The organism is Halorussus marinus, from assembly GCF_004765795.1.
GTDB classification, from domain to species: Archaea; Halobacteriota; Halobacteria; order Halobacteriales; family Haladaptataceae; genus Halorussus; species Halorussus marinus.
This window is the reverse complement of record NZ_SBIV01000002.1, coordinates 216,263-269,847: the sequence shown is the minus strand read 5'-3', so window position 1 is coordinate 269,847 and position 53,585 is coordinate 216,263. Positions and strand designations below refer to the sequence as shown.

General features: G+C 67.6%; 58 protein-coding genes and 3 tRNA genes (2 of these 61 running past the window's edge). 20 read left to right on the top strand and 41 right to left on the bottom strand.

What is annotated here, in order from left to right; genetic code table 11:
- On the bottom strand, positions 1–993 hold the start of the coding sequence (locus EPY72_RS05315) for an elongation factor EF-2 (RefSeq protein ID WP_134669540.1). It extends 1,194 nt beyond the left edge of the window; only the first 993 of its 2,187 coding nucleotides appear in the window; its start codon is at positions 991–993; its stop codon lies off the left edge, out of view.
- Between the two features lie 132 nt (positions 994–1,125).
- Here EPY72_RS05315 and EPY72_RS05310 point away from each other — a divergent pair, with 132 nt between their 5' ends.
- Positions 1,126–1,878 (top strand): DUF5781 family protein, encoded by a 753-nt coding sequence (locus tag EPY72_RS05310; RefSeq protein WP_135805785.1) that lies wholly within the window; start codon positions 1,126–1,128, stop codon positions 1,876–1,878.
- 318 nt (positions 1,879–2,196) lie between these two features.
- Here the strand turns inward: EPY72_RS05310 and EPY72_RS05305 are convergent, their stop codons facing one another.
- Positions 2,197–2,487 (bottom strand): hypothetical protein, encoded by a 291-nt coding sequence (locus EPY72_RS05305; protein ID WP_135805784.1) that lies wholly within the window; start codon positions 2,485–2,487, stop codon positions 2,197–2,199.
- Between EPY72_RS05305 and EPY72_RS05300 the strand changes: the two genes are divergently transcribed.
- Positions 2,468–3,478: a hypothetical protein gene (locus EPY72_RS05300; protein WP_135805783.1), complete on the top strand. Its 1,011-nt coding sequence runs from the start codon at positions 2,468–2,470 to the stop codon at positions 3,476–3,478. The genes EPY72_RS05305 and EPY72_RS05300 overlap by 20 nt on opposite strands.
- Positions 3,479–3,830: 352 nt before the next feature.
- Here EPY72_RS05300 and EPY72_RS05295 read toward each other — a convergent pair whose 3' ends face one another.
- Entirely contained in the window at positions 3,831–5,189 is a 1,359-nt protein-coding gene (locus EPY72_RS05295) for a PQQ-dependent sugar dehydrogenase (RefSeq protein ID WP_135805782.1), read from the bottom strand.
- Between the two features lie 173 nt (positions 5,190–5,362).
- Here EPY72_RS05295 and EPY72_RS05290 point away from each other — a divergent pair, with 173 nt between their 5' ends.
- The gene (locus EPY72_RS05290; protein ID WP_134669532.1) at positions 5,363–5,689 is read left to right on the top strand and encodes a cupin domain-containing protein; all 327 of its coding nucleotides are present in this window, start codon (positions 5,363–5,365) and stop codon (positions 5,687–5,689) included.
- Between the two features lie 75 nt (positions 5,690–5,764).
- On the opposite strand, the gene EPY72_RS05285 is transcribed toward EPY72_RS05290, so the two are convergent.
- Both EPY72_RS05285 and EPY72_RS05280 read right to left on the bottom strand, forming a co-directional pair.
- Entirely contained in the window at positions 5,765–6,379 is a 615-nt protein-coding gene (locus EPY72_RS05285) for a 30S ribosomal protein S7 (RefSeq protein WP_134669530.1), read from the bottom strand.
- 2 nt (positions 6,380–6,381) lie between these two features.
- Positions 6,382–6,810, bottom strand: a complete 429-nt coding sequence (locus EPY72_RS05280) for a 30S ribosomal protein S12 (protein ID WP_134669528.1) — start codon at positions 6,808–6,810, stop codon at positions 6,382–6,384.
- A 280-nt stretch (positions 6,811–7,090) separates the two neighbouring features.
- On the opposite strand from EPY72_RS05280, the gene EPY72_RS05275 reads away from it, so the two are divergent.
- The gene (locus tag EPY72_RS05275; protein WP_135805781.1) at positions 7,091–9,046 is read left to right on the top strand and encodes a methyl-accepting chemotaxis protein; all 1,956 of its coding nucleotides are present in this window, start codon (positions 7,091–7,093) and stop codon (positions 9,044–9,046) included.
- Positions 9,047–9,166: 120 nt separating this feature from the next.
- On the opposite strand, the gene EPY72_RS05270 is transcribed toward EPY72_RS05275, so the two are convergent.
- Genes EPY72_RS05270 through EPY72_RS05245 form a run of 6 tightly spaced genes read right to left on the bottom strand, consistent with a single transcriptional unit; the run spans position 9,167 to position 17,340 of the window.
- Positions 9,167–9,595: a NusA-like transcription termination signal-binding factor gene (locus tag EPY72_RS05270; RefSeq protein WP_134669524.1), complete on the bottom strand. Its 429-nt coding sequence runs from the start codon at positions 9,593–9,595 to the stop codon at positions 9,167–9,169.
- Between the two features lies 1 nt (position 9,596).
- Positions 9,597–10,787 carry a DNA-directed RNA polymerase subunit A'' gene (gene rpoA2, locus EPY72_RS05265; protein ID WP_135805780.1) on the bottom strand — a complete coding sequence of 397 codons (1,191 nt, stop codon included), beginning with the start codon at positions 10,785–10,787 and terminating at the stop codon, positions 9,597–9,599.
- A gap of 13 nt (positions 10,788–10,800) precedes the next feature.
- Complete coding sequence (locus tag EPY72_RS05260; RefSeq protein ID WP_135805779.1) at positions 10,801–13,716, bottom strand: DNA-directed RNA polymerase subunit A'; 2,916 nt, start codon at positions 13,714–13,716, stop codon at positions 10,801–10,803.
- 3 nt (positions 13,717–13,719) lie between these two features.
- Positions 13,720–15,546: a DNA-directed RNA polymerase subunit B gene (rpoB, locus tag EPY72_RS05255; protein ID WP_134669518.1), complete on the bottom strand. Its 1,827-nt coding sequence runs from the start codon at positions 15,544–15,546 to the stop codon at positions 13,720–13,722.
- A gap of 1 nt (position 15,547) precedes the next feature.
- Positions 15,548–17,113 (bottom strand): DNA-directed RNA polymerase subunit B'', encoded by a 1,566-nt coding sequence (locus EPY72_RS05250; RefSeq protein WP_134669516.1) that lies wholly within the window; start codon positions 17,111–17,113, stop codon positions 15,548–15,550.
- Positions 17,113–17,340, bottom strand: a complete 228-nt coding sequence (locus EPY72_RS05245) for a DNA-directed RNA polymerase subunit H (protein WP_134669514.1) — start codon at positions 17,338–17,340, stop codon at positions 17,113–17,115. The genes EPY72_RS05250 and EPY72_RS05245 overlap by 1 nt, the downstream gene beginning before the upstream one ends.
- A gap of 286 nt (positions 17,341–17,626) precedes the next feature.
- Here EPY72_RS05245 and EPY72_RS05240 point away from each other — a divergent pair.
- Positions 17,627–17,699 (top strand) — tRNA-Asp (locus EPY72_RS05240).
- A 238-nt stretch (positions 17,700–17,937) separates the two neighbouring features.
- On the opposite strand, the gene EPY72_RS05235 is transcribed toward EPY72_RS05240, so the two are convergent.
- Positions 17,938–18,483: a DUF418 domain-containing protein gene (locus EPY72_RS05235; RefSeq protein WP_210423494.1), complete on the bottom strand. Its 546-nt coding sequence runs from the start codon at positions 18,481–18,483 to the stop codon at positions 17,938–17,940.
- A gap of 219 nt (positions 18,484–18,702) precedes the next feature.
- Between EPY72_RS05235 and EPY72_RS05230 the strand changes: the two genes are divergently transcribed.
- Positions 18,703–18,775 (top strand) — tRNA-Asp (locus EPY72_RS05230).
- Between the two features lie 246 nt (positions 18,776–19,021).
- Here EPY72_RS05230 and crcB read toward each other — a convergent pair.
- Genes crcB through EPY72_RS05215 form a run of 3 tightly spaced genes read right to left on the bottom strand, consistent with a single transcriptional unit; the run spans position 19,022 to position 20,876 of the window.
- Entirely contained in the window at positions 19,022–19,372 is a 351-nt protein-coding gene (gene crcB, locus EPY72_RS05225; RefSeq protein WP_134669512.1) for a fluoride efflux transporter CrcB, read from the bottom strand.
- Positions 19,369–19,764 carry a fluoride efflux transporter FluC gene (locus tag EPY72_RS05220; protein WP_135805778.1) on the bottom strand — a complete coding sequence of 132 codons (396 nt, stop codon included), beginning with the start codon at positions 19,762–19,764 and terminating at the stop codon, positions 19,369–19,371. The genes crcB and EPY72_RS05220 overlap by 4 nt, the downstream gene beginning before the upstream one ends.
- 44 nt (positions 19,765–19,808) lie before the next feature.
- Positions 19,809–20,876 carry an ATP-binding protein gene (locus tag EPY72_RS05215; protein ID WP_135805777.1) on the bottom strand — a complete coding sequence of 356 codons (1,068 nt, stop codon included), beginning with the start codon at positions 20,874–20,876 and terminating at the stop codon, positions 19,809–19,811.
- 76 nt (positions 20,877–20,952) lie between these two features.
- Here EPY72_RS05215 and EPY72_RS05210 point away from each other — a divergent pair, with 76 nt between their 5' ends.
- Positions 20,953–21,444 (top strand): DUF7382 domain-containing protein, encoded by a 492-nt coding sequence (locus EPY72_RS05210; protein ID WP_134669506.1) that lies wholly within the window; start codon positions 20,953–20,955, stop codon positions 21,442–21,444.
- Here EPY72_RS05210 and EPY72_RS05205 read toward each other — a convergent pair.
- The 5 genes from EPY72_RS05205 to EPY72_RS05185 all read right to left on the bottom strand — a co-directional run bounded on the left by EPY72_RS05205 (position 21,435) and on the right by EPY72_RS05185 (position 25,232).
- Positions 21,435–22,178, bottom strand: coding sequence for a protein-L-isoaspartate O-methyltransferase family protein (locus EPY72_RS05205; protein WP_134669698.1), 744 nt, complete (start codon positions 22,176–22,178; stop codon positions 21,435–21,437). The genes EPY72_RS05210 and EPY72_RS05205 overlap by 10 nt on opposite strands.
- 107 nt (positions 22,179–22,285) lie before the next feature.
- Entirely contained in the window at positions 22,286–23,197 is a 912-nt protein-coding gene (locus tag EPY72_RS05200) for a methyltransferase (RefSeq protein WP_135805776.1), read from the bottom strand.
- 25 nt (positions 23,198–23,222) lie between these two features.
- A complete protein-coding gene (locus tag EPY72_RS05195) occupies positions 23,223–23,876 on the bottom strand; it encodes a protein-L-isoaspartate(D-aspartate) O-methyltransferase (protein WP_280177958.1) in 654 nt (217 codons plus the stop codon).
- Between the two features lie 14 nt (positions 23,877–23,890).
- Positions 23,891–24,544 (bottom strand): HVO_0476 family zinc finger protein, encoded by a 654-nt coding sequence (locus tag EPY72_RS05190; protein ID WP_135805775.1) that lies wholly within the window; start codon positions 24,542–24,544, stop codon positions 23,891–23,893.
- Positions 24,545–24,602: 58 nt separating this feature from the next.
- A complete protein-coding gene (locus EPY72_RS05185) occupies positions 24,603–25,232 on the bottom strand; it encodes a DsbA family oxidoreductase (RefSeq protein WP_135805774.1) in 630 nt (209 codons plus the stop codon).
- A 256-nt stretch (positions 25,233–25,488) separates the two neighbouring features.
- Between EPY72_RS05185 and EPY72_RS05180 the strand changes: the two genes are divergently transcribed.
- Positions 25,489–26,106 (top strand): hypothetical protein, encoded by a 618-nt coding sequence (locus EPY72_RS05180; protein WP_134669499.1) that lies wholly within the window; start codon positions 25,489–25,491, stop codon positions 26,104–26,106.
- Positions 26,107–26,172: 66 nt separating this feature from the next.
- On the opposite strand, the gene EPY72_RS05175 is transcribed toward EPY72_RS05180, so the two are convergent.
- The 3 genes from EPY72_RS05175 to EPY72_RS05165 all read right to left on the bottom strand — a co-directional run bounded on the left by EPY72_RS05175 (position 26,173) and on the right by EPY72_RS05165 (position 28,340).
- Positions 26,173–26,742 (bottom strand): DoxX family membrane protein, encoded by a 570-nt coding sequence (locus tag EPY72_RS05175; RefSeq protein WP_134669497.1) that lies wholly within the window; start codon positions 26,740–26,742, stop codon positions 26,173–26,175.
- 107 nt (positions 26,743–26,849) lie between these two features.
- The gene (gene ubaA / locus EPY72_RS05170; RefSeq protein ID WP_135805773.1) at positions 26,850–27,665 is read right to left on the bottom strand and encodes an SAMP-activating enzyme E1; all 816 of its coding nucleotides are present in this window, start codon (positions 27,663–27,665) and stop codon (positions 26,850–26,852) included.
- A gap of 84 nt (positions 27,666–27,749) precedes the next feature.
- Positions 27,750–28,340, bottom strand: coding sequence for a 50S ribosomal protein L15e (locus tag EPY72_RS05165; RefSeq protein WP_134669493.1), 591 nt, complete (start codon positions 28,338–28,340; stop codon positions 27,750–27,752).
- A gap of 376 nt (positions 28,341–28,716) precedes the next feature.
- On the opposite strand from EPY72_RS05165, the gene EPY72_RS05160 reads away from it, so the two are divergent.
- On the top strand, positions 28,717–28,869 hold the full coding sequence (locus tag EPY72_RS05160) for a DUF1328 family protein (RefSeq protein WP_134669491.1): 153 nt from the start codon (positions 28,717–28,719) through the stop codon (positions 28,867–28,869).
- On the opposite strand, the gene EPY72_RS05155 is transcribed toward EPY72_RS05160, so the two are convergent.
- Positions 28,858–29,775, bottom strand: a complete 918-nt coding sequence (locus EPY72_RS05155) for a serine/threonine-protein kinase RIO2 (RefSeq protein ID WP_135805772.1) — start codon at positions 29,773–29,775, stop codon at positions 28,858–28,860. The two genes, EPY72_RS05160 and EPY72_RS05155, sit on opposite strands and share 12 nt — an antisense overlap.
- Positions 29,776–30,044: 269 nt before the next feature.
- On the opposite strand from EPY72_RS05155, the gene EPY72_RS05150 reads away from it, so the two are divergent.
- A complete protein-coding gene (locus EPY72_RS05150) occupies positions 30,045–30,881 on the top strand; it encodes a lipoate--protein ligase family protein (RefSeq protein ID WP_135805771.1) in 837 nt (278 codons plus the stop codon).
- Here EPY72_RS05150 and EPY72_RS05145 read toward each other — a convergent pair.
- Positions 30,878–31,411, bottom strand: coding sequence for a redoxin domain-containing protein (locus tag EPY72_RS05145; protein ID WP_135805770.1), 534 nt, complete (start codon positions 31,409–31,411; stop codon positions 30,878–30,880). The genes EPY72_RS05150 and EPY72_RS05145 overlap by 4 nt on opposite strands.
- Before the next feature lie 119 nt (positions 31,412–31,530).
- Between EPY72_RS05145 and EPY72_RS05140 the strand changes: the two genes are divergently transcribed.
- Positions 31,531–32,373 carry a deoxyribonuclease IV gene (locus EPY72_RS05140; RefSeq protein ID WP_135805769.1) on the top strand — a complete coding sequence of 281 codons (843 nt, stop codon included), beginning with the start codon at positions 31,531–31,533 and terminating at the stop codon, positions 32,371–32,373.
- Between the two features lie 72 nt (positions 32,374–32,445).
- The gene (locus EPY72_RS05135; RefSeq protein ID WP_134669481.1) at positions 32,446–32,625 is read left to right on the top strand and encodes a hypothetical protein; all 180 of its coding nucleotides are present in this window, start codon (positions 32,446–32,448) and stop codon (positions 32,623–32,625) included.
- Positions 32,626–32,627: 2 nt separating this feature from the next.
- Here EPY72_RS05135 and EPY72_RS05130 read toward each other — a convergent pair whose 3' ends face one another.
- Complete coding sequence (locus EPY72_RS05130; RefSeq protein ID WP_134669479.1) at positions 32,628–32,963, bottom strand: AzlD domain-containing protein; 336 nt, start codon at positions 32,961–32,963, stop codon at positions 32,628–32,630.
- The gene (locus EPY72_RS05125; RefSeq protein WP_244605528.1) at positions 32,964–33,644 is read right to left on the bottom strand and encodes an AzlC family ABC transporter permease; all 681 of its coding nucleotides are present in this window, start codon (positions 33,642–33,644) and stop codon (positions 32,964–32,966) included.
- A 195-nt stretch (positions 33,645–33,839) separates the two neighbouring features.
- Here EPY72_RS05125 and EPY72_RS05120 point away from each other — a divergent pair, with 195 nt between their 5' ends.
- Entirely contained in the window at positions 33,840–34,655 is an 816-nt protein-coding gene (locus tag EPY72_RS05120; protein ID WP_134669477.1) for a class I SAM-dependent methyltransferase, read from the top strand.
- 38 nt (positions 34,656–34,693) lie between these two features.
- Here EPY72_RS05120 and EPY72_RS05115 read toward each other — a convergent pair whose 3' ends face one another.
- The 3 genes from EPY72_RS05115 to EPY72_RS05105 form a co-directional block, all read right to left on the bottom strand.
- Positions 34,694–35,338: a DUF7095 family protein gene (locus EPY72_RS05115; protein WP_135805768.1), complete on the bottom strand. Its 645-nt coding sequence runs from the start codon at positions 35,336–35,338 to the stop codon at positions 34,694–34,696.
- A 205-nt stretch (positions 35,339–35,543) separates the two neighbouring features.
- Positions 35,544–35,861, bottom strand: coding sequence for a DUF7521 family protein (locus EPY72_RS05110; protein ID WP_134669473.1), 318 nt, complete (start codon positions 35,859–35,861; stop codon positions 35,544–35,546).
- Positions 35,858–36,211, bottom strand: a complete 354-nt coding sequence (locus EPY72_RS05105; protein ID WP_244605527.1) for an ArsR/SmtB family transcription factor — start codon at positions 36,209–36,211, stop codon at positions 35,858–35,860. Before EPY72_RS05105 ends, EPY72_RS05110 begins: the two co-directional genes overlap by 4 nt.
- 98 nt (positions 36,212–36,309) lie before the next feature.
- On the opposite strand from EPY72_RS05105, the gene EPY72_RS05100 reads away from it, so the two are divergent.
- Both EPY72_RS05100 and EPY72_RS05095 read left to right on the top strand, forming a co-directional pair.
- A complete protein-coding gene (locus EPY72_RS05100) occupies positions 36,310–36,501 on the top strand; it encodes a multidrug transporter (RefSeq protein WP_134669469.1) in 192 nt (63 codons plus the stop codon).
- Between the two features lie 127 nt (positions 36,502–36,628).
- Entirely contained in the window at positions 36,629–37,669 is a 1,041-nt protein-coding gene (locus tag EPY72_RS05095) for a DHH family phosphoesterase (protein WP_135805766.1), read from the top strand.
- Positions 37,670–37,766: 97 nt separating this feature from the next.
- On the opposite strand, the gene EPY72_RS05090 is transcribed toward EPY72_RS05095, so the two are convergent.
- From EPY72_RS05090 to EPY72_RS05065, 6 genes are all read right to left on the bottom strand, one after another.
- Entirely contained in the window at positions 37,767–38,501 is a 735-nt protein-coding gene (locus tag EPY72_RS05090; protein WP_134669465.1) for a universal stress protein, read from the bottom strand.
- A 2-nt stretch (positions 38,502–38,503) separates the two neighbouring features.
- Entirely contained in the window at positions 38,504–39,931 is a 1,428-nt protein-coding gene (locus EPY72_RS05085; protein ID WP_135805765.1) for an APC family permease, read from the bottom strand.
- A gap of 75 nt (positions 39,932–40,006) precedes the next feature.
- Positions 40,007–41,542, bottom strand: a complete 1,536-nt coding sequence (locus EPY72_RS05080; RefSeq protein ID WP_134669463.1) for a TrkH family potassium uptake protein — start codon at positions 41,540–41,542, stop codon at positions 40,007–40,009.
- Between the two features lie 141 nt (positions 41,543–41,683).
- Positions 41,684–43,369, bottom strand: a complete 1,686-nt coding sequence (locus EPY72_RS05075) for a TrkH family potassium uptake protein (RefSeq protein ID WP_135805764.1) — start codon at positions 43,367–43,369, stop codon at positions 41,684–41,686.
- Position 43,370: 1 nt separating this feature from the next.
- Positions 43,371–44,072: a potassium channel family protein gene (locus tag EPY72_RS05070; protein ID WP_134669460.1), complete on the bottom strand. Its 702-nt coding sequence runs from the start codon at positions 44,070–44,072 to the stop codon at positions 43,371–43,373.
- A 65-nt stretch (positions 44,073–44,137) separates the two neighbouring features.
- Positions 44,138–44,758, bottom strand: a complete 621-nt coding sequence (locus tag EPY72_RS05065) for a hypothetical protein (RefSeq protein WP_135805763.1) — start codon at positions 44,756–44,758, stop codon at positions 44,138–44,140.
- A 162-nt stretch (positions 44,759–44,920) separates the two neighbouring features.
- Here EPY72_RS05065 and EPY72_RS05060 point away from each other — a divergent pair, with 162 nt between their 5' ends.
- The 3 genes from EPY72_RS05060 (at position 44,921) to ncsA (ending at position 47,989) form a co-directional block, all read left to right on the top strand.
- Entirely contained in the window at positions 44,921–45,712 is a 792-nt protein-coding gene (locus EPY72_RS05060) for a lycopene cyclase domain-containing protein (RefSeq protein ID WP_134669456.1), read from the top strand.
- Complete coding sequence (locus tag EPY72_RS05055) at positions 45,709–46,734, top strand: Brp/Blh family beta-carotene 15,15'-dioxygenase (protein WP_210423493.1); 1,026 nt, start codon at positions 45,709–45,711, stop codon at positions 46,732–46,734. Before EPY72_RS05060 ends, EPY72_RS05055 begins: the two co-directional genes overlap by 4 nt.
- Positions 46,735–46,993: 259 nt before the next feature.
- A complete protein-coding gene (ncsA, locus tag EPY72_RS05050) occupies positions 46,994–47,989 on the top strand; it encodes a tRNA 2-thiolation protein NcsA (protein ID WP_135805762.1) in 996 nt (331 codons plus the stop codon).
- A gap of 59 nt (positions 47,990–48,048) precedes the next feature.
- Here ncsA and ftsZ read toward each other — a convergent pair whose 3' ends face one another.
- The 3 genes from ftsZ to EPY72_RS05035 all read right to left on the bottom strand — a co-directional run bounded on the left by ftsZ (position 48,049) and on the right by EPY72_RS05035 (position 50,214).
- Positions 48,049–49,305, bottom strand: a complete 1,257-nt coding sequence (gene ftsZ, locus EPY72_RS05045; protein ID WP_134669450.1) for a cell division protein FtsZ — start codon at positions 49,303–49,305, stop codon at positions 48,049–48,051.
- 2 nt (positions 49,306–49,307) lie between these two features.
- Positions 49,308–49,490, bottom strand: a complete 183-nt coding sequence (locus tag EPY72_RS05040) for a ribbon-helix-helix domain-containing protein (protein ID WP_134669448.1) — start codon at positions 49,488–49,490, stop codon at positions 49,308–49,310.
- Positions 49,491–49,671: 181 nt separating this feature from the next.
- Positions 49,672–50,214 (bottom strand): double zinc ribbon domain-containing protein, encoded by a 543-nt coding sequence (locus tag EPY72_RS05035; protein ID WP_135805761.1) that lies wholly within the window; start codon positions 50,212–50,214, stop codon positions 49,672–49,674.
- A 267-nt stretch (positions 50,215–50,481) separates the two neighbouring features.
- Here EPY72_RS05035 and EPY72_RS05030 point away from each other — a divergent pair.
- Positions 50,482–50,555, top strand: a tRNA-Tyr gene (locus tag EPY72_RS05030).
- Positions 50,556–50,797: 242 nt separating this feature from the next.
- Here the strand turns inward: EPY72_RS05030 and EPY72_RS05025 are convergent.
- A complete protein-coding gene (locus tag EPY72_RS05025) occupies positions 50,798–51,346 on the bottom strand; it encodes a homing endonuclease associated repeat-containing protein (RefSeq protein ID WP_135805760.1) in 549 nt (182 codons plus the stop codon).
- A 289-nt stretch (positions 51,347–51,635) separates the two neighbouring features.
- Here EPY72_RS05025 and EPY72_RS20125 point away from each other — a divergent pair, with 289 nt between their 5' ends.
- Positions 51,636–51,989, top strand: coding sequence for a type IV pilin domain-containing protein (locus tag EPY72_RS20125; RefSeq protein ID WP_135805759.1), 354 nt, complete (start codon positions 51,636–51,638; stop codon positions 51,987–51,989).
- A 463-nt stretch (positions 51,990–52,452) separates the two neighbouring features.
- Here the strand turns inward: EPY72_RS20125 and EPY72_RS05015 are convergent, their stop codons facing one another.
- On the bottom strand, positions 52,453–53,585 hold the 3' portion of the coding sequence (locus EPY72_RS05015) for a hypothetical protein (protein WP_135805758.1). Its footprint extends 313 nt past the window's final position; only the last 1,133 of its 1,446 coding nucleotides appear in the window; its start codon lies off the right edge, out of view; the stop codon is at positions 52,453–52,455.

Below are 53,585 nucleotides of genomic sequence, written 5' to 3'. Positions count from 1 at the left end.
GGCGGTCCCGGAGACGTACAGCTCCTGGCCCTTCTCCAGCGTCCCGGAGAAGACGCGACCCGCGGCGATCTCGCCCGCGTGGGGGTCGACGCCGATGTCGGTGACCATCAGGACGACCTCGCCTTCCTCGTCGACGAGGCGCATGCCCTCGGCGAGGTCGGTGTCGTCGTCGCCGCGCCAGATGCGCGGGATACGACGGGGCTGGGCGTCGATGGGGTTCGGGAAGTGCTCACACACCATGTCGAGCACCACGTCCGACAGCGGCGTGCGCTCGTGAAGCTCCTGGCGCTTGTCGGCGCGTTCGAGCTCCATGATGTCGCCAAAGTCCATGCCGGTGCGCTGCATCGACGGCATCGAGACGCCCCACTTGTAGAGGGCCGACCCGAAGCCGACCGTCCCCTCCTCGACGGAGACGGTCCAGTCCTCGATGTCGTCCATCTCCTCGGTCATGCCCCGGATGAGCTCGTTGACGTCGTCGATGACGTTGAGCAGTCGGCGCTGCATCTCCTCGGGGCCCTCCTGGAGCTCCGAGATGAGGCGGTCGACCTTGTTGATGAACAGGGTCGGCTTGACGCCCTCTCGGAGCGCCTGCCGGAGCACGGTCTCGGTCTGGGGCATCGCGCCCTCGACCGCGTCGACGACCACGAGCGCGCCGTCGACGGCGCGCATCGCGCGGGTCACGTCACCGCCGAAGTCGACGTGGCCCGGCGTGTCGATGAGGTTGATGAGGTGGGCGGTGTCCTCGTACTCGTGGGTCATCGAGACGTTCGCGGCGTCGATGGTGATGCCCCGTTCCTGTTCGTCCTCCTCGGTGTCCATCATCAGCTGCGTCGCCTCCCCCTGGTCGGCGATCATACCCGCGCCGGCGAGGAGGTTGTCCGTCAGTGTGGTCTTGCCGTGGTCGACGTGTGCGGCGATAGCGATGTTCCGGATGTTCTCCGGTTCGTCCATCAGTCGCTCGCACTGTTCGACGATCTTCTTTCGTCTACCCATTATGGACCTTCTACCGGCAGGAGGTTGAAAAGCATAGTGTTTCCTCATCGGCGGCGTCGGCGCCTCAGTCCCTGACACCGGCTCGCACGCAGCGGAAGAGTCATACTCGCCGAGTCCGTGCCACTAGTAGACATGGATCTCCACGTTCACGGCCCCGGACCCACCGTGCCGTTTCTCCGCGCCCGCGACCTCTTCGAGACCGGCCACGACCTCGATCGGCCGGTCCACGTCCACGTCCGGGACAGCCCGGACGAGCGGACCTGGACCGCCCACCCCGACGGAAAACACGTCCTGAACATCTCCCGGCAGGCCGCCACCAGCGCGATGGCCCGCGAGCTCGCGCTCCACGAGTTCGCCCACATGGCCCGCCACGAGCACGCCCATCCGTCTCACACCCAGTCGACCGAGGAGGTGCTCTTTCTCGCGCTGTCTGGCAAGTCGGTCGAGCGCCGCCGGGTGACCCACTGCTACCAGATCGCCAACCACATGAAAGACATCTACGCCGACGACATCACCCTCCGGGTCGGCCCGACCGACAAGCTGGTCGCGTTCCTCGAATCCGAACTCGCCGCGGCGGTCGCCGACAACCCCGCCCGCGAGCAGGACGGCCTCCGGATCACCAGCACGGCCGACCCCGAGATGACCGCGGTCAACGCCGCGTTCGCGCTGGCGCTGGTCGAGCGCCACGATCTGGTGGCCGAGGACCACCGGCTCTACGACCTCGCCCACGCGGCCGCCAACGACGCGCCCGGCGTCGACCTCGCCGCGTTCAAACGCCAGTTCGAGTCGCTCGGTCCGGACCCCGACGAGAGCGAGTACCGCCGGCGTCTCGCCGACGCGGTCCGGGAGTACGCGGTCGACAGCGGACAGCAGGCGGCGGACTGACGACGACCTTTTGCTGGGGGCGGCGCATAAACGCGCCGCCCTTGCAAAAGCTCGATCAAAAACCGTCGTCACCCCCTTCGGGGGTGCCTCGGTCCGCGCTCCCTTCGGTCGCTCGCGCCACAGTAGCAGGGGCGCCGTCGAGTACGTCCATCTCCGGCCTTTGGAAGCCGGCATCGGGCGTCGAATCGGTCGAGGTGTTACCTTGCTTACCGTATCTAAACCCGGACTTACCCCGGTTCGAGAGCTAATAACAAAGTCGAACGACGACGTGTCCGTTACACCGCCACCGGTTCGCGGTCGCTGACCACCACTCCGTGATCACAGTGAATCGACCGACCAGTTCCTCGACGCCGAGTCCGCTCCCCGCGAGACGCCACGGAAACCGCTACTGTCCGAGACCGTCGACCGACTCAGGGGTCCGCTCATGAGTACGTCCAAATCCACGCCCGAGTCCGGCGGCCGCGTGTTGATCGCCGTCGCGTGCATCGGCTTAGTCGCGCTGTCTGTGGCTACTCCCACGGTCCAGCCCAGACCCGCCCACGATGCGACGAGTGAGACCGCTACTCGATCGCTTCCGGTACCGACGCCGGTGGCGTCGACGAACGACACGACCGAGCTTCCTCCCGGAACGTCCGCGACCGGCATCGAGAACGTGACGCGGCTCGTCGAGGTACACAAATCGGCGCTGAACGATATCACCTACACGGTGGAGGCCGAGTGGGATCAGGTCTCGGGCGCGTCGGACCCGCGGGCGGCCGGCGCCGAGACCACGACGATAACGATCAACAGCACCAACGGGCCGTCGCGTTCGCTCACCAGACTCAGCACCGACGACGTCCTCAACGAGTTCTGGTCCGCGGAGAACGCCTTCGCGGCCAAAACGAGTGTCGGGTCCCCGTCTCAGGCGATCTCTTACAGATATGCAAGCGGGGAGAGCACCGACCCGGGGTTCCGACGGAGCGTGACGGCACTGCTGGGCGATCGGTTGAACTCGTCGACGTACGCCTATACGGGAACCGTCACGACTGCGAATCGAACTCTCCACGAGTTCTGGGCGACTGGACTCCGCGCGAACACCACGCCGATCGCGAGCACCCACGGCCGAGTCCTGGTCGATCGATCGGGACGCATCCACGACGCCACCGTCGTACAGCGCTACGGCTCCGGCTCCGATCGGAGAATCGTTCGACTGAACTACGCGCTTCGAACCGGCGTGGTCGCGCCGACACGCCCCGACTGGGTGAGGGCCGAACTCCCGCAATTGACCGGTTCGGTGGTCGGGAACGGGACGGTCCTCGCGCTGGAACACACCGGCGGACTTCGGGTCTCGAACGCGACCATTCGGACGTTCTTCCCGGACGGACGGGATATCGACGTGAGCGTCGAGGACTTCGAACCCGGCGAGACGCTGTATCTCTATCGGCTACGGACCGCGCCCGATCGAGTTCGGGTGCGTGTGAACGAGGCGCCCGCGGTGAACGACTCGTTCGTCCCCGTCGGCGACGACTCCGTCGGCGTTAGCGCCTTCACTCGGCCCGCGTCGTTTTACGGGGAAAACCTCCCCCTACTCATCGAGGTCGAACCCGGCGGATACGGATAGAATCGCGCCGCGAGTGTCGTATCGTACTCGCAGTCTCGGCTCTGGTGACGGCTTCGACGCCGACACGGATTAGCGAGTACGGTGGCGGGGCGTCCCGATCGACAGTTTGAGTGGTCTGTCACCATTACTGTGATCGGGATACCGACGAGGAGACAGACCGAATCGTGGCGGTCTCTCAGGGAAGCTACCAGACGATTCTGTCGGTGTTTTGCCTCAAAAGCCGGTGGCCGGGTTCGGCCGGCGACTGTACGGCTCCTGCCCCCGGCGGTTCGGGTGCCGATAGACCGTCTCGCGGTCGATTCGTCCCCGAACGTGGCCGTCGTCCCGAGCCACCGACGCGCTCCCGGCTGACTCACTCCGCGAGCGTGAGCCGCACGAGCACGTCGTCGCGCTCGCGGGGAAATGGCGACTCGGACTTGGGTCGGCCGTCGCGGTTCGAAGTGATGGCGTAGAGGTCGCCGTCGGGGCCCTGCTCGACGTGGCGCACGCGCCCGAGCACGTCCTGCAGGGTCCGGTGGGAGGTCGCCGCGAGCGCGTCGTCGTACCACGGCTCGTCGAAGACCTGTGCGTCCTCGTCGCGGGGCGGCGCCTCGCCCTCGCGGTTGAGCGTCACGAGGTTGACGTGCTGGCCGATGAGCGTCCCGATCACGAGCCGGTTCGACCACGGGGGGACCGCCTCGCCGGTGTAGAACACGCAGCCACAGATGCCCCACGACTCCTCGCCGCTGTTGGTCAGCGGGTGGGCGTACTCGTCGTCGCCGGCGTACGCCTCGGCGGTTCGGACCTCGGGCCAGCCGTAGTTCGCGCCCGCCCGGAGCAGGTTCGTCTCCCCGCGGCCGTCCGGGCCGTGCTCGGTGATGATCGGCCGGGCGTCCGGGAGCCAGGTGATCCCCTGCGGGTTCCGGTGGCCGTAGGTGAACACCCGCGGGTCGCCCGTTTCGGGGTTGTCGGGGTGGGGTTGCCCGTCGGGCGTGAGTCGGAGGACGCTCCCCGGGAGCGCGCTCGGGTCCTGGGCGAGTTCTTTCTCGCCGGCGTCGCCGATCGTCGCCCAGAGGTAGTTCGCGGGGCCGAACGCGATCCGGCCGCCGTTGTGGATTGCGTCGCCCGGGATACCGTCGACCAGCACCTCCTCGGTCGCGGCGGGGTCGTCGGCGCTCACGTCGAACCGGGCGATCCGGTTCGTCTTCGGCTCGCCGTCGGGCTGGGTGGTGTAGTAGGTGTAGATGTAGGGCGCGTCGGGGTACGCCGGGTGGACCGCGATGCCGAGCATCCCGCCCTCCCCGCCCGCGATGAACCACGACCGCTCGTCGGTGCCCGGCTCCATGGCCTCGGCGTCGAGCACGCCGTCCGGGGCGGTGACCTCGGTCACCTCGCCGGCGTCGAACCGCAGGACGTTGCCGGTCCGTTCGGTGATGAACAGGTCGCCGTCCGGCGCGAACGCGAGGTCCCACGGGATTTCGAGGTTCTCGACGAGCACCTCGACGGTCACGTCTGCGGGCACCGGCGGATCGGTCGGGCCCGCCCAGTCGGGGTCGTACTTCGCCCACGCGGTCTCGTCGTGGGACACCGCAACGTCGTACTTCGGCGTCGCCGTGGTCTCGGTCCCGCCGTCGCCAACTTCGACGTTCGCACAGCCGGCGAGGGCGGCCGCGCCCGCCCCGGCGGCCGCCGAGAGCAAGCGCCTCCGAGTCGCGTCAGGGAGTTCGCTCATACCCGCGGGTTGTTTAGGCGGGCCTAAAATCTATCCCTTTTCGGCGAGGCGCCCCGATCGGGGTGGACGGTGGCGCGACCGCGGAGGAGGCGGCTCGACCCCGAGTGGCCCGCCCCGACCGCGCGGCGACCCGGCCCACGTTATATCAGCCTCGCGGCCGTACACCGACCCGCATGTCCTACACGAAAGTCGACTCCGACGCGGTCGAACCGATCGGCGACGGGATGCGATTTCTCCGCGACCCCCTCGACTGCGAGACGGTCGGGGTCACCCTGCTGGAGGCCGACCCCGGCTGGACCGGGAAGGAACACGACCACGCCGAGGACGGCCAGGAGGAAGTGTACGTGCTCGTCGACGGCTCGGCGACGGTCACCGTCGACGGCGAGGACGTCGAACTGAGCGGCGGCGAGGCCCTGCGCGTCCCCGCCGAGGCGAGCCGCCAGATCCACAACGGCGACACCGAGAGCACGTTCGTGCTCGTCGGCGCGGCTGGCGAGTGAGACGTCACGGCGGTCGCCCGGCCCGGCGAGCGCCGCGGCTGGTCGAGAGCTGAAACCGAGAGAACGGAGAGAGACTTAGCGGGCCGCGGCCGCGACGCGCTCTTTCTCTTCTTTCTGGTTGATCGCGTACGTCTGGACGTCGTAGTTGGCCGCGCCGACGAGCTGGTTCGCCAGCGCCTCGGCCGCGTCGGTCGACGTCTTGAACGACGAGCTGTAGACGCCCTCGGCGATGAACTTCAGCGACTGGTCGACCCGGCGCTGGGGCGCCACGTCGACCGCCTTCGGCACTGAGATACCGCCGTACTTCAGGCGGACGGTCTCCTCGCGCGGGGCGGCGTTCTCGACGGCTTCCACGAGGACCTGCACGGGGTTCTCGTCGGTCTCTGCGTGGATGGTCTCGAAGGCCTCCCGGACGATCCGGAGCGCCTGCTGTTTCTTGCCGGTGTTCTCCTCGGTCTGCATCAGGCGGTTGGTGAGCCGCTCGACGATGGAGATCTCGCTCTTCTGGAACTGCTTGCCGGCGTGGCGGCCCATCGTGTGGGCGACCGGGGTGACCGTGATGTAGCGTTCGGTCGAGGGGTCCGTGTAGTCGATGTTGGTCACGTCCCACTCGTCGAACAGCTTCGTCGCCGCGCCTTCCTCGTCGGTGCCCGCAGGCTTGTCGGGTTCGGGTTGGTCTTCTGCGGCCATGATTATCGCACCGGCTTCTCCGCGTTCCCGCGAACCAGTTCTTCGAGGCTCACGCCGTTGACCTTCTCTACCTTGTAGTTGACCCCAGAGAGGTCGCCCATCGCACGACCCTTCGCGCCGCCGATGCCCGCGATGGTGACCTCGTCGTGTTCGTCGATGAACGAGATCGCGCCGTCGCCGGGACAGAAGGCGGTGACCTGCTTGCCGTTCTTGATGAGCTGGACCCGGACGCACTTCCGGATCGCGGAGTTGGGCTGTTTCGCCTCGATGCCCACCTTCTCCAGAACGATACCTCGGCCCTGGGGCGCGCCTTCGAGGGGGTCGGACTTCTCCCCGAGACCGCGCTCGCGTCGGGCGTAATCGGAGTCGGACCACCGGTGATTCTGGCGGTCCTTCTTCAGCTTCCGGGCTGCGTACTTGCCGTTCGCCATATGGCGTGGGCTACCCGTCGGAGCTACTTAAGCCTCCCTCTTTCACCCGGAGTTACGGCCGCAGGGCGGCCGAGAGGGGTCGATTACGGGATCTGAGCCAGTCTCATCGAATGGTTCTCCGCGGCGCTTAGGTTCGGTTCGGAACGGAGAGTCCGTCGCTGGGCCGAACGGGGATCAGTCCGGAGCGCCGCCGACGACCGGTCTCGCGCAGGCGCGACGATTATTATGGTTGATAGCGCCGCCCCAATATTTTTGGCGCTGTAGTCGGCGCTGGCTCTATATGGCAGGAACCACCGACGGGGCGGGACAACCGAGCTCTCCGATCGACGGGTGGGAGAGCAAGATTCGCGAGTTCGTCGAGTACATTCCGAGCGGCGACACGATCCCCGAGGAGACCTGGCGGGGTCGCCACCGCAACATCCTGTTGGTTCTCGCGGCCCACGTCCCGCTCCTCCTCGCGCTCGGACTGTACGAGGGGACCGAGTCCGCGGTCACCGGCGCGACGATCCCCGTCATCCCGCTGTGGCGGGTCCTCCTCGAAGTCGGGATCGTCGTCGGACTCGCGCTCCTCGCGAGGTGGTCGCGATTCGGCCGCCGCACCCGGACCGCACTCGCCACGCTGGGGCTGGTGACCACCTCGGGGTTCCTGGTTCACTTCTCCGGGGGGTACATCGAGGCGCACTTCCACTTTTTCGTCGTGATGGCGGTCGTCGCCGTCTACGAGGACTGGCTCCCGTTCCTGCTCGGCATCGCCTACGTCGCGCTCCAGCACGGCTACTTCGGCATGATCGAACCGAGCCGGGTGTACAACCACACCGCCGGTATCAACAACCCGTGGGCGTGGTCGTTCATCCACGCGACGTTCGTGCTCGCGCTCGCCGCGGCGCTGATGGCCCACTGGTACTCGACCGAGCGCTCCCGCGAGGAGGCCCAGCGACAGCTCGAACAGGCCGAAGCGAAGACCGCCGAGGTCGAGGACCTCGAAGCCAAGAAGGCCGAGATCGAGGCCGCCAAGGCGGAAGCCGAGGAGGCAAAGGCCGAGGCCGAGGCCCGCCAGCGGGAGGTCGAGCGTCTCAACGACCACCTCGAAGCCAAGGCCGACGCCTACAGCGCGACCATGGCGCGGGCGGCCGAGGGCGAACTCCACGTCCGACTCGACGCCGAGAGCGAGAGCGAGGCGATGGCGCAGATCGGCGAGGCGTTCAACGAGATGATGGACGAGACGGAGTCGGCGATGCGCGAGATCCAGCAGTTCGCGGACGACGTGGCCGACGCGAGCGGGGACGCGACCGCCGGCACCGACGAGGCCCGAGAAGCCAGCGAAGGCGTCAGCGAGTCCGTCCAGGAGATCGCCGCGGGCGCCGACGAGCAACGTGAGATGCTCGAGACGGTTGCCGACGAGATGACCGACCTCTCGGCGACCGTCGAGGAGGTGGCCGCCTCGGCCGAAACCGTCGCCGAGACGTCCCGCGAGACCGCCGAGATCGCAGAGGACGGCGAGGCGACCGCGCGCCAGGCGATCGACGACTCCCGGGCGGTTCGGGAGGCGATCGACGCCACGGTCGAGAAGGTCGAGGTCCTCGACCGCCAGATGACCGAAATCAGCGAGATCGTCGATCTCATAAGCGACATCGCCGACCAGACGAACATGCTCGCGCTCAACGCCAACATCGAGGCCGCCCGGGCCGGCGGCGACGGGGCCAAGCGCGGCGACGGGTTCGCGGTCGTCGCGAACGAGGTCAAAGAACTGGCCGAGGAGACCAGAGCGTCCGCCACCGAGATCGAACAGCGCATCGAGGAGACCCAGTCCCAGACCGCGACGACGGTCGAGGAGGTCCGTTCGGCCGACCAGTACGTCGAGGAGAGCGTCGAGGCGGTCCAGGACGTCCTCGACGCGTTCTCGGCGGTGGCCGAGAACGCCGAGCGGACCGACGGCGGCATTCAGGAGATCAGCGACACCACCGACGACCAGGCCGCCGGCACCGAGGAGGTCGTCTCGATGATCGAGGAGGTCGCGGACATCAGTCGGTCGACCGCCGACGAGACCGAGGGCGTCTCGGCGGCCGCCCAACAGCAGGCCGCCTCCATGTCGGAGGTGAGCGCCGCCGTCGAGTCGCTCGGCGATCGTGCCGAGCGCCTCCAGATGCTCGTGGAGAAGTTCGACGTGAGCGGCGAGGGTGCCGATCCGGCCGCGCCGGCGAACGTCGCCATCGAGGACGGCGGCCGCCCGGAGTAGCCGACTGCCCCGCCGGTGTTCGAGCCGACCGCCCCGCCGGACCGGTGGCTATCGCGCCGTTCGTTTTCCGAAAAACGAGCCGAGTCGTCGACGCGCTCCCCGCCGGGAGCGACGACCGGCCTACGTCAACTGGATGTCGTCGATGTCGTAGTGGCGCTTCGCCAGCCGCTCGGCCGCCGCGATGTTGCGTCCGTCCTCGCCGATCGCGACGCCGGTGTCGGCGGCGTCCACCTCGGCGTACGCCACCGTCTCGTCGTCCTCGCTGACGGTGACGTTGTACACCGCCGCCGGCGCCAGCGCGTTGGCGACGAACGCCTCGGCGGTGTCGGCGTCCTCGACGAGCGTCACGTCCGTGCCGAGTTGCTCCTCGACGCTCCGGACGTTCTCGCCGCCCGAGCCGATGGCCCGGGCCATATCGCCGGGCTTGACGAGGAAGACGATCCGTTCGCCGTCGTCCTCGAAGATCACGCAGTCGCGGGCGGTCGCGCCGGTCGCGTCCTCGAACAGCGCGATGTACCGGCGGGCCGTATCCGAGAGCGTGACGACCATCTCAGTCCGAGGGCTCGGGCTCGGCCTCGCCGGACAGCGATCCCATCCGGAGGTTCACGTCGCCGGTGCCGAGCTTGATCGGCTTGCCGACGATGACGTTCTCGGTCACGCCGTTCAGGTCGTCGACCTCGCCGTGGATCGCGGCGTCGAGCAGGTGGTTGACCGTCACCTCGAACGCCGCCCGCGCGAGCACCGAGTTCTTGTTCCCGGAGATGCCGTGGCGGCCGATGGACTCGATGGTGCCCTCGTTGGTCATGATGTCGGCGACCAGCATCAGATGGCGGACGTTCACGTCGTCGAGCCCCTGCTCTTCGAGGGTGTCCATCGTCTCGTTGATGATCGACTCGCGGGCCGCCTCGATCCCGAGGTTCTTGTGGATCTCGTGGATGTTGTTCGAGGTGGTCCGGCTCGCGTCGACGCCCTCGATGTCGATGACGTCGCCGAACGCCGACCCCTCGGTGTAGAGGACGAACTCCTCGCGCTCCTCGAGTTGCTCTTTCCGGATGACGACCCGCGAGATGTCCTCGATCCCCTTGAACACGATGTCCCGGAGCTGTTCGACGAGCTGGAGCAGGTCGCGGTAGCTGGGCTCTTGGGGGCCGAACTCGATGACGGTCCCCTGCTGGGTGGTACCGACGCCGAGCTCGTCTTCGATGATGTCGGCGACCTGATCGGGCGCGATCATCCGCTCGTCGAGAGTGTCTTCGTTCAGGTCGATCGAGACGATCATGTCCGCGACGTTCGTGGAGATGTCCCCGAGCGCGAGGATCTTGGTCGCCTCGATCTGCCAGACGACCTCGTGGGCCTTCTCGCGGTCGACGGCGTACTCGTCTTCGAGGTGGACCGTCATCATCGGTGTGTCGGGCGTCTTGCGGGCGTCGACCAGCTCGATGAGCCGGGGCAGGCCCTGGGTCACGTCGATCTCCGCGACCCCCGCGTAGTGGAACGTGTTCATCGTCATCTGGGTCCCCGGCTCCCCGATGGACTGGGCCGAGACCGTCCCCACGGGGTCGAGCGGGTCGACCCGGGTGTCGAGGTACTGCTTTTCGACCGCCTTCGCGAGGTCGTCGGCCTGCGACAGCTCGGCGCCCCGATCCTCGATGGTACTGTACACTTCGTCTTTCAGCCGTCGGGGGAGCTCGGTGTCCTCGACGACGGCCTCGATGTCCTCGGATACGTCGTAGTCGGTCATGGTTGGATTGGGTTCAGTCGTCGCTCTCGACCTGTCGGGCGTCGGCGTGCTCCGAGAGGTTCGTCGGCGGCAGGCTCTCGCCGAGGAACTCCTCGCGCTCGGCCCCCTTGAACTCCGCGTCGAGCACGCGGTCGGCGATCTCGCCGACGTCGACCGGAGTGTCCTCGTTCGAGGACACCTGCACCGGGCTCGTGCCGTCCTCGCCGAACTCGAACTGGACGATGGTGTCGGAGGTGTCTCGCACCGTGCCGTCGTACTGGGTTTCGAGTTCCGAGAGAGCGTTGATGAGCCGGCGCTGGAGGTAGCCGGACTTGGAGGTCCGAACCGCCGTGTCGACCAGCCCCTCACGGCCGCCCATCGCGTGGAAGAAGAACTCCCGCGGGTTCAGGCCGCCGGTGTACGAGTGCTCCACGAAGCCGTGGGCCTCCGCCGAGAGGTCGTCGGGCTGGTAGTGGCTCAGCGTGCGGTCCTCGTAGCCGCGGTTGATCCGCTCGCCCCGAACCGCCTGCTGGCCGACACAGCCGGCCATCTGGGTGAGGTTCAGGATCGACCCACGCGCGCCCGACTCGGCCATGACCACGGCCGGGTTGTCGTCGGCGAAGTGGTCCTCGGCGATGTCGCCGGCGGAGTCCCGGGCCTTCCCGAGCGTCTGCATGATCTTCATCTCGAGGGTCTCGTCGACCGTCCGACCGGGCAACGACTCGAGGTCGCCGCTCTGGTAGGTGTCGATGAGCTCCTCGACGCGGTCGTAGGCGTTGTCGATTGCCTCGTCGATGCGCTCTTGGGCCTCGGCGGGCACCGTCTCGTCGTCGATGCCGATCGAGAACCCGAAGTGCATGATCGAGCGCATCGCCAGCGCCGCGACCTCGTTGATGAAGATGCGCGCGCGAGTGTTGCCGTACTGCTTGGTGATCGTGTCGACGATCTGACCGCCGAAGCCGCCCACCTCGTCCTCGGCGATGGTGCCCTCGACGAGCTGGCCGTCCTCGATGATCACGTCCTCGCCGACGGTCCCGGTGAACGTCAGGTCGAAGTCGTCGGGGAGCAACTCCGAGAAGATGTCCCGGCCGGTCCAGAACGGCTCGCCGTCCTCGCTTCCGGAGGGGTCGGGCAGTTCGTCGATCCGGGTCGCCCGCAGGAGGTCGAGCGCCTGCGTCTCGTTGAAGTGGGGGTTCTCGTTCGTCAGCAGGAAGGTCCCGGAGATGTGGTCCTGAATCGCGCCGATGATGTTCTCGCCGAACCGCGGGCTCAGGATCTGTTCTTGAACGCGCATGAGGACGCGGGCCTCCGCGCGAGCCTCCTCGTTCTGGAGGGCGTGCATGTTCATCTCGTCGCCGTCGAAGTCCGCGTTGTACGGCGGGCAGACGACGGTGTTGAGCCGGAAGGTCTTGTACGGCATCACGACCACCTCGTGGGCCATGATCGACATCCGGTGGAGCGACGGCTGGCGGTTGAAGATGATGATGTCGCCGTCGACCATGTGGCGGTTGACCTCCCAGCCCGCCTCGACTTTGGTCGCCAGCTCCTCGCAGTTCTTCTCGGTGACCTTCAGCCGGCGGCCGTCGGGGCGCTTGACGTAGTTGGCGCCCGGATGGCCTTCGGGGCCGTTCGAGACGTACCGGCGAGCCTCCTTGACGTTGCGCTCGGTCACGTTCATCGTCTGGGTCATCTCGCGGGCGACCCGCTCGGGGACGCCGACCTCGTTGAGGCTCAGGGTCGGGTCCGGCGAGATGACCGTCCGGGCCGAGAAGTTCACGCGCTTGCCGGACAGCGAGCCCCGGAACCGGCCCTCCTTGCCCTTCAGCCGCTGGCTGAGGGTCTTGAGGGGCCGCCCCGAGCGGTGGCGGGCGGGCGGCGTGCCCGAAATCTCGTTGTCCATGAAGGTGGTGACGTGGTACTGGAGCAGTTCCCAGAGGTCCTCGATGATGAGCTGGGGCGCGCCCGCCTCGCGGTTCTCCATGAACCGCTGGTTGATCCGGATGATGTCGACCAGCTTGTGGGTGAGGTCGTCCTCGGACCGCTGGCCGTTGTCCAGCGTGATCGACGGCCGGGCGGTCACCGGCGGCACCGGCAGGACCGTCAGGATCATCCACTCGGGCCGCGAGCGCTCGGAGTTGATGCCCAGCGTCTCGATGTCGTCGTCCGGGATGTCCTCGAACCAGTCCCGGATGTCGCTCGGCATCAGCTTGTTCATGTCCTCCTCGGTGAGGTCGATGTCGAGGGCCTTCTCCAGGGCCTTCCGGTCGTCCTCTCGGGGCCGGAACTCGCCCGACATGATCTCGTTGATGCGCGAGAGGTCGATGCCGGTCTGGTCGGCGAGCTCCTGGGGCGGGACGGGTTCTCGCTCCTCGTCGTCGTCGGCCTTGCCCTGCATCGCGGCCGCGATGACCTCGGAGTACTCGCTGGTGAGGACCTGCTGGACCTCGTAGTAGGTGGTCGGCTTCTCGTGGTTGATGTCGTACTGGACCTCCCCGCAGTGGGGACACCGGTCTTGCTTGCGTGCCTCCCGGATGGCGGCCTTGGTCACGTCGTTGACGTCGTTGCTCAGTTCCCGGGTCCGGGTGAGCTTCGACTCGTACTTTGCGGCCTCGTCGTCGGTGAGCAACAGCCGCGAGCAGTTCCGACACGTCCCGCGCAGGAGCCGGCGGATGAGCTTCGTGAACCCGACGTGGATCACCGGCGCCGCGAGCTCGATGTGACCGAAGTGGCCGTTACACGACCCCGAGTGCTTCCCGCAGGTCTTGCACTCCAGTCCCGGGTCGATGACGCCCAGCCGGGGGTCCATCAGCCCCATGTCGATGGGGAAGCCGTCGTCGTCGTAGGTGTCGGCGGTGATGATCTTCGTGGCCGACATCTCTCGGTACTCCTCGGGGTCCATCAGCCCGAAGCTGATCTCGCCGATCTCTTTGGGTGTTTGTCCTGTAGACATGGTTTAGACCGCGTCCTCCAGTTCGAGTCGCGGCGCGATACCGAGCGCCTTCATCTCGTCGAGCAGGAGCTTGAACGCGTAGGACATCTCGATCTCGTGGATGTCGGTCTCCTCGTCGCAGTTCGGGCAGTACACCCGGTTCTGCTCGACGTTCTCGACCGCACTCATCCCGCACTTCGCACAGACGTAGATCCACTCGCGGTCCGACTCGTCGAGGAGACGCTCTTTGAGCGTGAGCGCCGCGCCGTGCCCGATGAGCACGTCGCGTTCCATCTCCCCGACCCGGAGCCCGCCCTCGCGGGCCCGGCCCTCGGTGGGCTGGCGGGTCAGCACTTGCACCGGACCGCGCGAGCGGGCGTGGAGCTTGTTCGACACCATGTGGTAGAGCTTCTGGTAGAAGATGGTGCCGATGAAGATCTCGGCCTCGATCTTCTCGCCGGTGACGCCCGAGTACATGATCTCCTTGCCCGAGGACTTGAACCCCTGCTCTTCGAGGCCCTCGCGGAGTTCGTCTTCGTCTTCACCGGTGAAGGCGGTGCCGTCGACGCGTCGGCCTTCGAGGGCGCCGACCTTCCCGCCGATCATCTCCAGAACGTGGCCGACCGTCATCCGGGACGGCAGCGCGTGGGGGTTGAGGATGAGGTCGGGCACGACGCCCTCCTCGGTGAACGGCATGTCCTCCTGCGGGGCGATGTGGCCGACGACGCCCTTCTGGCCGTGACGCGAGGCGAACTTGTCGCCGAGTTCGGGAATCCGCTCGTCGCGCACCGACACCTTCGAGAGCTTCGAGCCGTCCTCGCCCTCCATCAGGGTGACCGTGTCGACGACGCCGGACTCGCCCGACCGCATCGTGACGGAGGTCTCCCGACGCTTCTGGGGGGAGAGACCGCCCATGTCGTCGGGCTCTTCGAGGAACCGGGGCGGGCTGGTCTTCCCGAGCAGGACCGAGCTCTCGTCGACTCGGGTCTCGGGGTTGACGAGGCCGTCCTCGTCGAGGTGGGTGTAGGCGTCCTCGCCGCGCGCCCCGCGCACGTCGTCGGACGGGATCTCGAAGCGGTCCTCCTGACCGCCGGGGTACCGGCGCTCTTCGCCCTCGTAGGTCCGGAAGAAGTGCGAGCGCGCGAGCGCCCGGTCGACCGACCCCTTGTTCATGACCAGCGCGTCCTCGATGTTGAACCCCTCGTAGGACATGACCGCGACCGTGAAGTTCTGGGCGGCCGGACGGTCGTCGTAACCGATCTGCTCGGTGGTCTGGGTCTTGACCATCGAGAGCTGAGGGTAGTGGAGCAGGTGCTGGCGGGTGTCGGGCCGGATGCGGTAGTTCGCCGCCGGCAGGCCGAGCGACTGCTTGATCATCCCCGATCCCATCGTGATCCGCGGGGAGGCGTTGTGCTCGGGGTACGGGATCATCCCCGCGCCGATGCCGAAGATGAGCTGTGGGTCGACTTCGAGGTGGGTGTGGTCGTCGTTGAGGTCGTCCTCGTCGACCGCGACGTAGATGTCCTCTTCTTCCTCGGCGTCGATGAACTCGACCTTGCCGCGCTCGACGAGGTCCTCGAAGTCGAGGTCCTCGTTTTTGAGCGCTTCGACCTCCTCCTCGGTGATGAGGGCCTCGCCGTCCTCGACGACCAGCAGGGGCCGCCGGGCGCGGCCGGCGTCGGCGTTGATGATGATCTCGCGGGTCCGCTCTTTGACCGACACGTTGACCATCTCGGAGATGTCCCCGCGCCGGCGGGCGTGGCGGACCTGTTCTGCGAGCTGTTCCGGGTCGGGGTGGGTTCCGACCAGACTGCCGTTCACGTACACTTTGGCTTCTCGTCCCTGACTCATGTTAGTCGTCTGCGCTTGCTGTTGGTTCGACGCCCTCGATGCCGGGGATCCCCTCGACACCCATCGACGCCAGTTCTCGTTTCAGGCCCTGTTCGTCTTCGACGTTCTGTGACAGCTCCATCGCCTGCGCGAAGTTCTTCACCAGCCCACAGTTTGGCCCCTCCGGGGTCTCGGAGGGACAGATGCGACCCCACTGGGTCGCGTGGAGGTCCCGCGCCTCGAAGTGGGGCTGGCTCCGGGAGAGCGGCGAGCGAAGCCGCCGGAGGTGGCTCAACACGCCCATGAAGTCGGTGCGATCGACCAGCTGGGAGACGCCCGACCGGCCGCCGACCCAGTTGCCCGTCGCGATGGGGTGTTCGAGCCGCTCGGTCAGCACGTCCGACCGGACCACGGTGTTGACCGACAGCTGACGGTTGCGCATGTTGGCGCGTTCGAGCTGGTACTTCACGTCGCGTGCCAGCTTGTTGAGCGCCGTCCGGAACAGGTCCTTCATGAGGTCGCCCGAGACCTTCAGGCGCTTGTTCGCGTAGTGGTCCTTGTCGTCGGACTCGCGGCGTTCGAGCGCGAGCTCGAAACACGCCTCGGCCATCCGACAGAGGTAGTAGGCCTTGTTGATGCGGACGTCCTCTTCCTCGACCCCCTCCTCGTGGAGGTGAGGCAGGAGGTAGCGGTCGATGACGTAGTTCGCGCGCTTGAGCTGGTAGTTTTTGCCCTGTCCGGAGGCGACGCGCTTGCCGAGGGTCTCGATCGCCTCTTCCTCGGTCTGGACGTCGGCGGCCTCCAGGTTCTCCAGCATGAACTTCACGATCTCGGGGTCGTCGGAGACCCGGTGGACGATCTCCTCGTCGGATTCGAGCCCGAGCGCTCGGACGAGCGTGACGAAGTTGACGCTCCCCGAGACCGACGGGAACGACACTTCGAGCAGGCCGTCGCGGGTCCGCTCGACGAGCACCAGCGCGCGGTAGCCCCGACGCTGGCTGAAGGTTTTGGCGACCTGAATCTCGTCGCCGTACTTGCTGTCGTACTCCGCGAGGATCTTGTTCGGCGCGAGGTCCTCGCTCGTCATCAGCACCCGCTCGGAGCCGTTGACGATGAAGTAGCCGCCGGGGTCGGCCGGGTCCTCGCCGATGTCGATGAGTTCCTCGTCGGAGAAGCCCGCGATGTTACACTTCTGGGAGCCGACCATGATGGGCATCCGGCCCACCTTGGTCTCGGTGGCGTCGACCACGCGTTCGTCCTCGCCCTCGCCCTTGACGATGGACATCTCCATGAACACGGGCGCGGCGTAGGTGATGTTTCGAAGCCGGGCCTCCTGAGGGTAGAGGAGCTCCTCGCTCCCGTCGGCCTCCCGGACTCGCGGCGTCACGACCCGGACGTCGCCGAGTTCGACGTGGACCGGCTCCTCGTCTTCTTTGTCGCCGATGTCGGTGTCGATGGTCTCTTTCTCGTCGACTACCCGCTGCATCCCCCGCTCGAGAAACGAGTTGAACGAGCGGTAGTGGTGCTCTGCGAGCCGTTCTTTCGAGAAATACTCCTGCGATATGGCGCGTCGATCTTCCCTGTTCATTATTCTACGACGAGTCGGTATACGGTCGCGGTGTCGGTCGTTCGGGAGTCGCGCACGATCTTGATGACGTCGCCGACCTCGGCGTCGTCGGGCAACGCGGGGTCGGTCCGCTTGATCTTGGGTAAGTCGGTCTCTTTGATGTCGTACTCCTCCAGCACGTCGTCTAACTCGGCATCGTCGACGATGCTGTGGTCCGGAACGAGGTTGTGTTGGCTTACGTCTACCATGTGTGGCGATGGGCTCTCTGGGAAAGTGAAGAAATGGCTGTCACGAGATACTACAGGGCATTACACGCGTCGCTCATTTAAGACTTGCTAAGTAGGGGCCACACGACGGGCTATCCGGCCCGGGCCGCGCCCGTCTCCCGGCCACGGTCGGGCGCCTATTGGTGTCACGAACTGCGTCGAAGTATAAATTGTTTGGGGCGCAGTCCCCCACGCGACCGTCGACCACACCGGACTCGTTTGAGAAGCCTTAAGTCCGACCGAGGTCAACGACTGAATGCGTTCGAAAGCCCGGGTGGTGTAGTGGCCCATCATACAACCCTGTCACGGTTGTGACGCGGGTTCAAATCCCGCCTCGGGCGCTTTCTTCCGCGAACCATATCGACGAGCACTGCTTGGGTCGTCTCGGGCACTCGTCTCTGGCGAGCCCGTGATCGAAGGGATTTGAAACAAGAAGTGACCGAGCGCGGCGAGTGGAACGGCCGTGGTTCAAATCCCGCCTCGGGCGCTTTCTGGTGACGTCGACTCGCGAGCCGCTAGCTCCGAGCGAACGCTCGATCAAATCGAACGCCCGCTGGCGGTTTCTCCCACCGGTAGTTCTCACGACCAGAGTTCTCTATCTGTCAGCGTGCGCATGACCTGTTCGAGCGGACTCCGCGAGTACCGTCGGAGCCACAGATACGAGAAGCCGATACTTAGTACGGAGGACGTCAGCGCGCTGGCCATCGCGAAGGGCGGCGATTGGTCTTCGAGACGGCCGATCGCCTCCAGAGCACCCATTCCGAGCAAGACGTGTGCGACGTAGAGGCTCAACGCCATCTGTCCGGTCGCGACGAGCGGCTGAAGCAGGTCTTCGTTAGAGACGTACTCACAGAGCTCGAGACAGTCCGTTATCACTATCGTTGCGGTACCAGCCCCCGCGAGAATGTAGAGGGGAATCGGCGGCATCGGCTGTGTCCCGAACAGGAACGCGATATCCGACCGCGGCACCGAGTGGAGACTGCCGGCCACTGTCTCGGTGAGTATCCACGAGACGGATTCCGCCGCGACCGCGACGGCGATCGCACCGCCCATCACGCGTCGCCGAAGGGAGACGTTCTGGAGATCCATCCGGCCGAGAATCATCCCGTACAGCAGAAACGCCATCCACGGGAACACGGGGTGGAAGCCGTTGTAGAATAGGTGTCGAACCATTCCCCGGACGGTCCTGGAGACGAAGCACACGGGCGAGGGGACCGAACTGAAACGCACCGACCCCGTGGTGAAGGCAACCGAGTTGTCTTGCCATCCGATAGCACACACCGATGGCGCACGAAACCGGCACGCCTTAATATAAGCCGGCGAAAGAGGCAAGTGCAGACGAAAGCCCGGGTGGTGTAGTGGCCCATCATACAACCCTGTCACGGTTGTGACGCGGGTTCAAATCCCGCCTCGGGCGCTTTCTTCCGCGAACCATATCGACGAGCACTGCTTGGGTCGTCTCTGGCACTCGTCTCCGGCGAGCCCGCGATCGAAGGGATTTGAAACAGGAAGTGACCGAGCGCGGCGAGTGGAACGACCGTGGTTTAAATCCCGCCTCGGGCGCTTTCTTCCGCGACTCATCCCGACGAGCCTCGTGTAGCGTGCGCTCGCTACGTCTGATCTGGGCGGCTCGCGATCGACGATCACCGACACTCGACGGGGCTCATCCGAGGGCGCTCGCCAGCCAGCCGCCGATCCCGACCGCGATCAGCGCGCCGACGAGGTTGAGCACGGCGTTCCGGACCGCCGCCCGCCGTCGCCCTTCTTCGTAGAGCGTTACCGTCTCGACGGCGAAACTCGAAAACGTCGTGAAGGCCCCGCAGAAGCCGACGCCGAACGCGGCCGAAACCGGCGCGTTCGCCGGAACGCCCACGGTCAGGGCTCCGAGCGCGAGGCTCCCGAGGACGTTCACCGCGAAGGTGTCCGCGGTCCGACCCGGAAGGCGCCGGCCGACCGCGTAGCGAGCCACCGCCCCGAGGACGCCGCCCGCACCGACCAACAGCGGGGCGTTCATCTCGCCACCCCCGAGACGACTGCGCGGGCGGCCACCACCCCGACGAACCCGAGTCCGTAGTTCGCGCCGACGTTCGCGACCGCTAGCGCGGGCGAGAGCGCGGCGGTCTCGACCGCGAACGTGCTGTAGGTGGTAAACGACGAGAGAAAGCCGGTCCCGGCCATCAGCCGGGTCCGGGGGCCGACTCGACCGACCAGCCGAGACTCGTAGCTCAACGCACCCAGCGCGAAGCTCCCCGCGACGTTGACCGCGAGCGTCCCCCACGGGAAGCCCGCCGGGAGCGCCACTCCGACGGCGTAGCGAGCCACCGCCCCGGCGAACCCGCCGATCGCGACCAGCGCGAGCGGTCGAAGCGCCCCCGAGCTCGCGCCCGTGGGGTTCGTGTCCGACATCCGGCCGTGAGGAGACGCGGCGGCGGGATACCGTTTTCGAAGCCTCACGCCCGATCGGACGCCCGCGATCCGCCCCCGCCGTGGGCCGTCTCGCGCTCGCGGATCCGGACCGCGTGGACGCTCTCGGTCGCGTCGTCGACCACGAGCGCTTCGCCGGGTTTCTCGGGGAGTCGCTCGCCGAGCGCCGACGCGACGTACGTCGGCCGGGCGTCCCCGAGGGCGTCTATGTCCGCCCGAGACGTGAGCCGGTGGGCGAACAGGAGGTCGGCCTGCGAGACCGCGACCGCCGGCAACGCGGCCGGGCGCTGGGTGGCCGCCACGAGGCTGACCCCCGGCTGGCGACCCCGGGTCAGGACGGTCCGGAGCGCGGGCCCCGCGACGCCGTCGAAGAACGCGTGGGCCTCGTCGACGAGTAGCCACGGGAGCCGGGCCGGGCGTTCGCGGACGCAGTGGTCGTAGAGGTCGCGAGCGATCCCGCGTACGACCGCGTTCGCGGCCTCGGCGTCCAGCCCGGAGAGGTCGACCACGACGCCCGAACGCGTCTCGGACGCCGCCTCCGGGGGGTCGCCGAGGAGGTCGGCGGCGGTCAGCCCGTCCGGCGCGAACGCGTCCCACGAGTCGGCGAGCGCGAGGTGGTTCTCCGCGGCCCGTCTGGTCGACCGATCGGCTTTCGTGTCGGTGCCAGCGACGAACGACTGCATTCCCTCGAGCGTCGCCCGGGCCGCGGCGGCCCGCCAGACCAGCGCCCCGACCGCCGAGTCCGGGGCGAGCCCCAGCAGGTCACACCACGTCCGCGGGCCGAGCGCGTCGGCGGCCACCCGGGGCTCGGCGACCACCTCGGCGCCGAGCGTCCCGAGCGAGTCGAAGATTCCCATCGGGTCCGCGACGATCGGGGCGACCCCCGTCGAGTCGGCGAGTTCTTCGGCGAGGACGCCCAGCGTGTAGGACTTGCCGTAGCCGCGCTTGCCCACCACGACGCCCGCGTGGGACGACTCGAAGTCGAGGCGGACCCGCGCGCCGGGGCTCCCGTCGCGTGCGCGATACGAACCGAGGTGGCCCGCCGGGCGTTCGGGACCGGACTCCGACTCGCGGCGACCGAGGATTCGGGACACGCGATCCGGTTGGCGCGGTTCGGTGGATAAACGTTCGCGCGAGGGTTTAAGTCCGAAGCCGGGACCAGCCCCGGCTATGGCTCACCCACTGGGCTGTCCGGATCCCTTCGATTGCACCGCGTTCGACCGCTTTCGCGACGACGACCGCGCCATCGAGGGGCTCCCGATCCGACTCGTCATCGCTCTCGTGGTCGGGGTCGCCAGCCTCGGCGTGATGATGAACATGCTCTCGGGGCTGAACGGCCTCACCGTGACCGAACTCGACGCCAGACCGTCGCCGGACGTGGTCGGTCCGACCGACCAGAGCGTCGAGGTCGAAGTGGTCGACCCGGACGGCGCCCCGGTCTCGGACGCGACGGTCGTCGTCCGGAGCGGCACGGCGACGATCGACGGCGTCGCCACCGGGACGACCGGCGACGACGGTCGGGCGACCGTCGACATCGACCCCGAACTGGGTTCGAATCAGCCGGAGGGAACCCTCGACGTGTCGATAAAGCCCCCCGCCGGCACCGAGTACGCCGACGATCGGGAAAACACCGCGATACTCGTGTTGGCCGACTACGAGTAGCCGTCCCAGTCGATCCAGTCGTGCTCCCAGCCGGTCCGGCGTTCGCGGGCCCGATCGGCGCGCTCGCGGTCCTCGCGGACGGTCCGGTTGCGCTCGACGGCGTCTGCGTGCTCGCCGTCGGCGAGCAGCGGCGCGAACAGCACGGTCCCGAGCGGCCGGGACGCCGACTCATCGTCGGTCACGATCGTCAGCGACTGCTCGCCGGTCCCGAGCGGAATCACCAGCCGGCCGTCGGGCGCGAGCTGGTCGATCAGCGCCCGGGGCGGCTCGACCGCGGCGGCCTCCACCAGAATGCGGTCGAACGGCGCGTACTCCGGGAGTCCGTCGGCGCCGTTCCGACGGTCGACGAACACGCCGTCGTACCCCGCTGTCGAGAGGTTCGCCCGCGCGTCGAGCACGAGACTCCGTGTGATGTCGACGGCGTGGACGTTTCGCTCGCCGACGATCTCCGCGAGGACGGCCGCGGTGTAACCGACGCCGGCGCCCACGACGAGGACCGAGTCGCCGGCCGACGCGTCGAGGGCCTCCAGCAGGCGGGCGGCGGTACTGGGCGCGAGAACGCGGGTCCCCCTGTGCTCGAACGACCGGTCGGCGTAGGCCAGTCGATCGTCCTCCACGAACTCGTGGCGCGGGACCGCCCGCATCGCCGCGCTGACTTCGTCGCTGGCGACGAACCCCTTCGAGGGGTGTTCGAGGCTGTCGACCATGTCGTCGCGCAGCACCGCGAGTTCCATATCTCCACGGTGGTGGTCGAGGGTCTTGAATCGCGCGGCCGCGGCCGGACTCGGGGGCCCGATCGGGCCGACGAGCGCCGACGCTGTCCCGACCCCGGCGATCCCACTCACTCGGTCGGTCGTCGCCCGGCGACGACCTGTCGGTCGGTGCCGGGCACGTCCCGGACCTCGATCGACTCGAAGCCGGCGGCTTCCAGCCACTCGGTGAACCGGGCCTCGGTGTAGGTATCGCCGCGCTCGGTCTGGGCGAGCATGTGCGCGCCGAGCAGAGCGGCGCCGTCGGCCCGGCCCCGGAGGCTGTCGACGAGGACGACCGCGCCGCCCGGGTCGAGCGCGTCGTACGCGTTGGCGAGCAGTCGGCGGTTCTCGTCGGGGCCGAGCCCGTGGGCGACCCGCGAGCAGAACACCAGATCGAACCCTGCCGGCAGGCTCTCGGTCGCATCGCCTTCGACCAGCTCGATCGGTTCGTGTTCGAGGAGTTTCCGGTCGATGTCGATCACGTCCGGCCGGTCGAACAGCGTCACGTCGAACCCGCGGCTGGCGAACTCCGCCGCGAACGCTCCGGGGCCGCCGCCCGCGTCGAGGACGCGCTCGGCGTCGGGGTTGCGGTGGACCGCGGCGGTGACACACGCCCGGACGAGGGCCTCGTCGACGCTGGCCATCGCGCCCGCGAAGTTGGTCGTCCACTCGGCGGGCGGTTCGGGCGGCTCGCCCGACGCCATGGTCTCGGGGAGTCGGATCCACCGCTCGACGCAGTCGAGGGCGTGTGGCACGGGTCCGATCGAGCGCACGTCGGCCTTGGCGACGAACCCGAGCGCGCGGTTCGTGATCTCGTACTCGCCGTCGACCGATTCGAGGTAGCCCAGTTCCGCCATCGCGTCGAGGGTGATGCGGGCGGCGCGCTCGGTCACGCCGGCCCGGTCGGCGACCGCGTTCGGCGTCCCGGCGTCGGTGGTCACCGCCGCCAGCACGCCGCTCTCGCGGGCGGCTCGCAACAGCAGCGCTTCGCGGTAGTCCATACCGACAGAAGGAGCCTCGGGCGGCTTAGTCTTCCTGCATCGGGACGAACCGGACCCGGCCGCGGGTCTCCCGATCGAGCGATCCGTCGGCCCGCCGCCGGGCGTAGACGAGCCGCTGGGCGCCGGCCGCCGCGCCGATCGGGCCGAGCAGTCGTCCGCCGGGTCGTACCTGTTCGACCACCGCCTCGGGGAGCGCGGTCGCGGCGCAGGTCAGGTAGGCGGCGTCGTACGGCGCGTGTGCCCGCCACCCCTCGTGGCCGTCGCCGACCCGGATCGAGACGTCGCCGTAGCCCAACTCGGCGAGTCGCTCGCGGGCCGACTCGGCGAGCGACTCGTGGTACTCGACGCTGGAGACGTTCTCGGCCCCGACGACTTCGGCGGTGACCGCGGCGTGATACCCACACCCGGTCCCGATTTCGAGGACCGATTCGCCGGAATCGAGGTCGAGCTGGTCGACCATCGACGCCACCATGTGGGGCGCGCTGATCGTCTGGTCGTCGCCGATCGGTAACGGTCGGTCCTCGTAGGCCCGGTCGCGGCGGTTCGGCGGAACGAACTCGTGGCGCGGGACCGCCCGCATCGCCGCGAGCGTCGCCTCCGACAGGTCCTCGCGGTCGGCGAGCCGGCCGACCATGCGTTCGCGCGCGTCCTCGAAGCTCGGGCCCCCACCCGGTGTCACGCTCGCTCACCCCCTTACCACGCCGACCAGGCCGACGAGGTCTCGTCGTCGGCGTACACTCGTTTGACGTCCTTCGCGACCGCGGTGTCGCCGTCCTCGCTGAGCGGGTCGAAGTCGTAGCCGACGGCGTCGTCGCGGAGCGCGATCGACTTGACTCGGAACTTCTCGTCGCCGAACTCCTCGCTTGCCCCGACCTCGAACTCGAAGTCGCCGGGCACGTCGACCTTGACGCTCTTTGATTCCTCCTCGCGGCCGTCGTCGGGATTGACGGTGACGTTCACGCGGACGTTGTCGACCGCGCGGGTCCAGAACGTCTCGACGTCCTCGACCGTGGCCTCTTCTTTCCGAACCTCGTCGCCGAGTTGGAGGTCGGTGATCCGGACGACCATGATCGCCTCGGGCGTTTCGAGGACGAACTCCTCGCCGACCGCCACCGTCTCTGAGGGCGGCGCCTCGGCGGTCGCGGTGAACGACTCGCCGTCCTGTGAGACGACGACGTCGCGCTCGACGTCGTCTTCGCGCTCGATCTGGGTCTTGTGGACGTGACTGCACTCGGTGCACCGCACGGTGACGCGACCGCCGCCCGAGGACAGCACCTCGTGGACGGTCTCGGCGTCGGGCGAACACGACGGACAGGCCGTCGCGACGCGCTCGGCTGTTTCGCTCATAGCGTGGGGTACGCACCGCGAGCGTAAAAGCGCGTGGAGTCGACCGCGCGTTCGGGGCTCAGGTCCCCTCGACCAGTCGTTCGAGGTGTTCCGGGGGGACGGCCCCGCGGGCGGCGTGGCCGTCGTAGGCGAACGTCGGGACGCCGGTCACGCCCTGCTGTTGGGCCTCGGTGAACTTCGCGCGGACCGCCTCGCGGAGGCGCTCGTCGTCGAGCGCCGACTGGATCTCGGCTCCGTCGACCCCGGCCTCCTCGGCGAGGTCGACCAGCAGGTCCGCGTCGCCGATGTCGGCCCCGTCCTGCCAGAGCGCCTCGAAGATCGCGACGTCGAACGCCAGCCACGTCTCGTAGTCGCGGTTAGTCTTCACGTAGTAGGAGGCGATCTGGGCGGGAAGCGAGTCGACGTCGGTCGCGATCTCCTGGGCCATCTCGACGCCGTACTCTTCTTGGAGGCGCCGGACGTTCTCGCGGGCCTGTTCGTAGTAGTCCTCGCCCTTTCCGTCCTCGACCGAGTGGTCGATCGTCCCGTCGGGGTTGCGCTTGCCCGACCGGAGGTCGAACGGGTGCCAGTCGACTTCGAGGTCGCCCTCGCGGGACGCCCGGTACTCCCGGAGCGACTCGCGGCCGAGATAGCAGAACGGACAGACGTAATCGGAGTACACCGTGACGGTCGCTGCGGACTGGCTCATACCCCGGGGTAGCGTCGGCCGGCACAAAAGGTCGGGGATCGCCCGTAGTTCGGCCGGAACTGCCCCCTCGTCCAGTCGGCGGAACGGACGAGATTCCGAGACGAGCGTGGCGGCCGCGACACGGGCGGACTCGGACGCTCGGCGGTACGACCGACGAACGGCCGGTCTGGCGGCGCGGCCGCTCTCGTCTGCGGTCGGGCGCCCGGTGGCGTGTCGCCCCGGTAGATTTATACTACAAAATGATAAATCATTACGTATGTCGACGTGGATCGATCCCAAAGACGGGAACGCCCGCGAGTGGGCCGGGTCGTCGTCGGACGCTGGCGACGACCGCGAGCGCCGCCCGATCCGCGAACAGGCGTTCCACACGCCGTTACCGTTCCAGTACGAGACCGACGTCCGATACGAGGCGCTCGATGACTTCGCTATCGGCGACGCGACCTACCGGTGTGGGAAGCTCCGGTTCAACGGCGGGGTGACCCGGGCCCGAGAGCTCAAACTGACCGTCGACGGGTTCCTCTGGGAGCGGTCGGCGCTCCCGTCGCCCGGGATGCGCTTCAAGGCACAGATCACTCGCGACGGCCCGCCGACCGACACCGAGCCGTTCGGCGAGTACGAGATCTGGATCCGCTCGCGCCGGGGTGCGATCGAAGACGCCGATCCGGTTCGGTTCTCGGCCGGCGGCCGCCCGCGCAAGACCGGTCGGACCGTCAAGTCGTTCGAACGGCTCCCGACGCCGGCTCGAACGCGGCTCGTCGAGCTCGAACTGATCCGGAACCAACCGCTCGCGGAGTACGCGCTCACGACGAGAGAGGAATGGAACGACTACGCGACTCAGTTGCGGTTCATGCGTCACGCGTTCACCGAACGTTGACGACGGCCCGAAGCGTCGAGCGTCGAAGGGGTCCGGGACCGTCGGTCCCGGTGGGACGCGAGTCGGTCACCCGAGCACGTACCGGAGCTTCGGGTACTTCTCGACCAGCGCTTCGCCGTCGAGTTCGAACTTCTCGATCAGCGCGTCGAGCCCCACGATCCGGCCGGCGCCGAACGCCGCGACCGCGAGGAACACGAGCATGTACGCGAAGTCACCGTTGATGAGCCCGTGGGCGACCTCCCAGTTGCCGAAGTAGAACATCAGCATCATGAAGGCCCCGAAGAACGCCGCGAGCCGGACCATTGCGCCGACGAGGAGCCCGAGCCCGATGAGGAGCTCGCCCCACGGCACCGCGACGTTCACGAAGTCGACGAACCAGGGGGTGTTGCCCATCCACGTAAACACCCCGACCAGCGGGCTCGCGTCGGCGACCCCGTGGAGGAGGTACCCCTGCGCGTCGAACGGCTCGGCGGCCGCGATCTTCGTCCAGCCGGAGTAGAAGAACGCGTACCCCATCATGAGCCGGAGCGCAAGCACGAACCACGCGCTCAGGCTGTGGGCCTTGCCTCGGACCGTGACCCCGCCGATGGTGCTCTCGAACGAATTCGCGTCGTCTGTGATTTGGGTAGTGGCCATCGTCGTTCACCTCACATGTGAACCGTGGCTCCCCGGAGACATATAAGTAGAATCCGATTCTCAAGGTTCGGAAATCGGCCGGCTCGACCGCGTGAAACGCCGACGCGTCAGTCCGCGTTCACCGGACACGACTCCTCGGCGTACGACACCTCCGCGACCGACTCGATGGGGTCGTCGCCACAGATCGGACAGTCTGGGTTCGGGCGGAACTGGACCTCCTCGAAGCTCATCTCCATCGCGTCGTAGAAGATCATCCGCCCGTCGAGGGGCTCGCCCGCGCCAAGCAGGCACTTGAGCGTCTCGGTGGCCTGAATGTTGCCGATCGTTCCCGGGAGCGCGCCGAGCACGCCGGTGGTCGCACAGTCGGCGACCATCCCCTCCGGGGGCGCCTCGGGGAACAGACACCGGTAGCACGGCTCCTCGGTGGTGAAGGTCGTGACCTGCCCCTCGAACTTGTAGATGGCGCCGTGGGAGAACGGCGTCCCCGAGAGCGTGCAGGCGTCGTTGACCAGATAGCGCGTCCGGAAGTTGTCGGTCGCGTCGACCACGAAGTCGTACTCCGCGATCAGGTCCTCGACGTTGTCTGGCTCGACGCGGACCTCGTGGGTCTCGACGTCGACGTCGGGGTTGAGGTCCGCGACGAAGTCGGCCGCCGACTCGACCTTGGGCCGACCGACGTCGTCGTTGCCGTGGATGATCTGGCGCTGGAGGTTGCTCAGTTCCACCTCGTCGTCGTCGGCGACGCCGATCGTGCCCACGCCCGCGGCCGCGAGGTACTGGACGACCGGCGATCCGAGCCCGCCGGCGCCGACCACCAGCACGGCGGCGTCGAGCAGGGCCTGCTGGCCCTCCGGCCCCACCTCGTCCATGATGATGTGGCGCGAGTAGCGGTCGAGTTGCGTCGGATCGAGCGAGAGGCTCATGCCCGGTCGTTGGCGGTCTCGGGGTAAAAAGCCGCCGCTGGCCGGCGACCGAATCGCGGAAAACTGTGTTCGAACGTCCGGGGGCTACTTCGCGCGGCCCTGACCGCCGTTGTTGCTCGGGCGGTTATGCTCGGTGCCCTTGCCCTTCTGCTGGAGGCCCCGGTTGCTCTTGCCCGCGCTGGTCAGCCCGCGGAAGGCCCGACCCTTGTGGTTGTCGTCGCAGATCCAGTTCAGCTCGTCGTCGCTCTGGATGGCGCCGTGCTCGGGGTCGATCATGATCACTTCGAACCACTTCTGACTGCCGTCTTCGCCGACCCAGTAGGAGTTGAGCACGCGCAGGTTGCGGTACTTCCGGCTCGAACGCTCCTCGGCGATGCGCTGGAGGTTCTTGCGCCGGTAGATCCGGTTGACGCCCTGGCGCTTCGACCGGCGGCCCGCGGTGAACCGCTCTTTGCGGGCCGAGCCCTTCCGGACGCTGACCCGAGCCAGCACGACGCCCTGTTTGGCCTTGTAGCCGAGTTCGCGGGCCTTGTCGAGGCGCGTCGGTCGCTCGATGCGCTCGATGGCGCCCTGCTCGCGCCACTCCTGCTTTCGCTGCCACTGCAGTTCGCCGAGATCCCCGTCGTTGGGGTTTTTCCACGCGTCCTTGATGTGCGAGTAGAAGCTCTTTGCCATGGTTATCACCACGGGCGTTGGTGGTTCAGCCCCGTCTCGCGGGCGACCCCGCTCGACGTCCCGAGGTGCAACGCACCCCGCAGGCCACATTCCGTCCCGCGGTCGCGACCGACCGGAAGCGGTCGGCGCGACGCGCAGGTGCCCGCTGGTGCCCGTCCGCCAGCGAGTTACTCGGAGTTCTCGTCGTTCGGATTTAAGGGCTTCGTCTTCCGTTGCAACCGTTCCCGACCGTCCCACGCACTAACGCCGGCTTATCGGAGACATACCCGGCTAATAACTAACGGTGGAGAGCGGGTACGTGCTGTCATGCAGGAACTCCAACTGCGCCGTCGGCGCACGGCCGTTCGATCGCCCTGCGGTTTCGGGGGTCGATAGCATGGCGGTCCTCGAACTCGCGATCGCGTTCTTCGTCCTCGCCATCATCGCCGGCGCGCTCGGCGCGGGCGGGATCGCGGGCCTGTCGATGGACGTCGCGAAGTGGCTGGTGATCGTGTTCCTCGTGTTGGCGGTGGTATCGCTAGTGTTCTGAGCCGTACTCGCGGACGGACTCGAACGACCCGTCCGCGAGGCCGGTCGCCAGCCCGGCGGCGTCGACCTCGTCGGGCACGATTCGGGGGTATTTCCGTCGGAAGTACCCGACAACGTTCTCGACGTCGCGTTCGAGCAGTTCGGCGGCGTTCTCGTGGTCGGTCGGGGTCGCCTGCGGCCAGTCGAAGATGGTGATGCCGCCCTCGTTGACGAAGACGTTGTACTCGCTCATGTCGGCGTGGACGTATCCCGCCGCGTAGGCGTCGCCCATCTCCGCGAGGATCAGATCGAGGACGGCGACGACCTGCTCGTCCTCTAGCTTCGTCCGAGAGAGTTCCACGCCGTCGATCTTCTCCATCACGATCGCGTGACGGTTGTGGTCGACGGGCCGGGGGACCGCCACGTCGGGGTAGAGCGCCTCCAGCGCCTCGTACTCGCGCTCGGCCGCCTTCCGGGCGGTGTAGAGCCACGAGACGTGCTCGCGGTCGGCGGTGTAGTCGCGCTCTTTCATCACCTCCCGGAAGTTGGTGAACCCCTCGCGGTGGTACTTGAGCGCGAGGGGCTTGTACGACTGGACCTCGTAGACGTCGCTCTCCTTGCCCACTCCGAGGGGCGCGCCGAACCCCTCGACGCTCTCGCGCTCGGCGAAGGTGTGTAGCGCAAGCGCGTCGTACCCCTCGAACTTGAGCTTGTAGCCCTCGTACTGAATCGTCCGGCGCTCCAAGAGTTCGCGGTCGAGACACCGGTCGAGCCGGTAGTCGACCTCCTCGGCGGTGAGCCGCGAGAACTCCGGAATCTTCTCGCGAGCGACCCACTCCGAGAACCGCATCCCCTGCTCGACGCCCGACAGCAGGTGGAAGTCCTCGGGCTCCAACTCGGTCAGCATGCCCGCGACGTTCTGAACCATTAGTCGCGCCTACGCGTCGGGCGGGTAAAAGCCCCGCGCGTCCGCGCTCGACGGCCTATCGCGCGTCGTCGCCGTCCGGGTCGTCGGCCTCGGCCGGGCCGAACAGGCCGGCACAGACGTACGCCCACGCTCGGCTCCGACGCGTTCGGGGTTTTCGGGTCGACCTCATACTTGTTTAGGTGGGCCTAAACCACTTAGTCTTTTCTCGTCCCGCTCCGTCCTCGCCGGGGCTCCGCAATCCACTTGGTCCCCTCGCGCGAACCCCCGGTATGGCGCTGTCCGACCGCGAGTGGCGGCTGATCCCCGAGGAGTCCCGGCGCGGCCCGACGAACATGGCGCTCGACGAGGTCGCCGCCGAGACGGCGGCCGCCGGCGGTCCCCGGACGGTCCGGGTGTACCGGTGGGAGCCGAGCACCCTCTCGCTTGGCTACCGGCAGGACCCCGACACGGTGGCGTGGGAGTTCTGCGACCGGGAGGGGATCACCGTCACCCGGCGCCCGACCGGCGGTGGCGGCATCTATCACGACGAGTACGCCGACATCTCCTACACCATCGTCGCGCCCGCCGACGAGCTTCCGGGCGATCTGATGGAGACCTACGAGCTCCTCTGCGAGCCGATCTTCGACGCCTTCGAACGCCTCGGGGTGGACGCCGAGTTCACCGACGAGAAGCTCCCCGAGATCCACCAGCCCGCCTGCTACCTCCGGGAGCTCCACCCCGCTCACGACGTGGTCGCGGGCGGTTCGACAGACCGCGCCGACGGCCACGCTCGCAAGATCTCGGGCAACGCCCAGTACCGCCGGAAGGACGCGGTCATCCAGCACGGCTCGCTCAAGTTCGACGTCGACGCCGAGCGCCACCTCGCGACGTTCGCCGACCCGGCGACGACGCCCGCCGAGTTCCGCGAGCGCGTGACGTCGATACGCGAACAGGCGGGCGTCGCCCGCGAGGACGCCGTCGAGGCCGTCGAAGACGCCCTCAGAGAGTGGGCCGATGCCGAGGCCGGTTCGTGGACCGACGACGAACTCGATCGCGCACGCGACCGCGCGACGGCCAAGTTCGAGAGCGAGGCGTGGGTCCGGGACCGCGAGGACCCTCTCGATTAGAAGCCGAACGTCTCGGGCCCCTCGCCGCCGAACTCCTCGGCGATGGTCTCGTGGATCTCGGAGATCGGCGGCTGGTCGCGGGTCGGGTCGAGCGGATGCTCGCCCACCCACTTGTACCGGACCACCCCGTCGCTGTCCAGGAGGAAACACGACCGCCGCGATCTGGTCGCGATCTTGAACGTCCGGTAGGTCACCCCGAAGGCGTCGGAGATCGCGAGGTCGCAGTCGGCGTACAGCGGGAAGCTCAGATCGAGGTAGTCGATGAACTTCTCGTGGGTGTAGGCCCGGGACTTGCTGACGCCGACGACCTGCACGTCGTCGTTGCTGGTGAACCAGTCGTAGTCGCGGAACGCACACCACTCCTCGATGCAGTCGGGACTGAAGTCGTTGGTGTAGAAGCTGAGCAACACCGGCTTGTCGTTCCAGAGGTCGGCCAGCGGGGTCTCGGTGGCCTCCCCGTCCGGTCCGACGAGCGGCGCCGAGACGTTGGGTGCGCGTTCGCCCGTCGCCAGCCCTTGGGAGTCGCTCATAGTCGCTCCTCCCGTCGCCCCGACTTAAAAATTCCTTCTGAGGCCGCGCCGCCCCGTCCCCGAGCGCCGGCCTCACCGGTTCCGAAGCCACTAAAGGGACGCCTTCCCTCCGAACGCACATGAAAGTCGGCGCGCACGAATCCATCGCGGGCGGCGTCTACAACGCCGTCGACGCCCAGATCGAGGACGGCGGCAACTGCGGCCAGATCTTCACCCACTCCCCGCAGGTCTGGCAGGACCCCAACATCGGCGACGAGGAGGCCGAGCGGTTCCGCGAGCTCTCGGCCGACCACGACGTCGGACCGTGGGTCATCCACTCGTCGTACCTCGTGAACCTCTGTACCCCGAAAGACGACCTCCGGTCGAAGTCGATCGACAGCATGCAAAAGGAGGTCGACGCCGCCGCCACACTCGACATCCCGTTCGTGAACGTCCACCTCGGCGCCCACACCGGCGCGGGGGTCGACGCCGGCCTCGACAACGCCGCCAGCGCGCTCGACGAACTCGACGTTCCGGAGGGCGTGACCGTCCTCGTCGAGAGCGACGCCGGTTCGGGCACCAAACTCGGGGGCGACTTCGAGCACCTCGCGGCGGTGCTCGATCGCACCGACCAGGACCTCGACGTCTGTCTCGACACCGCCCACGCGTTCGCGGCCGGCTACGACCTCTCGACCCCCGAGGCGGTCGAGGAGACGCTGGCGGCGTTCGACGACGTGGTCGGGCTCGACCACCTGCAGTGTGTTCACCTCAACGACTCCAAACACGAGTGTGGCACCAACAAAGACGAGCACGCCCACATCGGCGAGGGGCTCATCGGCGAGGCGGGCATGGACGCGTTCGTCAACCACCCAGCGATCGAGGACGTGCCGCTGGTGCTCGAAACGCCCCACGAGGACGGCCGGGGCTTCGCGTGGAACATCGAGCGAGTCAAAGAACTGCGCGCGGCCAGCCCCGCCGAGTGAGCGCCGACCCGACGCGTCGACTCGCTACCGTTCGTCCTAACTGTTTTACACGTACGCGGTGAACGCCCGATCATGCGCTCGACTTCCACGGCGACCCGAGCGATCGGGGTGGCCATGTTCGTCCTCGCGCTCGTCGGCTACGTCGCGTTCGGCTGGCGGTTCGGCGACGGCGTCGACAGTCCGATCGCGCTCGGTCTCGCGCTCGTCGCCGTCGCCGTCGCGGTTGGCGCCACGCTCCGCGATCGGCTCTGAGACTACAGCGCCGACAGCGCCCACAGCGCGACCATCCCGGACCCGAGCGTCGCCGCGATGTCCTCCGTGCGCCACGCGACCGCGGCCGCGAGCGCGCCGGCCGCCACCCGCGGGTTCGCGACCGAGACGCCCGCCGACCCCTCGGCGAGAAAGAGGTCCGGCGCGACTAACGCCGCCAGCACCGCCGCGGGGACGAACCGGAGCGCCCGCTCGACCCCCTCGGGCACGTCGTCGAGGCGCCCGAACAGCGCGATGAACGAGAACCGGTAGGCGAACGTCCCGACCCCGCCGGCGACGATGATCACCCAGAGAGTCACGGCGCCGTAGTCGGTCGCCATCTACGCCACCTCCTCGACCAGCAGGCCGGCCCCGATTCCCACCACCGCCGCGACGATCAGCCCGAGGTTGAACGGGAGCCCGTTGGCTGTCACCGCGACCGACCCGCCGACGAGCGCGGCGGCCCCGGTCGCTCGGTCGGTGACCGCGGGGACGAGCACCGCGAGAAAGACCAGCGGCACCGCGAACTCGAGGCGCCAGCCGTCGGGAACGCTCGCGCCGAGCGCGATGCCCGCGACGGTCGCGACCTGCCAAGTCACCCACAGCGACGCCGCCACGCCCAGATAGTACCACCGCCGGGCGGTCTCGCCGTCGCTCTCGAACTCCAGCAGCGAGACCGCGTACGCCTGATCTGTGAGCAGGTACGCCACCAGCGCCTTCCAGCGCCCGGGCTGGTCCCGGAAGTAGGGCGCGATCGAGGCGCTGTACATCACCATCCGGACGTTGATGACGAGGACGGTGACCACGACCACGACCGCGGGCGCGTTCCGTCCGATGAGCTCGGCGGCCGCGAGCTGGGACGCCCCCGCGAAGATGACGACCGACATCGCGAGCGCCTCGACGGTCGGCACGCCGGCGCCGACGGCCGCGACGCCGGCGACCATCCCGAACGGGGCGATGCCCAGCAGGATCGGCAGCGAGACTCGAACGCCGGAGACGAAGTCCGCACGAGGAGACGACACTGTCTCCGAGTAGGTCCGCCGGTCGCCATCAAGGTTGGCGTCGCGGCGAAGTTCCGGGCCGGCGCCCGACCGAGACCCCGCGTTCGAGTCCCGAGCGCTCGTGGGCGTCGCTGGATTTCATCGACCGAGATACGGTTTATCGCCGGCTCGAACCGCCCGACTTTTCCGGGACCGGGCCGTAGCGGGCCCAGAACCGTGCGAGAGTTCTCCGCCGACTACCTTCGGGACACCCGCCGGGGCATGTGGGACGACCGGGAGGCGCTTTCGGACCTCGAACTCGGGTCCCGCGAGCGGATTCTCGACGTCGGCTGTGGCACCGGCGAACTCGCCCGCGTGCTCGCCGAGGAGTCGCCCGGCGAGGTGGTCGGCTGTGACGCCGACCGCGACCTGCTGGCGGTCGCCGCCGGCCGGGACGACACCGACCAGCCCGGAGTCCCGGTCGTCGCCGGCGACGCCCTCCGACTCCCGTTGTGCGAGGACGCGGTCGATCTGGCGGTGTGTCAGGCGCTACTCATCAACCTCCCCGAGCCGGCCCACGCGGTCCGGGAGTTCCGGCGAGTCTCCTCGGACCTCGTGGCCGCGATCGAGCCCGACAACTCCGCGGTGTCGGTCGAATCGACCGTCGAGCGAGAGAGCGACCTCTCGGCGCGCGCCCGCCGGGCGTACCTGTCGGGCGTCGAGACCGACGTGACGCTCGGAGGCGAGGGGACCCGCGAGGCGTTCCGCGAGGTCGGGCTCTCGGACGTCCGCACCCGGCGGTACGTCCACGCGCGCACGACCGAACCCCCGTACGCCGAGCGCGACCTCCGGTCGGCCCGCCGGAAGGCCTCGGGCGCGGGGCTGGCCGACGACCGGGCGACCCTACTCGACGGGGACCTCTCGGCCGGCGAGTACGACGACCTCCGGACCGACTGGCGCGAGATGGGACGGACCGTCATCGAACAGATGCGGGCGGGCGAGTACCGCCGCGCCGAGGTCGTCCCCTTCTACGTGACCGTCGGATCGGTCTGACGGACGTGAGCGTTCGGAGACGTCGCGACGGTCCCTCGCTACACCACGTCGCCTCGGACCGTCGCGCCCTCTTGGCGTTTCCGGTAGGACTCGACGGCCTCGGCGGCCGTGTCGGTTCGGTCGGTGTCCATCCCGAGCATCTCCAGCGCGTCGGGCAGGGTCGGGAACGCGAGTTCGCTCTCGCGGAGCTTCCCGAGGGCCTCGTCGCTGCGTTCGCCGTCGACCCACAGACAGACGCCCCGCGGATCGAGGATCTGCTCGTAGGCTTCCCGGGCGATCGCTCCCCTGAGCCGCTGGGTCACGTTGTCCTCGAAGCTGGAATTGCAGACTTCGAGGTGGACCGGCTCGTCGTCGGGTAGCAGGTGGGCGGCCAGACACTTCTCGGGCGCCGCGTGGCCGCTGTCGTTGGCGCGGATGTGCTCGGAGTGGTCGTCGGCCCACTCGGCCCGGACGGTCTTGCCGACGCCTTCGACTCCGTGCGAGCGCCGGAACTCCGACTCGCGGTCGGCGTCGCCGTCGAGCAGGATGTCTTTGGTGACGTACACGTCGAGGCGCTCGACCGGGTCCAGCCCCAGCGCGACGTCGCCGTACACCCACAGCTCTCGAACCGGGACCGGCATCGTCTCGGTCTCGACCGTCCGCAGAATCTCCTCGACGCGCTCGATAGCGTCGTCTCTGTCCATTAGCGGACCCTACGCGCTTACGGGCCAAAACGGTGACGCGTCGGTTCGCCACTCTCGATAAACCAGATTCAGATATACAGAATCACGCTCTCGGCGTTCGGCCGAGCGACTCTGCGTCCGTTGTGACGGCACAGATGCTCCCAACTCGCGGACAGAGAGGGCCACGACGTCGAAGACTGCGTAACCCGCGTTCCCGAGTGGACGGCTACGACGTGCGTTGGACGTACGGCATCCGTAACCCGTACAGAATGGAGAGAAGGCCGACGATCCGACTGATCTCTCCCAGCATCCCGTACACGAACGGCCCGACGAGCGGGACGAGATACGGCCCGAGGACGAGGAACACCGGCGTCCAGAAGACGAGGAAGAAACCGACGGCGACGAAAAACATCGGGCGGTGTCGGCTCTGCCAGTAGCCACGTAGCGCGAGATAGCCGACTGCGAGTCCCAGAACCGTCGAGATAGCCGTGAGTACGAACGCGATCTGTGATTGTATCGCGGGGCTGGGCTGAAACGGACTCATCGATCACGCACCTCGGTAACGAACTGTCTAAAGCGCGCGGCCATGCGCTGACGGAGAGAGAGATCGAACTCGAACCCGTCCGCGGTCAGCTTGATCGTGACCTGATCGAGCGTCGCGGTGTATACCTTGTGGTGGTGGCCGTCGTCGTCCAGCGCGACGGCTTCGGTGACCAGCTCGTACTCCTGTAGTCTCTCTAGTCGCCGATACACGGTTTGAGGTGACACGTCACAGGCGTCGCTCAGTTCGTTCGCGGACATTGGTTGCTCAGTCGTTTCGACGAGGATTCGCTGGGTGATGTCGTCGGCCAGCAGTCCGCTGATCTCGCGTACGTCTTCATTCACTCGTTCCATGCACACTTCTCCACCCGGTCTGATCAGGGCGTACCCACAGTTCCAGCTCTTGGAGTCGTGCGAGGACGGTTTATACTGTAGGATAGTAATCATTTCGTATGTTGCCAGCGCGCGATACCTCAAGCATCGGTACGCTCGTCGGACTCGTCGTCGCCGTGATCGCCATCGGTGGCTCCGTTCTCTTCGGCTGGGAGTGGGGTTCGTTCCTGCGTCAGCCGGTGCCGCTGGCGATCGGAGTAATCGCGGCTATCGTCGCGGTAGCCGTTACGCTCGGACTGGGACGTGACTGAGCGGTCGCGACGTTCTCGTTGGGATTCATGGGGTCTCTCACGGGGAGTTCCGACCCCGCCGACTGCGTTTGGCCCCGACCTACGGACGCCTGTATCCCTATTCGTCCGGGGCCCGAACGTCACAGTGATGAGTAACGCAGCGTCGCTTCGGGAACTGCTCGCCGAGGGCGAAGAGCTCACGATCGTCTGTCACAACAACCCGGATCCGGACTGCCTCGCGAGCGCGCTCGCGCTGGGGCGGATCGCGGCCGCCGCCGGCATCGAGGACCACCACATCCTGTACAGCGGCGAGATCTCCCACCAGCAGAACCGGGCGTTCGTCAATCTCCTCGACATCGATCTCCGACCGTTCGACGCCGACGCAGTTCGGGACCGCCCCGACGAGTCGCTGCTCGCGTTCGTCGACCACGCGGTCCCCGGCGCGAACAACCGCGTGCCCGAGGCCACCCCGATCGATATCGTGATCGACCACCACCCCGCGGAGGGAATCGAGGCCCGATTCGTCGACCACCGCGAGGCCATCGGCGCGACCGCCACGATACTCACCGAGTACGTCCGGGCGCTCGAACTCGATCTCGATCTCACGCTCGCGACGGCGCTCATGTTCGCGATCCGCCGGGAGACGCTCGGGTTCCTCCGCGGGGTGACCGCCGAGGAGTACGAGGCGGCCAAGTATCTCCACGGCCACGCGGATCGGGACCTCCTCAAGCAACTCTCCTCGCCGTCGGTCAGCGGCGCGACCGTGGACGCGATCGCGACCGCCATCGAGAACCGGGAGATCAGGGGCGCGGTGCTCATCTCCCACGTCGGTCGGACGTCCGAACGCGACGCGTTACCACAGGCCGCCGACTATCTCGCGTCGCTGGAGGGCGTCGAGACGGCCGTCGTCTTCGGTATCATCGACGAGTCGATTCAGCTCAGCGCCCGGTCGACGGACTCGCGCGTCCACATCGGCAACGCGCTCCACGCCGCGTTCGCGGACGTCGGGAGCGCCGGCGGTCACCGGGAGATGGCGGGCGGCGAGATCCCGCTCGGGATCTTCGCCGACGCCGACCTCGACGGCCCGGACCTGCTCGCGATCGTCGAGCAGATCGTCACCGCTCGTCTCGTCGAGGAACTCCAGCTCTCCGAGCAGTCCGACGATCGACCGGCGCCGTCCGAGGAGTGAGACGACCGGCGTCTCGAAGAGTCGTGTGCCGCCCGCGGGCGAGCACGCCGGGGCATGTCGACCGACGCTTTCGGGCCGTCCGGGCCGCCTCGGCGGATCACTCCTCGGTCGCGCTCGACGCGGGCTCGCGCTGAACGACGAGCACGGGACCGAGAAACCGGTCTGCGACCTGATCGGCCGGCATCCCGAACACGAACGTCGTCAGGGACGGGTCGGTCTCGCCCATGACGACGGCGTCGAACTCGTCGGCCGCCTCGACGATCGCGTCGAGCGCGTCTCGGTCGCGCTCGACGCGGGTCTCGATCGCCGACGGCTCCACCCCGAGTTCTTCGAGTCGTTCGTCGAGGCCCTCGAGTAGCGTCTCGACGTCGCCGTCAGACTCGTCGGTCTCGGCGACGTGATACAGCGTCACCGAGACGTCGGTCTCGGCGAACACGCCCGCGACGACCCGGGCGAGCCGATCGATCCCGACGGTCCCGCGGACGGCGACCAGCACGTCCTCGACCGATCGGGTCGCGTTCGGGACGAGGACGGCCATGCAGTCGTGCTCGGCGATCGTCCGGTCGATCGTCTTCTGCCCGTCGTGGGTGAACACGAGTCGGCGCTCGACGGTCGCACCGACCTCCTCGAACATCGACGCGTAGTCGTCGAGGCGCTCGTTCGCACGCTCTTCGAACTGCATCTGGGCCTGCCCCGTCGCGGTCTGTTCGGGGATGACGTGATAGCCAAGCAGGACGACGTGGGCGTCCGCGAGCAGTTCGGGAACGCCCTCCGGAACCGATTCTCCTTCGAGCACGCGGATCGGGACGAGTACCGACGGTCTGTCTGTCATTGTCAGATGTCTCCTTTGAGGTCGACGTCGCCGGCGTAGTATCGGTACCAGAGGTAGGACCCGGCCATGACCACGATACCGACGCCGATCGACGCGGGTTGCATGAACGCGATCAGTCCGAAGCTCGCGAGCGCGCCGGCGGCCGGGACCACCGGGTAGCCCGGAACGCGGTAGCTCGGGGCGTACCACGGCGGATCTCGCCGACGCAACACGATCAGAGCGACGCACATCAGGCCGTACATGATCAGGTGGAGAAACGAGGCGACCTCCGCGAGCAGTTCGACCTGCCCGGTCGCGACGAGGACCAGTATCGGTCCGCCGGCGGAGAGCAACGCGACGTGTGGCGTGCCGTACCGGAGGTTGACCTCGCTCGCCTTTCGGGGAAGTAAGGCGTCGCGGCTCAGCGCGTACACCGCCCGCGAGGCGCTGAGGATCGACGCGTTCGCGCTCGAAAACGTCGCCAACAGCCCGGCGCCGAGGATCGCGATCGCGCCGGGGACCCCGAGGAACTCCCGGGCGACCTCGACCATCGCGGTCTCGCCGAACTGGCCCAGTCGCTCCGCGCCGAACGCGCTGGTCGCGACGAAGATCGTCACGACGTAGAAGACCGTGACGACGACGACGGACCCGACCATCGCCAGCGGGAGGTTTCGTCCCGGCCGTTTGATCTCGCCCGCGACGGTCGCGACCTGCGCGAACCCCAGATACGACGTAAACACCAGCGCCGCGGTCGTCAGCACCGGGAAGTACCCCCTCGCGAAAAACGTCTCCGGGACGCTCTCGCCGCCGAAGACGCCCACCGCGTCGAGCACGCCGTACGAGAGAAAGGCCGTCAGCACGACGAGCAAGATTCCCACCACGGCGTTCTGGAGGCTGGCCGTGTTCTCGGTTCCGCCGATGCTCAGCGCGGTCAGGCCCGCCCCGAACAGCAGCCCGATCCCGATGACCGGGCTGACCGGGAGCGCGACGCCCAGTTCGGCGAACACCGCGCTCGCGTAGTGGCCCAGTCCGACGAGGTAGAACGCGGAGGCGAACATCAGCCCCAGCCACAGCCCGAGGCCGACGATCGCGCCGTACGCCGTCCCCATCCCCCGCGATATGAAGTAGTAGCCCCCGCCGCTTCGGGGCATCGCGGTGGCGAGCTCCGAGGTCGGGAGCGCCACCAGCAACGCGATCACGCCGCCGATGGCGAACGAGAGCGTGGCCGCGAGCCCGGCGTTCGCGGCCGCCAGCCCGGGGAACACGAAGATCCCCGCGCCGATCATCGTGCCGATCCCGATCGCCAACCCGCCGACGAGCCCGATCGTCCGTTCGAGTTCGACGTCGTCGTGGACGGTCGTATCGTCGGTGACCGCCTTCGGCTCCGTTGCGGGGGCCTCGCCGGCGACGTTCCGGCCCGCGGGTTCGACGTCGGCACGCTCGTCAGCCATACGTACACGGTTGTTTCAGCCGGCGGATAAAACCGCCGGCGGTCGGGCTCCCGAGACCGCCGGCCCGGCGCGTCCTCACTTCTTCCAGAACGCGCCGGTGAACATCACGAAGACGGGGATGATCTCGAGCCGGCCGATCCACATCAGAAACACCATCAGCAGTTTGCTCGTCGCCGGGAAGTCGAGGTAGCTCCCGAACGGTCCCAGAAACCCGAACCCGGGGCCGATGTTGCCGATCGTCGCCAGACTCGCGCTGACCGCCTCGAGGACGGACAGTTCGAGGCCGACCCGACTCGCGTCGAACAGCAACAGCACCGTCGCGACCCCGAAGGTCAACAGATACAGCAGGGTGAACCCGTAAATGGCGGTGATGGCGTCCTCGTCGATGACGTGGCCGCCGAGACGGACGGGTCTGACCGAACTCGGATGGGCCGTCGTGAACAGCTGGCGCCGGATCGCCTTGAGGACGACGAGCCATCGGACGACTTTGACGCCGCCGCCGGTCGATCCGGCCGAGCCGCCGATGAACATCGCGAACAACAGCAGGCCCTGCGCGGTCGTCCCCCACTGTGCGAAGTCACTGGTCGCGTACCCCGTCGAGTTCAGGAGCGAGGCGACCTGAAACGTCGCTTGCCGAAGGGAGTTCTCGACGACGCCTTCGGTGAGGCCGCCGAGCTCCAGCGGCGGCGCCGAGCCGGTGAAGAGCAGTCCCCAGAGCAGGACCGCCACGCCGGCGTTCGCGCCCAGATAGGCCTGTAGCTCGCGGTCGTGGAGGAACTCGCCGTAGTCGTCCTGCAACAGAAAGTAAAACAGCGCGAAGTTCATCCCCGCGATCAGCATGAAGGGGATGACGACCCACTGGACCGCCGGCGAGAACGCCGCGATGCTTTCGGCCTGCGGGGAGAACCCGCCGGTCGGTAGCGTCGTGAACCCGTGGGCGACCGCGTTGTACGCGTCCATGTTCGGCGCCAGCCCCGCGTAGTGGAGTCCGAGCAGTATCGCGACGTACAGCACGGTGAACCCGAGGTAGAACAGCCAGAGCAGTCGCGCGGTCTCGGCGATCTTCGGCGTCAGCTTCTGTAGCTCCGGGCCGGGCGCCTCCGAGGCGATCAGCTGGGCGCCGTTGACCGCGACCTCCGGGAGGATGGCGACCATCAACACGATGATCCCCATGCCGCCGAGCCACTGGCTGAGCTGGCGCCACATCAAAAGCGCGTGGGAGTGGCGCTCGAAGGAGATCTCGGCCGTCACGGTCGCTCCGGTCGTCGTGAACCCGGACATCGACTCGAACAAGGCGTTGATCGGGTGGCCGAGCGCCGATTCGGTGCCGTACCCCGCGATGACGTACGGGATGGCCCCGATGACCGCGACCGCGCCCCACGAGAGGGCCACGAGCAAGAGCGCCTCGCGGGGTCCGAGATCCGGGTCGTCGCTGAGCCGCTCGAGTGCGACGCCGCTGGCGACCGTGAGGCTGATCGAGGCGAGGAAGGTGAGTACGTCTTCCTGGTAGAGGAGGCTTATCCCCAGCGGGACGAGCATGGCGACGGCGAGGTACTTGATCACCGTGCCAGTGAAAGCGACGCTCTGTCGCCAATCGACTCGAACTGACATCACCGATCACCGTACATTGGGCGACTCTCTCGCGGCGAGGAGGAAAAACGTCCCGCTGTCGTTCCGACGGACGGATCGGACGCGTCCGGGTTCGAAACCCCCGAAAACGCGGAGTCTGGGTCGGATTCCGGCTCGGCCACCTCAGCGCGGATCGAGGCCGTAGAGGAGCGACCGGCCGAACACCAGTATCGGGATGATCTCGAGTCGGCCGATCCACATGTTCAGGACGAACATCCCCTCGGCGAGCGGCGGCATCTCCGGCCCCGTGATCCCCGACGAGAGCCCGACGTTCCCCTGCGCGCTGGCCACCTCGAACAGCGCGTCGGCCAGCCCGAAGTCGGGGCCGACGACGTTGATCAGGACCAGCGCGCTCGCGACGAGGAGGCTTATCCAGAGGAGGCTGACGATCGCGGCCTCGCTGAACTCCCGCTCCATCTCCTCGCGGTCGAGCGTTCGGCCGTCGATCGTCGTCGTGACGACGGCGCTCGCGGGGAGGAACACCCGCGAGAACTGCCAGACGATGCCCCGGCCGATGGTGTACGTCCGGACGATCTTGATGCCGCCGACCGTCGATCCGGCCGCCCCGCCCACGACCATCGCGGTCGAGACGATGAGCTTGCCGCCCGCGCCCCACGCCCCGATGTCCGACGACTGGAAGCCGGTACACGAGAGCGCGCTGATCCACTGGAACACCGAGTCCCGGACCGCGGTGGTCTGTGCCGCCGAGAGGCCGACCGTCTGCAGTCCGGCGTAGTCGGTCGCGTCGAACGCCTCGGTGACCACCCCGGCGTTCTGGATCGAGAGGACGACCACGCCGGCACCGAAGAGGACGAACAGCCACCGTGTCTGTAAGTCCTCCCAGAACAGCTCTATCTCCTCGTTCGCGAGGATGCCGTAGTGGATCGGAAAGGCGATCGCTCCCAGCGACATGATCGGCAACAAGACGGTCTCGATGAGGGGCGAATCGTAGGTCGCGATCGAGTTGTCCGTGACCGAGAATCCGCCGGTTGCCAACCCGGTCATGGCGTGGTTGAGCGCCTGCCAGAACGCCTCCCACGTCGGTAGCTGGGAGCCGTAGTCCGACAGGGAGATGGCGACGAACATCGCGAGGACCGAGAGGCCGGTGTAGACCACGAATATCTTCCAGACCGTCCGGACCGTCGAGATGATGCTCGGGTGGATCCGTTCTTCGCGCGCCTCGCTTCGGTAGAGGGCGTAGCTCCCGCTCCCCGGTCGCGCGAGGATGGCGGTCGTGAGCACGATGACGCCGACGCCACCGACCCACTGCATGAACGACCGCCACCACTGAATCGTCCGCGGGAGCGTCGGCTCGTGGACCGCCATCGTCAGCCCCGAGCCGGTCCAGCCGCTCATGCTCTCGAAGAACGCGTGCAACGGGTCACGGAAGTAGACCAGACTCGACCGGGACTCGGCGCCGAGGATCCTCACCGCCTCGTAGGCGTCGGGTCGGGGTGCGGAGGCGACGTACGTCTGCATGACCTCGATCGGCGTGAGATGGGCCGTCAGGACGAACGGGAGCGCGCCGAAACAGGCCACGAACAGCCACCCCGCGGCCGCGATCACCATCCCGTGTTTCATCCGGGGGTCGGGCGCGTCCGCGAACGCCCGACGCGCTCCGAGTCCGACCGCGGCGGTAACGACGGCCGCCCCGAGAAACGACGCCGCCGCGTACCACTCGGCGAAGAGGACGGCGACGCCGACGGTGATGGCCATCAGTCCGGCCTCCATCGCGATCAGCGAGCCGACGTCGCGAGCGATGATCGCGAGGTCCGAGGAGAGTCGGCCGGCGAAGCGATCCGCCGACATCTCAGTGTTCGTCGGGATCGACGCTGTGGTCTTCGAAATGGCCGAACACGTCGGTCACTTCGGGCGTCGCGCCCTCGCCCGAGTACACCGTCACGAGATCCCCGGCGTGGATCTCGGTGTTCCCGCGGGGCGTGATGGGGTGTTCGTCTCCGTTGCGCTCGATCGCGACGACGAGCATTTCCTCTTCCAGCAGGCCCTTGGACGCCGCCTGTTGGATCGTCTCTCCGACGATCGCGGCGTCTTCGCCCACGCGGATCTCGAACACCTCGGCCTCGTCGCCGATTCGCATGTAGTCGACGATCGAGGGGCGTTTGACCGCACGGTAGAGGTACTCCGCGATCAGCCGCTGGGGGTTCTGCATCGTGTTCACCCCGATCCGGGCGAACAGGTCCATGTGCTCGGGGTTGTGGACGACCGAGACGATGTTCGGAACGTCGAGTTCCTTCGCGAGGAGGCTGACCATGATGTTGGTCGCGTCTTGATCGGTCGTGGAGATGAGCGCGTCCGCACGGTCGATGCCCGCGTCGAGGAGTGTCTCTTTCGTCGTCGCGTCATCGTGGAGGACGAGACAGTCGTACACCGAGGCCGCGCGTTCGGCCTTTTCCTCGTCGCGTTCGATGACGACGACCTCGTTCCCACCGGCGGTGGCGATCTCGATGAGCGGCGTCCCGATGTTCCCTGCGCCGACGATCACGATATACATCTTCGGTCACGTTTTCGGGGCACGGACGAAAAGATACCGTTCTCGGACCGCGCGAGCGACCGGCGTCACTCCGGCAGATCGGACCCGGACCTGCCGAACACGCGTCCGAGGACGCCCCGCACGAACCCACAGACGCGCTGGCGGAGCGGCCCGACCACCGGGTTCGCGCCCCGTCCCAGATACGCCCGGGGGAACGTCACCGGCTCGCCCGCGAGGAGGTCGAGCGCGAGCGCGACCGCACGGTGGTTCCCGTCGGCGACCGTGACGGGCACGCACCCCCGGCGGGTGGCGAGGACCAGCGGACCGCCCGGCGGGTCCGCGCGAAACCGCCGGATGCGCTCGACGTCGACGCCGGTCCGAGCGGTCAGCGCCGCCGGGTCCTCGCGAGCGACCCGTCGGGCCGCCCCGAGGACCGTGTCGTCGGGCGCGAGCGCCCGCCACCGGAGGCCGTCGACGCCGTCGATCACGCGGAGGCGCGAGAACGTCTCGCGGTCGAGAGTCAGTTCGTACCACTCGACGGGGGCGTCGCGCCAGACGAAGGCGGCCGCCCCGGGCTTGTGGTCGAGGAGTTCGTCGAGCACCGCCCGCTCGGAGAGGCCCTCGACGGGGTCGCGGTCGGTTTCGGCGTCGGTCCGCTCCATCCGGAGCCACTCGCGGAGGACGGTTTGACGAGAGACGCGCCGCATTCGGGGGTCTACGTCCCGGAGCAACTCAGTTCCATCCCCGCGACCGGGGGCCGACGCCCCGAATCGGGCGCCCGGACGCGAGTCGTCCGCGGCTTCCGAACCGACTTTGACGGGGGCCTCCCAATCCGGTCCCGTGTGCCGGCTCACGGCGGCCGATTCACCATGACGAGCCCAGTCACGTATCTCGACTTCCTGATCGCCGCCCTCGGGCCGCCCGCGCTCGCGCTCGGAGCGGTCGTGTTCGCCCGGCGCGAACGGCCGTCGCGAGCGGCCGCCGGAATCGGCGCTCTGGTCTGTATCGCGGTCTCCTACACGGCGCCGTGGGACAGCTACCTCATCGGACGGGGCGTCTGGCGGTACGGCGACGGCGTCGTCGCGGCCCGGTTCGCTCGGGTGCCCCTCGGTGAGTGGCTGTTCTTCGCCGGCCAGACCGGACTCACCGGCCTGTGGTACTACGCTCTGGCCCCGCGGATCGATCCCGCGTTGCCGGCGAGCCCCGACGCCCGGACGGTCGGCGCCGCGGTCTGGGCCGCGCTGGCGGTCGTCGGCGCCGCGCTCGCGGTCGCGTCCGATGGGACGTACTACCTCGGGATGACGCTCGTCTGGGCGGCCCCGGTCGCCGCGTTCCTCTGGGCGGTCGGGGGCCCCGTGCTCTGGTCGGCCCGCCGGCTCGTCGCGGTCGCGGTCGCGGTCCCCTCGGCGTATCTCTGGGCCGCCGACAGGTTCGCCATCGGCCGCGGCCTTTGGACGATCTCGGCCGACCACAGTACGGGTCTGGCGGTCCTCGGACTTCCGATCGAGGAGGCGGTCTTCTTCGTCCTGACGAACCTCCTCGTCGTTCAGGGGCTGGTGTTGTTCGACTGGACGCTCGCGCGGGCGGCCGACCGCGGGGCGGGCCACGCCGTCGAGGGACTGGTGCCGGGCACAATGCGGGTGAGCAGGCGGTGGCGGTGAGCTACCCCACGCCGGTTCGGCGCGCGCTCGTGAGACTCGCGGTCGTTCCCGCCGTCGCGGCGCTTGGGTTCGCGGCGGTCCCGTTCGCGCTCGGCGTCGACGTCCCCCCGATCGCGCGGTATCTCCCGTTCGCGGTCAGTTTCGTCGCCTTCGGGCTCCCCCACGGCGCGGCCGACCACCTCGCGGTCGCGCGACTCGGCGGGGAGCGGCCGCTCGTCGCGGTCGGCGCGGCCTACCTCCTCGCCGGCGGCGCCACTCTCGCGGGCTGGCTGGTCGCGCCCGCGGCCGCGTTCGCGGGGTTCATCCTGCTGACGTGGTACCACTGGGGGCAGGGCGACTGTTACTTCCTGCTCGCGGTCGGCGGCGACCACCTCCGGACCCGGACCCAGCGGGCGCTCGCGATCGCCGTTCGAGGCGGGCTTCCGATGGTGGTCCCGCTGGTGGCGTTTCCGGGCGTGTACCGCGAAATCACCCGCGCCACCGTGGCGCTGTTCGACCCGTCGGCCGCCGACGCGCTCGGGGCCGCCTTCCGCCCGGAGGCGAGACTGATCGCGGGCGGCGCGCTCGGGGCTCTCTCGATCGGTTCGATCGCGCTCGGCTACGCTCGTGCTCGGACGGGCGAGGACGCCTCCCAATCGCGGCGGGGGTGGCGGATCGACGCGGTCGAGACCGGCTTCCTGTGGGCGTTCTTCCTCGTCGTTCCGCCGGTGGTCGCGGTCGGACTCTACTTCTGTCTCTGGCACTCGATCCGACACGTCGCCCGACTGGTGGTCGTCGCCGACGCCGGGACGGCGCTCGCCGACGGCCGGATCGGCGCCGCCCTCGCCGGGTTCGGGCGCGACGCGCTCCCGAACTCGGTCGGCGCGGTCGTCGTCCTCGTCGGGCTCGGGGCGGTCGCGCCCCCGGACGCGAGCCTCCCGTCGCTGCTCGGGCTCTACCTCGTGTTGCTGGCGGTCCTGACCCTTCCCCACACGCTCGTCGTTACGTGGATGGACGCCCGCGAGGGCGTCTGGTCGCGGTAGTCGCGGTCTGGGTTCTCGACTCCGGTCACTCGCCGTCGTCGGTCACGATCCAGATCACGCTTCTCGTCGCAGTCGTCGCCGATGCCGATACACGCGACACTGCTGATCGAGCGCCCCGGTGGCCCACAGCGACACCCCGGCCGCTGTCGACGCCCGCTCGACACACCGACCCGGCCGAATTACGATTTGCTATCGCCGGATCCGGTTTACGCGCCTGGAGGCGAAACCGTCAAACGCTCGGGACCGAAAGTGTCGGGCGATGGACTGCGACAAATGCGGCCGCGAGGCGGTGATGAACGCCGCCTACTCGGGGCTGCACCTCTGTGAGGATCACTTTCTCTCGTCGGTCGACAAGCGCGTCCGCCGCCGGGTCCGCGAGGACAACCTCGTGCCCGACGACGCTACGCCCGAGGAGCCCGAAACGTGGGTCGTCGGGCTCTCGGGGGGGAAAGACAGCGTCGTCCTCACCGACATCCTCCACCGGACGTTCGAGCGCGACCCCCGGATCGAACTGGTCGCACTCACCGTCCACGAGGGCATCGAGGGGTACCGCGACGAGAGCGTGGCGGCCTGCGAGGAGCTGACCGCGGAGCTCGGAGTCCGCCACGAACTCGTGAGCTACGAGGAGGAGTTTGGGGTCCGAATGGACGACGTGGTCGAGGACGACCCCGAGAACATGGCCGCCTGCGCGTACTGCGGAGTGTTCCGTCGGGACGTGCTCTCGCGGTACGCCGAGGAGTTGGGCGCCGACAAGCTCCTGACGGGCCACAATCTCGACGACGAGGCCCAGACCGCGCTGATGAACTTCCTCGAAGGCGACCTCGCCCAGATCGCCAAGCACTTCGACGCGAGCCTCGGCGGGTTCGACGAGCGCGGGGCGGGCGAGGACCCGACCCGCGAGGCGGGCGACCACTTCGTCCCGCGGGCCAAACCCCTCCGGGACGTGCCCGAGAAGGAGGTCGCGCTGTACGCCCACCTCGCGGATCTGCCGGCCCACATCACGGAGTGCCCCCACGCGAGCGAGGCCTACCGCGGGGAGATCCAGAGCCTTCTCCACGACCTCGAGGAGAACCACCCGGGAACCCGCCACTCGATCATGGCCGGCTACGAGGAGCTGGCGGCGCTGGCCGCCGAGGAGTTCGGCGCCCGCGAGGGCGGGAGCGCCGATCTCGGGAAGTGCGAGCAGTGCGGGGCCGCCACGACCCGGGATCGGTGTCGGAAGTGTTCGCTGCTCGACGCGCTCCACGCGGCCTGAGACGGCCGCTCGTCCGTCGGTGAGAGACCCGTCGGAGAGAAAAGCGGTGCGGGACCGACTCAGCGAATGACGTCGAGCCCGTTGTTCTGCTCTACCTCGTTTTGCCCGCCGTCGCTCTTGGCACCCCACCCGCCCGAGTCGCCGGTGGTCTTCGTCGACCGGTCGGTTCCGCCGAGGCTCTCTTCACGGGACGAGCCGCCGGTGGCGCCCGTTTCGAGGTTCTGGCTGGCGTCGAACGACTGGGCGTCGACGTCGCGCATCTGCTCGCGGGACTTGTCGGCCTGCTGTTGGGTGCTCGGGCCGAGGACCTGGGCGCTCTGGACGCCGGTCATGATGGCCATGACCCGGACCTTCCCCTTGTAGTTGTCCTGAATGCGCGCGCCCCAGATGACGTTGGCGCTGGCTTCGAGTCGCTCGGTGATGTTCGAGGCGATCGACTCGGCCTCCTTGAGCGTGAGGTCCGGACCGCCCGTGATGTGGACGAGCCCGCCCGAGGCGCCGCGGTAGTCGACGTCGAGCAGCGGGTGGTTCATCGCGTCCCGGACGACCTCCTCGGTCTTGTTCTTGTCCTGGGTCTCGCCGACCAGCATCACCGCGACTCCGCCCTGATTCATGATCGAGGTCATGTCGGCGTAGTCGAGGTTGATGAGGCTCGGCTGGGTGATCGTCTCCGAGATCCCCTTGACCGTCTCGGCGATGATCTGGTCCATCACCGAGAAGGCCTTCCCGATCGGCAGGTTCGGGACGTAGTCGAGCAGCCGGTTGTTGTCGAGCACGATGATGGAGTCGGCCTCGTTGCGGAGCTTTTCGAGCCCTTCCTCGGCCTTCACCGTCCGTGCGCGCTCGACGTTGAACGGGGTCGAGACCATCCCGACGACGATGGCGCCCTGCTCTTTGGCGATCTTCGAGACGACCGGGGCCGCACCGGTCCCGGTGCCGCCGCCCATGCCCGCGGTCACGAACACGAGGTCGGCGTCGCCGAGTACCTCCTTGATCGTGCCCTGGGCCATCTCGGTGGCTCGCTCGCCCATCGAGGGGTCCCCGCCCGCGCCGAGGCCGTTGGTGAGGGACTTGCCGACCAGGATCTTCGTGTCGGCCTCGATCATCTTGAGGTGTTGCTTGTCGGTGTTGATCGCGACGGTGTCCGCGCCGTCGACTCCGATGTTGTACAGTCGGTTGACCGTGTTGTTGCCCGCGCCGCCACAGCCCACGATCACGATTCGGGGGTCGCCAAACTCGTCGCCGTTGGTGTCGGCGTCCAGCTCGCGGTTCTCCTGTTCGGCGTTCTCCAAGGCGTCTTGCACGATGTCCTGCATGCTTACACCTTGGCCCACGACCGCTTGTTCGTCGTCTGCTCTGTCGTGCCTTCGTCGTGTTCGTTGAGCATGTCGCGGACCGCGGCCCGAATCGCCTCGCTACGGTTCGGGAACTCCCCGGTCTCGACCATCTGTTCGACCTCCTCGATCTGCTGTTTCGGAATGCGAAGTGTCACACGCTCCATATTTTGTATTCCCCTTGAGGTAAGACGGCATGCGGATGCTCACACAGCCTGTCTTACGCCGCATCCGCCCGGAGCGCGGCCGTACGCCGACTCTCGGGCGCCGTGTAAGACAACCGTCTTACGTGGGCTAACCCACATAGTCAGAACTTAAATAATTAACGGCGAGTAGTAAAACGGCGTCTTACGTTCTGTCGAGGACGTCGGCCGCGGGCGTGCGCCGGCCACAGCCCGGACAGAACGCCCAGTCCGACCGAACCTCGTCGCCGCACTCGCAGAAGGCGCGTCGCGAGGCCTTCTCCCCGCAGTTCGGACAGTAGACGTGATCGTCCGACAGCGACTCCCCGCACTGGCCACACTCGCAGTCCCGCTCGCTCTGTCGGTCGCGGTCGTCCGTGGTGTCCCCGTCCCGGGCCGACTCGTCGGCCGCTCGCTCCCGGACCGCGCCGTCGGATTCGAGCGTGACGTTGACGTTCACGTCCCGACCGCCCTGCGGTCTCACGGACGAGCGGGCCTCAGGCTCTCGAGCGTCGAGGCGCGTGGCGACGAGCTCGTCGACGCGCTCGGCGAGGAGGCCGTCGAGACTCTCCTCGGCCCCGCCGGACGCCTCGCTCTCGGCGTCGAGATACGCCCGGAGCGCCTCGCGCATGACCTCGCTCTTCGACTCGTCGAGGGCCTCGATGCGCTCGATCAGGTCCTCGTCCGCGCGGAACGTTATCTTGCTCATGTAACTGTTCGTCACGATGTCGTCGCCCCCACCACTTCAATCTTACCGAGCGTCTGACACTGCCGTCCCGATTCGATCCCGCGTTAACACTCGAAAGTGTCTGTAAACGCGACTCCGAGCGCTTCACGGTCGGCTCTCTCGTCTCGGTCGCCGTCCCGTGCGCCGATCGACCCCGGTTCGCGAGGCGGCGTCCGGTCGGTAGCCGACGGCACGCCGTCGTCGAATAATAACCCTTAAGTCCGACAGACGACCTACGGTGAAACACGCCCGCCCTTAGCTCAGACTGGTAGAGCAGTCGACTGTAGATCGACTTGTCCCCCGTTCAAATCGGGGAGGGCGGACTTCTCCCCCGGTCGTTTCATTGTTGGTCGAGTAGCCGCCCTCGTTCGATCCCCGCAGGACCCGAGATAGTTCGATGGGTGTCCAAATCGGGTCCGCGCCGTCGTGTCTTTGGATGTTGCCCGAGCGGTGGACCAACTACGCATTTTGCGACTGACGGCTCTGCGTCCCGCTGGAACAGGTATAACACCTCTCTCGATCCTGAGACGGCCCCCGACGAAGTGGAGGGGGAGCGACCGGCGTTCTATTCGAGGAGATCGGCTTTTTCGAGCGCCTCCATCCACGACCCGAATCGGCGATAATAGGTCACGTGACCGTACGCCCCGTCTTCTGCCATGTCGGTCACGCGCGGGATGCCGTCGACGTCCTTCGCCAGCCGGCGGAGTTCGTGAAGCAGTCGCTCCTCCGGGATCTTCTCGGTTTCGAGCATCGCTTCGGTTTTCGCGTCGTTCCACGACCCGAAGCGGTTCTGGTAGGTCTTGTACGAGTACTCTCCGTGCTCGTCGAGATCGTACCGCGTCGGCGATCGACCGAGCTCCTCCGCGAGTCGCTGGAGTTCGCCGAGGAGTTCGTAATCGGTGTACTGCTTCGACCCGATCTCGCCGGGATCGAGGTCGGCGGCTTCGAGCGCGGCCTCCCAACTTTCGAACCGTTCGACGTAGGTCTCCGGGTGGAAGTCCCCCCGCTCGTGCATGTCCACGACAGTCGGCGTCTTCCCGAGCCGGGCCGCGAGCGCGCGGAGCGCGACCTCCAGAGTCTCCTCGCCGGGATCTGTCGCGGTGCACTCGCTCATCATACGTCTGTTTCTCGAACCTAGCTTAAACTCTTTTATCACGGACAAGTCTTCGCTCTATTTTCACATCAGATGAAGAAATGACATAAACTCTGTTTCATATAGAGAAGTTTTTATATACCCTTGGTGCCAAAATCTGAACTAAGCACGTATCACCACAGAGAAGTGTCGGACGTGGGGCGGCTTTGACAGGCTCTCCCCGCCGACGGACCAAAGTACTCGGTCGTTCGGCATAAAATGTGCGGCCACTTCTCAGAGATGATACCGTGCCGAACGAGAAACACAACTCATGAACTTCAAAACACTACTCACGGACGACGAGGCGGTGAGCCCGGTGATCGGGGTCATCCTGATGGTCGCCATCACGGTGATTCTGGCCGCCGTCATCGGCACCTTCGTACTCGGGCTCGGCGAACAAGTTCAACAAAATGCATCTGCAGGAGTTTCGGAGGCTGCGAATGATAACGCAGTCACTCTCAACTCACTAGGACCCAATACCCAAGGTATCCGGTGCTCGAATGAAGATGAGTCGAGCGGTGTTGAAAGTGTTGGAGAGGTCTTAGATTGTGATACCAGCGCCAATTCAGTTGTTGCCTACGGTGATGACGTAAACGACGCGACCGTCTACACATTCGATAGCTAGACTCGGTAGCCGCAATATAATACCGAACACTTTCTTGTTTATATAGGGGAATACCGATAACAGCCTAATTATTCCGATTACTCTACATGCTATTCATTCGACTATTTTGCTGAATCTGTGAATTTATCCCGGGCCAGAGCTGGTAATCTATGGTAATATACTCGTCCAAGTACGACTAATCTCACGTCGTCACATGGTGATGCTATCACTGTCAGCTTCAAGCATCCGTCTTTCGTGGTGCGTTCCAAGATGCGATCGTCACTATGTTCAACCCAGCACGCTGACCGATGACGACATTGTCTGTGGGAACGCCCGCTACTTCGTTCTTGTCTGATCCCTTCAATTTTCTCGACGGTCCCAGCAACCACGCTCGTGCCCGCTACCACATTAAAGAACACAGTCGACATCGTTCGCGCGACTTTCTCGTCTCGACTCTTGGCCCTTTAGGCGTCCTCGCCTCGACTCACTCCGAGTCGCCCCGGTCGGACGCTCCGTCCCGACACCGGAGGTACGCGTACCCGCCGGCGACGCCCGCTCCGAGGCCCGCGCCGCCGAGCGCCGCCAGCCACGGGGACCGCCCGGCCGAGACGCGTTCGAGCGACCCGGTTCCGTCGTCGGGCGCGGTCGCGGTGTAGCGGTGGACCTCGCCCGGGGCGATGGACGCCGAGGTCGTCGCGTCGAGGCGGGGCGCGTCGTCTGCTACCAGCGCTTCCAGCGTGTACTCGGTCGCGCGCCGGCCCGCGATCCGGATCCGATACGTGCCGGGCGCGAAGCCGTAGCGGTACCGCATCCGGGCGTAGGCGCTTCGCCCCCGGTCCATGTACGTCGCGGTGTCGCGTCCGAGCGGCCGATCGTTCGGTCCGACCACGGTCAGCGACACCCCCGGCGAGTCCACGACGAACAGCGCGAGTCGGAACGCCGCCTCCCGAAGTCGATCGGGGTTCGCCGCCAGCAGTGATCCCGGCCCGGGCGCGGTCTGGGCGGCGACGAGACGGTCCCGTCGGTTGAACACGAACTCGCCGTACTCGCCGTCGTACCGCCGGACGGTGGGTCGATCCCCGGCGGTGGCGACGTCGATCGCGGGCGGTTCGTCGACCCGTTCGTACCGCCGGGCGGGGTAGTTCGGATCGTAGACGAACAGCCGAGTTCGGTCCGAGTCCCGGCGGTAGTCGTACACCAGCACCTGGTGGGCGCGACGGTGGTCGCGATCGAACAGCGTGACGCTCGCGGTGTCGAACTCGTCGACGACCGACGTGACCCGATCGAGCTGGCGCCGGTAGTCGATCAGCTCCGGCGCGGCCATCGCCCGCCGGCCGAGCCACGCGTGGACGTTCAGAAACTGGGTGAGCTGATAGAGGTCGATCTCCCGGCTCGCCGGCCGGCCGTCGTCGCCGGCGGGCGCTTCGGGATGGGCGAGGTCGCTCGCCACCGACCGACCCGCGCGGAGCGTGTCGGGGTGCTCGTAGTACTGCTGGGCGGCGAACACCATCCCGTAGCAGTGGCCGTCGGTCGCGGACTGCTGGTTCACCGAGACGTAGAGCTGTTTGGCGATCGCGTCGAGGAGCGCGCCCGGCAGGTCCCGGACGTTTACGCCCG

What these genes read in the sequence shown, in the direction of transcription:
- EPY72_RS05310 (WP_135805785.1), top strand. Translation starts at nt 1,126, where the DNA reads ATGGATCTCCACGTTCACGGCCCCGGACCCACCGTGCCGTTTCTCCGC.
- EPY72_RS05295 (WP_135805782.1), bottom strand. Translation starts at nt 5,189, where the DNA reads ATGAGCGAACTCCCTGACGCGACTCGGAGGCGCTTGCTCTCGGCGGCC.
- EPY72_RS05290 (WP_134669532.1), top strand. Translation starts at nt 5,363, where the DNA reads ATGTCCTACACGAAAGTCGACTCCGACGCGGTCGAACCGATCGGCGAC.
- EPY72_RS05285 (WP_134669530.1), bottom strand. Translation starts at nt 6,379, where the DNA reads ATGGCCGCAGAAGACCAACCCGAACCCGACAAGCCTGCGGGCACCGAC.
- EPY72_RS05280 (WP_134669528.1), bottom strand. Translation starts at nt 6,810, where the DNA reads ATGGCGAACGGCAAGTACGCAGCCCGGAAGCTGAAGAAGGACCGCCAG.
- EPY72_RS05275 (WP_135805781.1), top strand. Translation starts at nt 7,091, where the DNA reads ATGGCAGGAACCACCGACGGGGCGGGACAACCGAGCTCTCCGATCGAC.
- EPY72_RS05270 (WP_134669524.1), bottom strand. Translation starts at nt 9,595, where the DNA reads ATGGTCGTCACGCTCTCGGATACGGCCCGCCGGTACATCGCGCTGTTC.
- rpoA2 (WP_135805780.1), bottom strand. Translation starts at nt 10,787, where the DNA reads ATGACCGACTACGACGTATCCGAGGACATCGAGGCCGTCGTCGAGGAC.
- EPY72_RS05260 (WP_135805779.1), bottom strand. Translation starts at nt 13,716, where the DNA reads ATGTCTACAGGACAAACACCCAAAGAGATCGGCGAGATCAGCTTCGGG.
- rpoB (WP_134669518.1), bottom strand. Translation starts at nt 15,546, where the DNA reads ATGAGTCAGGGACGAGAAGCCAAAGTGTACGTGAACGGCAGTCTGGTC.
- EPY72_RS05250 (WP_134669516.1), bottom strand. Translation starts at nt 17,113, where the DNA reads ATGAACAGGGAAGATCGACGCGCCATATCGCAGGAGTATTTCTCGAAA.
- EPY72_RS05245 (WP_134669514.1), bottom strand. Translation starts at nt 17,340, where the DNA reads ATGGTAGACGTAAGCCAACACAACCTCGTTCCGGACCACAGCATCGTC.
- EPY72_RS05235 (WP_210423494.1), bottom strand. Translation starts at nt 18,483, where the DNA reads ATGGCGTTTCTGCTGTACGGGATGATTCTCGGCCGGATGGATCTCCAG.
- crcB (WP_134669512.1), bottom strand. Translation starts at nt 19,372, where the DNA reads ATGAACGCCCCGCTGTTGGTCGGTGCGGGCGGCGTCCTCGGGGCGGTG.
- EPY72_RS05220 (WP_135805778.1), bottom strand. Translation starts at nt 19,764, where the DNA reads ATGTCGGACACGAACCCCACGGGCGCGAGCTCGGGGGCGCTTCGACCG.
- EPY72_RS05210 (WP_134669506.1), top strand. Translation starts at nt 20,953, where the DNA reads ATGGCTCACCCACTGGGCTGTCCGGATCCCTTCGATTGCACCGCGTTC.
- EPY72_RS05205 (WP_134669698.1), bottom strand. Translation starts at nt 22,178, where the DNA reads ATGGAACTCGCGGTGCTGCGCGACGACATGGTCGACAGCCTCGAACAC.
- EPY72_RS05200 (WP_135805776.1), bottom strand. Translation starts at nt 23,197, where the DNA reads ATGGACTACCGCGAAGCGCTGCTGTTGCGAGCCGCCCGCGAGAGCGGC.
- EPY72_RS05190 (WP_135805775.1), bottom strand. Translation starts at nt 24,544, where the DNA reads ATGAGCGAAACAGCCGAGCGCGTCGCGACGGCCTGTCCGTCGTGTTCG.
- EPY72_RS05185 (WP_135805774.1), bottom strand. Translation starts at nt 25,232, where the DNA reads ATGAGCCAGTCCGCAGCGACCGTCACGGTGTACTCCGATTACGTCTGT.
- EPY72_RS05180 (WP_134669499.1), top strand. Translation starts at nt 25,489, where the DNA reads ATGTCGACGTGGATCGATCCCAAAGACGGGAACGCCCGCGAGTGGGCC.
- EPY72_RS05175 (WP_134669497.1), bottom strand. Translation starts at nt 26,742, where the DNA reads ATGGCCACTACCCAAATCACAGACGACGCGAATTCGTTCGAGAGCACC.
- ubaA (WP_135805773.1), bottom strand. Translation starts at nt 27,665, where the DNA reads ATGAGCCTCTCGCTCGATCCGACGCAACTCGACCGCTACTCGCGCCAC.
- EPY72_RS05165 (WP_134669493.1), bottom strand. Translation starts at nt 28,340, where the DNA reads ATGGCAAAGAGCTTCTACTCGCACATCAAGGACGCGTGGAAAAACCCC.
- EPY72_RS05160 (WP_134669491.1), top strand. Translation starts at nt 28,717, where the DNA reads ATGGCGGTCCTCGAACTCGCGATCGCGTTCTTCGTCCTCGCCATCATC.
- EPY72_RS05155 (WP_135805772.1), bottom strand. Translation starts at nt 29,775, where the DNA reads ATGGTTCAGAACGTCGCGGGCATGCTGACCGAGTTGGAGCCCGAGGAC.
- EPY72_RS05150 (WP_135805771.1), top strand. Translation starts at nt 30,045, where the DNA reads ATGGCGCTGTCCGACCGCGAGTGGCGGCTGATCCCCGAGGAGTCCCGG.
- EPY72_RS05145 (WP_135805770.1), bottom strand. Translation starts at nt 31,411, where the DNA reads ATGAGCGACTCCCAAGGGCTGGCGACGGGCGAACGCGCACCCAACGTC.
- EPY72_RS05140 (WP_135805769.1), top strand. Translation starts at nt 31,531, where the DNA reads ATGAAAGTCGGCGCGCACGAATCCATCGCGGGCGGCGTCTACAACGCC.
- EPY72_RS05135 (WP_134669481.1), top strand. Translation starts at nt 32,446, where the DNA reads ATGCGCTCGACTTCCACGGCGACCCGAGCGATCGGGGTGGCCATGTTC.
- EPY72_RS05130 (WP_134669479.1), bottom strand. Translation starts at nt 32,963, where the DNA reads ATGGCGACCGACTACGGCGCCGTGACTCTCTGGGTGATCATCGTCGCC.
- EPY72_RS05115 (WP_135805768.1), bottom strand. Translation starts at nt 35,338, where the DNA reads ATGGACAGAGACGACGCTATCGAGCGCGTCGAGGAGATTCTGCGGACG.
- EPY72_RS05110 (WP_134669473.1), bottom strand. Translation starts at nt 35,861, where the DNA reads ATGAGTCCGTTTCAGCCCAGCCCCGCGATACAATCACAGATCGCGTTC.
- EPY72_RS05105 (WP_244605527.1), bottom strand. Translation starts at nt 36,211, where the DNA reads ATGGAACGAGTGAATGAAGACGTACGCGAGATCAGCGGACTGCTGGCC.
- EPY72_RS05100 (WP_134669469.1), top strand. Translation starts at nt 36,310, where the DNA reads ATGTTGCCAGCGCGCGATACCTCAAGCATCGGTACGCTCGTCGGACTC.
- EPY72_RS05095 (WP_135805766.1), top strand. Translation starts at nt 36,629, where the DNA reads ATGAGTAACGCAGCGTCGCTTCGGGAACTGCTCGCCGAGGGCGAAGAG.
- EPY72_RS05090 (WP_134669465.1), bottom strand. Translation starts at nt 38,501, where the DNA reads ATGACAGACAGACCGTCGGTACTCGTCCCGATCCGCGTGCTCGAAGGA.
- EPY72_RS05085 (WP_135805765.1), bottom strand. Translation starts at nt 39,931, where the DNA reads ATGGCTGACGAGCGTGCCGACGTCGAACCCGCGGGCCGGAACGTCGCC.
- EPY72_RS05080 (WP_134669463.1), bottom strand. Translation starts at nt 41,542, where the DNA reads ATGTCAGTTCGAGTCGATTGGCGACAGAGCGTCGCTTTCACTGGCACG.
- EPY72_RS05075 (WP_135805764.1), bottom strand. Translation starts at nt 43,369, where the DNA reads ATGTCGGCGGATCGCTTCGCCGGCCGACTCTCCTCGGACCTCGCGATC.
- EPY72_RS05070 (WP_134669460.1), bottom strand. Translation starts at nt 44,072, where the DNA reads ATGTATATCGTGATCGTCGGCGCAGGGAACATCGGGACGCCGCTCATC.
- EPY72_RS05065 (WP_135805763.1), bottom strand. Translation starts at nt 44,758, where the DNA reads ATGCGGCGCGTCTCTCGTCAAACCGTCCTCCGCGAGTGGCTCCGGATG.
- EPY72_RS05060 (WP_134669456.1), top strand. Translation starts at nt 44,921, where the DNA reads ATGACGAGCCCAGTCACGTATCTCGACTTCCTGATCGCCGCCCTCGGG.
- ncsA (WP_135805762.1), top strand. Translation starts at nt 46,994, where the DNA reads ATGGACTGCGACAAATGCGGCCGCGAGGCGGTGATGAACGCCGCCTAC.
- ftsZ (WP_134669450.1), bottom strand. Translation starts at nt 49,305, where the DNA reads ATGCAGGACATCGTGCAAGACGCCTTGGAGAACGCCGAACAGGAGAAC.
- EPY72_RS05040 (WP_134669448.1), bottom strand. Translation starts at nt 49,490, where the DNA reads ATGGAGCGTGTGACACTTCGCATTCCGAAACAGCAGATCGAGGAGGTC.
- EPY72_RS05035 (WP_135805761.1), bottom strand. Translation starts at nt 50,214, where the DNA reads ATGAGCAAGATAACGTTCCGCGCGGACGAGGACCTGATCGAGCGCATC.
- EPY72_RS05025 (WP_135805760.1), bottom strand. Translation starts at nt 51,346, where the DNA reads ATGAGCGAGTGCACCGCGACAGATCCCGGCGAGGAGACTCTGGAGGTC.
- EPY72_RS20125 (WP_135805759.1), top strand. Translation starts at nt 51,636, where the DNA reads ATGAACTTCAAAACACTACTCACGGACGACGAGGCGGTGAGCCCGGTG.